The organism is Treponema bryantii (assembly GCF_900111035.1).
Lineage (GTDB): Bacteria > Spirochaetota > Spirochaetia > Treponematales > Treponemataceae > Treponema_D > Treponema_D bryantii_C.
This window is the reverse complement of the sequence record NZ_FOFU01000013.1, coordinates 1-57,671: the sequence shown is the minus strand read 5'-3', so window position 1 is coordinate 57,671 and position 57,671 is coordinate 1. Positions and strand designations below refer to the sequence as shown.

56 protein-coding genes (1 of these 56 running past the window's edge) are annotated in these 57,671 nt (G+C 39.4%); 43 read left to right on the top strand and 13 right to left on the bottom strand.

The features are described from left to right. Both BMY21_RS14820 and BMY21_RS14815 read left to right on the top strand, forming a co-directional pair. On the top strand, positions 1 to 25 hold the 3' portion of the coding sequence (locus BMY21_RS14820) for a carbohydrate ABC transporter permease (RefSeq protein WP_074645536.1). 827 nt of this gene lie to the left of the window's left edge; the window shows 25 of its 852 coding nt (coding positions 828–852); its start codon lies beyond the left edge, outside the window; it ends in the stop codon at positions 23 to 25. 8 nt (positions 26 to 33) lie between these two features. Beyond that, the gene (locus BMY21_RS14815; RefSeq protein WP_074645534.1) at positions 34 to 1,260 is read left to right on the top strand and encodes an ROK family transcriptional regulator; all 1,227 of its coding nucleotides are present in this window, start codon (positions 34 to 36) and stop codon (positions 1,258 to 1,260) included. On the opposite strand, the gene putP is transcribed toward BMY21_RS14815, so the two are convergent. Further along, positions 1,257 to 2,819 (bottom strand): sodium/proline symporter PutP, encoded by a 1,563-nt coding sequence (gene putP, locus BMY21_RS14810; protein WP_074645532.1) that lies wholly within the window; start codon positions 2,817 to 2,819, stop codon positions 1,257 to 1,259. The two genes, BMY21_RS14815 and putP, sit on opposite strands and share 4 nt — an antisense overlap. 138 nt (positions 2,820 to 2,957) lie before the next feature. On the opposite strand from putP, the gene BMY21_RS14805 reads away from it, so the two are divergent. Genes BMY21_RS14805 through BMY21_RS14795 form a run of 3 tightly spaced genes read left to right on the top strand, consistent with a single transcriptional unit; the run spans position 2,958 to position 6,964 of the window. Next, a complete protein-coding gene (locus BMY21_RS14805) occupies positions 2,958 to 3,788 on the top strand; it encodes an Mrp/NBP35 family ATP-binding protein (RefSeq protein ID WP_074645531.1) in 831 nt (276 codons plus the stop codon). 23 nt (positions 3,789 to 3,811) lie between these two features. Continuing rightward, on the top strand, positions 3,812 to 4,129 hold the full coding sequence (locus BMY21_RS14800; protein ID WP_074645529.1) for a Trp family transcriptional regulator: 318 nt from the start codon (positions 3,812 to 3,814) through the stop codon (positions 4,127 to 4,129). A gap of 57 nt (positions 4,130 to 4,186) precedes the next feature. Then, complete coding sequence (locus tag BMY21_RS14795; protein WP_074645527.1) at positions 4,187 to 6,964, top strand: ankyrin repeat domain-containing protein; 2,778 nt, start codon at positions 4,187 to 4,189, stop codon at positions 6,962 to 6,964. A gap of 173 nt (positions 6,965 to 7,137) precedes the next feature. Here BMY21_RS14795 and BMY21_RS14790 read toward each other — a convergent pair whose 3' ends face one another. After that, positions 7,138 to 8,487: a uracil-xanthine permease family protein gene (locus BMY21_RS14790; RefSeq protein ID WP_074645525.1), complete on the bottom strand. Its 1,350-nt coding sequence runs from the start codon at positions 8,485 to 8,487 to the stop codon at positions 7,138 to 7,140. Between the two features lie 98 nt (positions 8,488 to 8,585). Between BMY21_RS14790 and BMY21_RS14785 the strand changes: the two genes are divergently transcribed. The 5 genes from BMY21_RS14785 (at position 8,586) to lon (ending at position 15,366) form a co-directional block, all read left to right on the top strand. After that, positions 8,586 to 9,722: an Mbeg1-like protein gene (locus BMY21_RS14785; protein ID WP_074645524.1), complete on the top strand. Its 1,137-nt coding sequence runs from the start codon at positions 8,586 to 8,588 to the stop codon at positions 9,720 to 9,722. 17 nt (positions 9,723 to 9,739) lie between these two features. Then, the gene (locus BMY21_RS14780; protein ID WP_074645522.1) at positions 9,740 to 10,084 is read left to right on the top strand and encodes an FHA domain-containing protein; all 345 of its coding nucleotides are present in this window, start codon (positions 9,740 to 9,742) and stop codon (positions 10,082 to 10,084) included. A gap of 24 nt (positions 10,085 to 10,108) precedes the next feature. Further along, entirely contained in the window at positions 10,109 to 11,119 is a 1,011-nt protein-coding gene (locus BMY21_RS14775; RefSeq protein WP_083379897.1) for a hypothetical protein, read from the top strand. Beyond that, positions 11,116 to 12,780 (top strand): serine/threonine protein kinase, encoded by a 1,665-nt coding sequence (locus tag BMY21_RS14770; protein ID WP_074645520.1) that lies wholly within the window; start codon positions 11,116 to 11,118, stop codon positions 12,778 to 12,780. Before BMY21_RS14775 ends, BMY21_RS14770 begins: the two co-directional genes overlap by 4 nt. A gap of 198 nt (positions 12,781 to 12,978) precedes the next feature. Next, positions 12,979 to 15,366 carry an endopeptidase La gene (gene lon, locus BMY21_RS14765; protein ID WP_074645519.1) on the top strand — a complete coding sequence of 796 codons (2,388 nt, stop codon included), beginning with the start codon at positions 12,979 to 12,981 and terminating at the stop codon, positions 15,364 to 15,366. Here lon and BMY21_RS14760 read toward each other — a convergent pair whose 3' ends face one another. Next, a complete protein-coding gene (locus tag BMY21_RS14760) occupies positions 15,367 to 16,245 on the bottom strand; it encodes an alpha/beta hydrolase (RefSeq protein ID WP_074645554.1) in 879 nt (292 codons plus the stop codon). Between the two features lie 64 nt (positions 16,246 to 16,309). Between BMY21_RS14760 and BMY21_RS14755 the strand changes: the two genes are divergently transcribed. Continuing rightward, entirely contained in the window at positions 16,310 to 16,945 is a 636-nt protein-coding gene (locus BMY21_RS14755; protein WP_074645517.1) for an HAD family hydrolase, read from the top strand. Positions 16,946 to 16,947: 2 nt separating this feature from the next. On the opposite strand, the gene BMY21_RS14750 is transcribed toward BMY21_RS14755, so the two are convergent. From BMY21_RS14750 to BMY21_RS14740, 3 genes are all read right to left on the bottom strand, one after another. Further along, entirely contained in the window at positions 16,948 to 18,243 is a 1,296-nt protein-coding gene (locus BMY21_RS14750; RefSeq protein ID WP_074645515.1) for an endo-1,4-beta-xylanase, read from the bottom strand. Between the two features lie 5 nt (positions 18,244 to 18,248). Beyond that, the gene (locus BMY21_RS14745) at positions 18,249 to 18,848 is read right to left on the bottom strand and encodes an IMPACT family protein (RefSeq protein ID WP_074645513.1); all 600 of its coding nucleotides are present in this window, start codon (positions 18,846 to 18,848) and stop codon (positions 18,249 to 18,251) included. A 172-nt stretch (positions 18,849 to 19,020) separates the two neighbouring features. Further along, the gene (locus tag BMY21_RS14740) at positions 19,021 to 20,940 is read right to left on the bottom strand and encodes a DNA topoisomerase IV subunit A (protein WP_074645511.1); all 1,920 of its coding nucleotides are present in this window, start codon (positions 20,938 to 20,940) and stop codon (positions 19,021 to 19,023) included. A 146-nt stretch (positions 20,941 to 21,086) separates the two neighbouring features. Between BMY21_RS14740 and BMY21_RS14735 the strand changes: the two genes are divergently transcribed. From BMY21_RS14735 to BMY21_RS14720, 4 genes are read left to right on the top strand one after another with little or no spacing between them, the layout of a single operon-like run. Beyond that, positions 21,087 to 21,455: a GntR family transcriptional regulator gene (locus BMY21_RS14735; protein ID WP_074645510.1), complete on the top strand. Its 369-nt coding sequence runs from the start codon at positions 21,087 to 21,089 to the stop codon at positions 21,453 to 21,455. Between the two features lie 19 nt (positions 21,456 to 21,474). Continuing rightward, positions 21,475 to 22,377: an ATP-binding cassette domain-containing protein gene (locus BMY21_RS14730; RefSeq protein WP_177177771.1), complete on the top strand. Its 903-nt coding sequence runs from the start codon at positions 21,475 to 21,477 to the stop codon at positions 22,375 to 22,377. Positions 22,378 to 22,430: 53 nt separating this feature from the next. Then, positions 22,431 to 23,081 carry a hypothetical protein gene (locus tag BMY21_RS14725; RefSeq protein WP_074645508.1) on the top strand — a complete coding sequence of 217 codons (651 nt, stop codon included), beginning with the start codon at positions 22,431 to 22,433 and terminating at the stop codon, positions 23,079 to 23,081. Next, positions 23,078 to 23,743 (top strand): hypothetical protein, encoded by a 666-nt coding sequence (locus BMY21_RS14720; protein WP_074645507.1) that lies wholly within the window; start codon positions 23,078 to 23,080, stop codon positions 23,741 to 23,743. The genes BMY21_RS14725 and BMY21_RS14720 overlap by 4 nt, the downstream gene beginning before the upstream one ends. A gap of 21 nt (positions 23,744 to 23,764) precedes the next feature. On the opposite strand, the gene BMY21_RS14715 is transcribed toward BMY21_RS14720, so the two are convergent. Continuing rightward, entirely contained in the window at positions 23,765 to 24,802 is a 1,038-nt protein-coding gene (locus tag BMY21_RS14715; RefSeq protein ID WP_074645505.1) for an aldo/keto reductase, read from the bottom strand. A 57-nt stretch (positions 24,803 to 24,859) separates the two neighbouring features. Here BMY21_RS14715 and BMY21_RS14710 point away from each other — a divergent pair, with 57 nt between their 5' ends. Further along, the gene (locus BMY21_RS14710) at positions 24,860 to 25,321 is read left to right on the top strand and encodes a GNAT family N-acetyltransferase (RefSeq protein ID WP_074645503.1); all 462 of its coding nucleotides are present in this window, start codon (positions 24,860 to 24,862) and stop codon (positions 25,319 to 25,321) included. Continuing rightward, entirely contained in the window at positions 25,321 to 26,445 is a 1,125-nt protein-coding gene (locus tag BMY21_RS15995) for an HD domain-containing protein (protein WP_218141066.1), read from the top strand. Before BMY21_RS14710 ends, BMY21_RS15995 begins: the two co-directional genes overlap by 1 nt. On the opposite strand, the gene BMY21_RS14695 is transcribed toward BMY21_RS15995, so the two are convergent. Continuing rightward, entirely contained in the window at positions 26,429 to 27,694 is a 1,266-nt protein-coding gene (locus BMY21_RS14695) for a FliM/FliN family flagellar motor switch protein (protein WP_074645501.1), read from the bottom strand. The two genes, BMY21_RS15995 and BMY21_RS14695, sit on opposite strands and share 17 nt — an antisense overlap. A 251-nt stretch (positions 27,695 to 27,945) precedes the next feature. On the opposite strand from BMY21_RS14695, the gene BMY21_RS14690 reads away from it, so the two are divergent. Genes BMY21_RS14690 through BMY21_RS14670 form a run of 5 tightly spaced genes read left to right on the top strand, consistent with a single transcriptional unit; the run spans position 27,946 to position 30,972 of the window. After that, positions 27,946 to 28,218 carry a DUF2087 domain-containing protein gene (locus tag BMY21_RS14690; RefSeq protein WP_074645500.1) on the top strand — a complete coding sequence of 91 codons (273 nt, stop codon included), beginning with the start codon at positions 27,946 to 27,948 and terminating at the stop codon, positions 28,216 to 28,218. A 13-nt stretch (positions 28,219 to 28,231) separates the two neighbouring features. Beyond that, positions 28,232 to 29,233: a glycerophosphodiester phosphodiesterase family protein gene (locus tag BMY21_RS14685; RefSeq protein ID WP_074645498.1), complete on the top strand. Its 1,002-nt coding sequence runs from the start codon at positions 28,232 to 28,234 to the stop codon at positions 29,231 to 29,233. Between the two features lie 26 nt (positions 29,234 to 29,259). Continuing rightward, positions 29,260 to 29,814 carry a histidine phosphatase family protein gene (locus tag BMY21_RS14680; protein ID WP_074645496.1) on the top strand — a complete coding sequence of 185 codons (555 nt, stop codon included), beginning with the start codon at positions 29,260 to 29,262 and terminating at the stop codon, positions 29,812 to 29,814. Between the two features lies 1 nt (position 29,815). Then, the gene (locus tag BMY21_RS14675) at positions 29,816 to 30,430 is read left to right on the top strand and encodes an HD domain-containing protein (RefSeq protein ID WP_083379893.1); all 615 of its coding nucleotides are present in this window, start codon (positions 29,816 to 29,818) and stop codon (positions 30,428 to 30,430) included. An 11-nt stretch (positions 30,431 to 30,441) separates the two neighbouring features. Next, a complete protein-coding gene (locus BMY21_RS14670) occupies positions 30,442 to 30,972 on the top strand; it encodes an NUDIX hydrolase (RefSeq protein ID WP_074645495.1) in 531 nt (176 codons plus the stop codon). Here the strand turns inward: BMY21_RS14670 and BMY21_RS14665 are convergent, their stop codons facing one another. Next, a complete protein-coding gene (locus tag BMY21_RS14665) occupies positions 30,973 to 32,511 on the bottom strand; it encodes an ATP-dependent nuclease (protein ID WP_074645493.1) in 1,539 nt (512 codons plus the stop codon). It abuts the gene before it with no gap. Positions 32,512 to 32,594: 83 nt separating this feature from the next. Here BMY21_RS14665 and BMY21_RS14660 point away from each other — a divergent pair, with 83 nt between their 5' ends. Continuing rightward, positions 32,595 to 34,949 carry a glycoside hydrolase family 95 protein gene (locus BMY21_RS14660; protein ID WP_074645491.1) on the top strand — a complete coding sequence of 785 codons (2,355 nt, stop codon included), beginning with the start codon at positions 32,595 to 32,597 and terminating at the stop codon, positions 34,947 to 34,949. Between the two features lie 3 nt (positions 34,950 to 34,952). On the opposite strand, the gene BMY21_RS14655 is transcribed toward BMY21_RS14660, so the two are convergent. Next, positions 34,953 to 35,810, bottom strand: a complete 858-nt coding sequence (locus tag BMY21_RS14655; RefSeq protein ID WP_074645489.1) for a hypothetical protein — start codon at positions 35,808 to 35,810, stop codon at positions 34,953 to 34,955. A gap of 290 nt (positions 35,811 to 36,100) precedes the next feature. Between BMY21_RS14655 and rplU the strand changes: the two genes are divergently transcribed. From rplU to rsfS, 7 genes are all read left to right on the top strand, one after another. Continuing rightward, complete coding sequence (rplU, locus tag BMY21_RS14650) at positions 36,101 to 36,415, top strand: 50S ribosomal protein L21 (RefSeq protein WP_022931337.1); 315 nt, start codon at positions 36,101 to 36,103, stop codon at positions 36,413 to 36,415. 18 nt (positions 36,416 to 36,433) lie between these two features. Next, a complete protein-coding gene (locus BMY21_RS14645; RefSeq protein WP_074645488.1) occupies positions 36,434 to 36,688 on the top strand; it encodes a 50S ribosomal protein L27 in 255 nt (84 codons plus the stop codon). Positions 36,689 to 36,757: 69 nt separating this feature from the next. Beyond that, positions 36,758 to 37,882, top strand: coding sequence for a GTPase ObgE (gene obgE / locus BMY21_RS14640; protein WP_074645486.1), 1,125 nt, complete (start codon positions 36,758 to 36,760; stop codon positions 37,880 to 37,882). A gap of 17 nt (positions 37,883 to 37,899) precedes the next feature. After that, positions 37,900 to 38,556 carry a nicotinate (nicotinamide) nucleotide adenylyltransferase gene (gene nadD, locus BMY21_RS14635; protein ID WP_074645484.1) on the top strand — a complete coding sequence of 219 codons (657 nt, stop codon included), beginning with the start codon at positions 37,900 to 37,902 and terminating at the stop codon, positions 38,554 to 38,556. Then, entirely contained in the window at positions 38,549 to 39,157 is a 609-nt protein-coding gene (gene yqeK, locus BMY21_RS14630; protein ID WP_074645482.1) for a bis(5'-nucleosyl)-tetraphosphatase (symmetrical) YqeK, read from the top strand. The genes nadD and yqeK overlap by 8 nt, the downstream gene beginning before the upstream one ends. A 45-nt stretch (positions 39,158 to 39,202) precedes the next feature. Then, positions 39,203 to 40,420, top strand: a complete 1,218-nt coding sequence (locus BMY21_RS14625) for an LCP family protein (RefSeq protein ID WP_074645480.1) — start codon at positions 39,203 to 39,205, stop codon at positions 40,418 to 40,420. A gap of 9 nt (positions 40,421 to 40,429) precedes the next feature. Further along, positions 40,430 to 40,783, top strand: coding sequence for a ribosome silencing factor (gene rsfS / locus BMY21_RS14620; protein WP_074645479.1), 354 nt, complete (start codon positions 40,430 to 40,432; stop codon positions 40,781 to 40,783). Between the two features lie 38 nt (positions 40,784 to 40,821). Here rsfS and BMY21_RS14615 read toward each other — a convergent pair whose 3' ends face one another. Continuing rightward, a complete protein-coding gene (locus tag BMY21_RS14615) occupies positions 40,822 to 42,372 on the bottom strand; it encodes a Na+/H+ antiporter NhaC family protein (RefSeq protein WP_074645477.1) in 1,551 nt (516 codons plus the stop codon). Positions 42,373 to 42,384: 12 nt separating this feature from the next. Further along, positions 42,385 to 42,546, bottom strand: a complete 162-nt coding sequence (locus tag BMY21_RS15895; protein WP_177177770.1) for a hypothetical protein — start codon at positions 42,544 to 42,546, stop codon at positions 42,385 to 42,387. Between the two features lie 133 nt (positions 42,547 to 42,679). On the opposite strand from BMY21_RS15895, the gene BMY21_RS14610 reads away from it, so the two are divergent. From BMY21_RS14610 to BMY21_RS14560, 11 genes are all read left to right on the top strand, one after another. Further along, positions 42,680 to 43,630 (top strand): ACP S-malonyltransferase, encoded by a 951-nt coding sequence (locus tag BMY21_RS14610; protein ID WP_074645475.1) that lies wholly within the window; start codon positions 42,680 to 42,682, stop codon positions 43,628 to 43,630. A gap of 10 nt (positions 43,631 to 43,640) precedes the next feature. Continuing rightward, complete coding sequence (fabF, locus tag BMY21_RS14605) at positions 43,641 to 44,894, top strand: beta-ketoacyl-ACP synthase II (protein WP_074645474.1); 1,254 nt, start codon at positions 43,641 to 43,643, stop codon at positions 44,892 to 44,894. A gap of 1 nt (position 44,895) precedes the next feature. Next, positions 44,896 to 45,327, top strand: coding sequence for a 3-hydroxyacyl-ACP dehydratase FabZ (gene fabZ, locus BMY21_RS14600; RefSeq protein WP_074645473.1), 432 nt, complete (start codon positions 44,896 to 44,898; stop codon positions 45,325 to 45,327). 138 nt (positions 45,328 to 45,465) lie between these two features. Further along, positions 45,466 to 46,998 (top strand): phytoene desaturase family protein, encoded by a 1,533-nt coding sequence (locus tag BMY21_RS14595; RefSeq protein ID WP_074645471.1) that lies wholly within the window; start codon positions 45,466 to 45,468, stop codon positions 46,996 to 46,998. Next, the gene (locus BMY21_RS14590) at positions 46,995 to 48,191 is read left to right on the top strand and encodes a 2Fe-2S iron-sulfur cluster-binding protein (RefSeq protein WP_074645469.1); all 1,197 of its coding nucleotides are present in this window, start codon (positions 46,995 to 46,997) and stop codon (positions 48,189 to 48,191) included. The genes BMY21_RS14595 and BMY21_RS14590 overlap by 4 nt, the downstream gene beginning before the upstream one ends. A gap of 68 nt (positions 48,192 to 48,259) precedes the next feature. Continuing rightward, positions 48,260 to 48,853, top strand: a complete 594-nt coding sequence (locus tag BMY21_RS14585) for a hypothetical protein (protein WP_074645468.1) — start codon at positions 48,260 to 48,262, stop codon at positions 48,851 to 48,853. Positions 48,854 to 48,977: 124 nt separating this feature from the next. Next, a complete protein-coding gene (locus BMY21_RS14580; protein WP_083379892.1) occupies positions 48,978 to 50,855 on the top strand; it encodes a PASTA domain-containing penicillin-binding protein in 1,878 nt (625 codons plus the stop codon). Continuing rightward, positions 50,836 to 52,440 carry a motility associated factor glycosyltransferase family protein gene (locus BMY21_RS14575; RefSeq protein ID WP_074645466.1) on the top strand — a complete coding sequence of 535 codons (1,605 nt, stop codon included), beginning with the start codon at positions 50,836 to 50,838 and terminating at the stop codon, positions 52,438 to 52,440. Before BMY21_RS14580 ends, BMY21_RS14575 begins: the two co-directional genes overlap by 20 nt. Positions 52,441 to 52,472: 32 nt before the next feature. Continuing rightward, positions 52,473 to 53,705 carry a peptidoglycan DD-metalloendopeptidase family protein gene (locus tag BMY21_RS14570; RefSeq protein ID WP_074645464.1) on the top strand — a complete coding sequence of 411 codons (1,233 nt, stop codon included), beginning with the start codon at positions 52,473 to 52,475 and terminating at the stop codon, positions 53,703 to 53,705. Between the two features lie 11 nt (positions 53,706 to 53,716). Continuing rightward, positions 53,717 to 53,953 (top strand): hypothetical protein, encoded by a 237-nt coding sequence (locus tag BMY21_RS14565; protein WP_074645462.1) that lies wholly within the window; start codon positions 53,717 to 53,719, stop codon positions 53,951 to 53,953. Then, positions 53,950 to 56,133, top strand: a complete 2,184-nt coding sequence (locus tag BMY21_RS14560; RefSeq protein ID WP_074645461.1) for a polysaccharide deacetylase family protein — start codon at positions 53,950 to 53,952, stop codon at positions 56,131 to 56,133. Before BMY21_RS14565 ends, BMY21_RS14560 begins: the two co-directional genes overlap by 4 nt. An 83-nt stretch (positions 56,134 to 56,216) precedes the next feature. Here the strand turns inward: BMY21_RS14560 and BMY21_RS14555 are convergent, their stop codons facing one another. Next, positions 56,217 to 56,486: a hypothetical protein gene (locus BMY21_RS14555; RefSeq protein WP_074645459.1), complete on the bottom strand. Its 270-nt coding sequence runs from the start codon at positions 56,484 to 56,486 to the stop codon at positions 56,217 to 56,219. 419 nt (positions 56,487 to 56,905) lie between these two features. On the opposite strand from BMY21_RS14555, the gene BMY21_RS14550 reads away from it, so the two are divergent. Together BMY21_RS14550 and BMY21_RS15615 are read left to right on the top strand one after the other, a co-directional pair. After that, positions 56,906 to 57,433 carry a helix-turn-helix domain-containing protein gene (locus BMY21_RS14550; protein ID WP_074645457.1) on the top strand — a complete coding sequence of 176 codons (528 nt, stop codon included), beginning with the start codon at positions 56,906 to 56,908 and terminating at the stop codon, positions 57,431 to 57,433. Positions 57,434 to 57,474: 41 nt separating this feature from the next. After that, the coding region (locus tag BMY21_RS15615; protein WP_143064251.1) for an IS3 family transposase at positions 57,475 to 57,671 on the top strand (197 nt) is incomplete at its 3' end.

The window sequence follows — 57,671 nt, the reverse complement described above, 5'->3', positions numbered from 1 at the left end:
TGCGGCTGGTGCTGTTAAAGGTTAAAATAAAGTATGCACGTAAATAATGACTATCAGCGCAATGCGAATCTTTCACGCGTGTTTGAGACCGTGTGGAAGAATCCAAACTTCAGCAGAATTGATATTGCAAGAAAACTTGAACTTTATCGTTCTACAGTTTCAAATATTATTGGAACGCTGGTTGAGTCTAATCTGATTTGCGAAGGAGAGAGGGGAATTCCAACAGAGAAGGGAGGCCGTAAGCCGGTTTTCCTTTCTGTGAATCCTGATTTTGGCTGCGTGATAGGAATTGAGATTCAGCTTGATTGTTATCATGTAGCTGTAGTTTCTTTTGATGGAAGAACTGTTCATGAGGATGACGGAAAAACTCCGGTAAATCCTGATTTATTAGACAAGCCTGAAGAACTTTTTGTTTATATGGTTGATACAATAATCAAAAGTATTCAGGAAGATGTTAATATAAATCCCCTTCGGCCGCTTGCAATCAGCATTGGTCTTCCTGGAATTATTGATATTGATAATGGCGTTATAAAGTATTCTGCACCATTCCGTCTTAAAGAATTTGATTATGCGACTGTACTTGGAAAGCGCTATGGTATTCCTCTCTTTATGGAAAACGATGCCCGCTGCTGTTCATGGCTTCAGCTTGCTTTGAATAAATCTTCTGATAAAAAAGATTTTCTGTGTGTACTTGCAAGAAACTATGCAGGTAACCCTTTGCTGTCTTATCCTGAAAGTTATGGGAAAGGTATCGGTGTAGGTCTTTCGATTACTATGAATGGTCGTGTAATCAATGGAAGAAACTACGGTGTTGGTGAATATATTTCGCGTTCCTGGACAACCTATCAGAAAGGGCAGACCGGACTTCCTGAGGCTGTTCTAAAAACAGTTGATTCAGTAGAAGATTCTTATGCTGAATGGATAAAGGATTTGTTTGGTACCCTTACTATGATGGTGCCACTGCTTGAGCCGGAAACTGTATTTGTTCACGGGCAGCCAAAATTCCGCAGGGATTTCATGCTTGAGGTAATCAAAAAGAATGTACCTCAGTTTACTTCTATAATGGATTATTGTGGTTCTGAACTTGTGATCATGGATGATGATGCCTTTGGGATTTCTAAAGGTGCGGCTCTTATGTGCATTCAAAAATTATATGAAGTCCAGATTCTTGAAGCTAAGCCGTCTTATTCAATTTTGAAATGGGATGAACTTTTTGATCTGCATAAAAGAAGCAGATCAAAAAGTTTATTAGAGTTTTAGTCTTCTAATTTCTTATATTCATCAAAAGTCTTGAGAACATCTTCGTCTGGTTTTGTTGCCAGAGAAACGATGATTGTAACTACAAGACAGATAATGAATGCAGGGAGAATCTCATATACATCAAAGATACCGCCATGGAGATTGTGCCATGCTACTACAGTAGCACCGCCTGCAAGAAGGCCGGCAACTGCTCCTGGCGCTGTTGTCTTTTTCCAGTAAAGAGCGAGTATGATAAGAGGACCAAAAGTTCCGCCGAAACCTGCCCAAGCATAAGAAACGAGTCCGAAGATTGAGCTGTTTGGATTGAGGGCGAGAAGAAGTCCTACAATAGCGATGATGAATACACAGATACGGCTGATAAGAAGAACCTGCTTATCGCTTGCATCCTTTTTGATAAGTCCCTTGAAAATATCCTGTCCGATAGCAGAAGAAGCTGAAAGAAGCTGTGAGTCTGCTGTAGACATAGCTGCGGCAAGAATACCACAGAGGAAGATACCTGCAATGAAAGCTGGGAACATGCGGATCATTGTTTCGCTGAATACTGCTTCCTGAGTTCCTGTTCCGAGAGCCTTAAGACCTGCTGTTGTAACTTCTGCTGGATCTGCACCAAGAATAACACCCTTGTTCAAAAGCCATGCTGTACCGAGAGTTCCGATAAGAACGGCACCGATGTAAGAAATAATCATCCATGTGATACCTACGCGGCGTGCAGTCTTAAGTTCTTTGTTAGAACGGCAACCCATAAAGCGGATGATGATGTGTGGCATTCCAAAGTATCCGAGACACCATGCAAATGCAGAAATTGCAGACATTGGTGTGAAAGTCTTGTTTCCTGTGAAAGCTTTGAGCATTGCAGAACCGAACTCGCCGTTGAGGGCGCGGTTTGTAAAGCTTGAAACATTGTCGATTGCATTACCAAAGCCACCGAGTGTAGCAACGATTACGATTCCAGAAATAATGAAAGCGATGAAAATCAAGCTACCCTGAATGAAGTCTGTTGTACAAACTGCTTTATATCCACCAAGAATTGTATATGAAAGAATGATTACAAATCCAATAAGGAGACCTGCATTCCAGCTGAGTCCGAAAACTGAGCGGAAAAGTTTTGCACAGGCTACAAAGCCAGATGCTGTATAAATAGTAAAGAAAACTACAATAAAGAATACTGATACAATAGAAAGAATATGAGTTTTGTCTTTAAAACGGTTTGTAAGGAATTCCGGGATTGTGATTGAGTCACCAAAAGCTACCGAGCATTTGCGCAATGGTTTTGCAATAAAGAGCCATGCAAGGTAAGTTCCTACGATAAGTCCGAAGGCTGTCCAGAAAGTTTCTTTGAAACCGCCGAGGTAGCAGAGGCCTGGAAGTCCCATTAAAAGCCATGCAGAAGAGTCTGATGCTTCTGCCGAAAGGGCGGTTACCCAAGGTCCGACTTTTCTTCCGCCAAGGAAGAAGTCTGCAGCTGAGTTATTACTCTTTGCATTACGAAGGCCTACAAAAACCATGAGACCAAGGTAAAGAACAAAGGCAATAATCATTGCAATTGTCTGAGATGTCATTTGTTATACCTCTTTTAAATATAATGTAGATATTTAAGTATAATTAAAAATTTTGTTATTCTCAATAGATACAATCCCCGAAGATTTCAGTTGTCTTTTGGGATAATCATTAGTATATTTAAAATATAGGAGTTTTAAATGGCAGAATGTACACATGACTGCGGTTCTTGCAGTCAGGATTGTTCAAAGAGAGATTTGCAGGTAAGTCTGCGAGCTGGTAGCAGTGTAAAAAAAGTTATTGGTATTGTCAGTGGAAAGGGCGGTGTAGGAAAGTCTCTTGTAACAAGTCTTCTTGCAGCCCGTGTAAATAAGGACGGCTTCCGTTCTGCTATTCTTGATGCAGATATTACTGGACCTTCTATTCCAGAAAGTTTTGGTGTAGGCGAAGAGCGTGCTACAGCCCTTGAGGGTGAAGATGCATTGAATCCTGTTGTAACAGATTCTGGAATTCAGCTTATGTCTATGAATTTCCTTCTTCAGAATGAAACAGATCCTGTTATCTGGCGCGGTCCTGTAATTGCAGGTGCTGTAAAACAGTTCTGGACAGATGTTGTATGGAAGGATGTAGATTTTATGTTCGTGGATATGCCACCAGGAACAGGTGATGTACCGCTTACAGTTTTCCAGTCACTTCCAATTGATGGAATTATTGTTGTAAGTTCACCTCAGCAGCTGGTTCGTGTAATCGTAGAAAAGGCTGTAAACATGGCTAATATGATGAACATTCCTATTCTTGGAATCGTTGAAAACATGAGCTATGTAAAGTGTCCTGATTGCGGTAAAGAAATTACAGTATTCGGTAAGAGTAATATTGATCAGATTGCAAAGAGCTTTAATATTCCAGTTCTTGCCCGCATTCCTATGCAGGAAGAAACAAGCCGTGCAGTAGATGCTGGTGATATTGAGAGTCTGGATATTCCTGAACTCAAGGAAGCAGCAGAGACTGTTGAAAAACTGTTGAAAAAATAATTATTTCTGATATACTTGTTTCTATGAATGATAACAAAGAAACAAAGGGTATATCAGAGGAAGAAATTTCCGCTACTATAAAAGAGCTTTGTCACCTTATTTTAAAGTCTGGTGACGAAGCTTTTATTTATGATTTTTTCAACTGCCTTTTTACAAAGCCTGAACTTAAAGATATTGCAAACAGATGGCTACTCGTAAAGGAAATTGATGCTGGTACAACACAACGTGAGATTGCAAATAAGTTTGCAATGTCTCTTTGTAAGATTACCCGCGGTTCACGTGAGCTTAATAAGGAAGACAGCGCCTTTAGAAAAATGCTGGAATTATTAAAAAATCAGTAAATTGAAGTCCATTTTTCCCCGATAAAGACAATAGAAATGTATATTCAGAGGGGAACTATGGATAGAAAAAAATCGCTATTCGAAAATCTTGCTTTTGCCGGATTAACTGGACTTCTTTTATTTTCCGGCTGTGCTTCTAAACCTGTATCTACAAAACAGACACCTCAACAACTCATTATGCAGAACCGCAAGGCAGAGGCAATGCAGGAATTTGTAATGCCTGCAGATATCAATGCCGCTGATGAGAATGGAAATACGGTACTTCATATTGCAGCAATGGTTAATGATGCTGATCTTGTGTCTTTCTTTATCATTAAGGGAGCCGATCCTGAACTTAAGAATTTTGAAGGTGATACACCTCTGCATGTTGCAATTAAAAACTATTCATATGAAGCTGCAAAAACACTGGCTTCAATAAGTAATACACTTTTTTCTCGTGACAGTGAAGGAGTAACTGCTCTTGACCGCGGTCTTATGGAAAGTGAAGATTATTATGACATTTTCATTACTCCAAAAGCAGCTGAGCTTCGTGATGTTGATGGGCAGACAATAGTTCATTATTTTGTCAGAACAAAAAATATTAAAGGTATTCGTAAATGTATTTCAGAAGAAATTCCAATTTCTGTAGTAGATGATAATGGAAAAACTCCTCTTGATGTTGCTTTTGAAAATCTTGATGATGAAGATTCTGTTGAAATTGCTGCCGAACTCATTATGGGCGGTGCAGATGAAGTAGTAACTGAATTTTCATATTTCCAGGATGCAATGCTTGCCCGCAATGTTAATTCACGTTTTGATGATGGTCAGACTCCGCTTCATCTTGCTGCAATTTACGGACACAATGCAATTGCAAAATATCTGCTTGAAAATAATGCTGATACAACCGTTCAGGACAGTTCTGGTGCAACCCCTCTGCATGAAGCTGTTCGTTACGGAAATGTGGAAATCATAAAATCTCTGCTTAATTCCGGTGCAAATGTTAATGCCCGTGATAATCTTGGAAAAACACCAGTAATGCTTATTCTTCCAAAAGATAAAACTGCAGAAATTTATAAGCTTCTTATAACTTATCGTGCAGACCTTTCTCAGAAGGATATGTTTGGTGATACAGTGCTTCATACAGCTTCAATGCTGAATGTTGGTGCTTCTACTTTCTCTGTTCTCATAAATGGAGGAGCAGATGTAAATGCCCGAAATAAGGAAGGTGTAACACCGCTTGCAATTGCTGTTCAGAAAAATGATCTTGAAACAGTAAAACTTCTTACATCTGCCGGCGCAGACATCCACACACAGGATACAAACGGTGATTCTCCGCTTTCAATTGCACTTGCCGGTTCTTCAGAAATGCTTGAAGCAGTTGTAAATGAAGCAAATGCTGGCTTTACAGATTCAAATGGTAATACTCCGCTTCATCTGGCTCTTTTGTGTGATGCTCCATTAGCAAAAATCCAGTACATCATAAGCCTTATGAAAGATGTAAATACGAGAAATAAGGACGGTAACTCAGCCTTATTCCTTGCTATTCTTAAAAACCGACAGAAGGTAGGGGAGCTTCTTCTTGCAAAGAATGCAGACATCTTCTCTACAAACACAAATAATAATTCACCATTGCGTCTTGCTTTGAAATACGGTGGTACAGTTCAGGACTGGCTCATCACTTCTAAAACAATCAAGTCAAAGGATGGAACTGGAAACACAGTTCTTCATTATGCCGCTGAGTGGCAATATAAGGATGCAATCAACAGTCTTGTAATGAAGGGGGCTGATATTGGTGCTAAAAATGCAAATGGAGAAACTGCTCTTTTTAGTGCAGTAAAAACAAATAATCCTAGTGTAATTCAGACAGTTGTAGATTGTGGAGCTGATATTCAGGCCCGCGATAATCTTGGAAGTACAGCAATGCATACCGCTGTTCGCTGGGATGCTCCTGCTTCTATTGATAAACTTCTTTCTCTTGGAATCAACGTAAACGCACAGAATACATCAGGAAAATCACCATTGGCCGAGGCTGTCGTTGCAGGAAAATTTGATATTGCTAAGAAACTTCTTGCATCGGGCGCAGATCCTAATGTTTGTGATTCGAATGGTGTAACAGTTCTGATGGATGCAATTCGTGGCTGCAGCAAAGACAGTGTTCAGCTGCTTTTGAAGTATGGTGCAAATCCAAATGTTCAGGAAGTAAACGGCCGCAATGCTTATCACGAAGCTGCTTATATGGCTGATGTTGATATCATTAAACTCATCAGAAATGCAGGTGGAAATCCTTTGTCGCGCGACAAACAGGGAAATACTCCGTTCTCAATTGTTGTTAAGAAAGATATAAACGTAATCTGTGAAGTACTTGGAAATAATTATACAATTACCGACAGTGATGGAAATACTCCTGTTCATATTGTTGTAAAAGCAAAGGCTTCTGATGAGCTCCTTCAGACATTGATTGATGAAGGTTATCCTGTAGATACAAGAAATGCAGACGGATATACAGCCCTTAATTATGCAATTGAAGCTGATTCGGTAAAGACAGCACTTGTTCTGCTTGAAAACGGAGCAAATCCATTCCAGCAGATTGATAAGAAGGGTAAAAACGGAATCTCAATTGCTCTTGAAAAGGGCAATAAGAAAATGATTTCGAATATTGTAAAATACGCAGGAAAGATGACAGACGTTCAGGGTAATACAATCCTTCACTATGCAGCTAAAACCAGTGATACAGCCATGGTAAAGACTTTGATTTCTTATGGAATTGATAAGAGTGTGAAGAATGTTTCTGGTGATACCGCTTATACAATTGCTGTAAGATGGCGACGTCCGGAAATTGCGGCGTTGTTAAAGTAGGTTTTAGGTTTTAGGTTAGAGGTTCCAGGTATTTTAATCTGGAACCTTTTTTTTATAGCGGGTTTTAGGGCGGCTAGCCCTAGGGGAGGGGGTAGCGTAAGACCGCTTGCGGGCTGAAGCGAGGGGGAGACTTCCCCCATCCCTAGAACCTAGAACCTGACACCTATAACCTTTTAAGCGTCTTCTTTAGACAACATCAAATTAGTTAAAATACCAAGAATCAACGCGCAAGCAACAGTTCTGATTTCAACTGCGCCGAAGCTTACTACCATTCCACCTACACCAGTAATAAAGATTACAGATGCTACGAAGAGGTTCTTGTTCTTGTTGAGGTCTACAGACTGGAACATCTTGAAACCTGAAACGGCAATGAATCCGTAGAGGGCAACACAAACGCCACCCATTACACAGTTAGGAATTGTCTCAAGGAAAGCTACGAGTGGAGAAATCATAGAGAAGATAATACAGATGATTGCACATCCCCAGATAGAGATTGTTGAAGCATTTCGTGTAATAGCAACACATCCAATAGATTCTCCATAAGTTGTGTTTGGACAACCACCGAAAGCTGTACTTACGATTGTACCAACACCATCACCAAGAAGAGTTCTTGTAAGACCAGGTTCTTTAAGAAGATCTTTTCCTACAATTGCAGAAAGGTTTTTGTGGTCAGCAAGGTGTTCTGCAAATACAACAAATGCAACTGGTACATAAGCAGAGAAGAGAGTCAATAGATATTTTCCAGAAACAGCTTTAAGACCTTCAGTTCCACCCAAAAGGAATGTGAAGTTTGGAAGTGAAATATAGCCTGAGAACTTAGAGAAGTCGAGGGCTTTTACAGCACCGTAGTTGATTACGATGAGTGCAGGATTATCAATAAGATTACCAATAATTGCAAAGAGAGTTGCAAGAAGATAACCTGCAAGAATACCGAGAATAAAAGGAATCAGTCTTCCAACTTTTTTACCATAAGTAGAGAAAAGCATTGTGATAGCGAGAGTGAAAAGACCGCAGATAAGAGCTACATATGTGCTTCCGCCTTCAACACTTGATTTCATAAGATCACCAATTGCATTACCAGAAAGACTTAATCCGATAATTGCTACTGTAGGTCCAATGATTACTGGTGGCATAAGTTTATTGATCCATTCTACACCACAGAATTTAACGATTATTGCAATGATTACATAAACAAGTCCTGCCATAAGGGCACCGATAATAAGACCCCAATAGCCAGCCTGCTCAGAAAGGCCGAGAGTTGCAGCTCCAGCAAATGCACTGAACATTGAACCAATGAAAGCAAATGAGCTTCCTAAGAAAACAGGGCTTGAACTCTTTGTGAAGAGAAGGTAAACAATTGTACCTACACCTGCACCGAAAAGAGCAGCAGAAGCTGTCAGTCCGTGTCCAATAATAGCTGGGACAGCAATAGTTGCTGCCATAATTGCGAGAAGCTGCTGCAAAGCAAACAGCACAACCTTACCAAAACGTGGCTTGTCCTTGATTCCGTAAATCAAATCCATTTTGATTGACTCCTTTTTGTATGTATTTTTTTAATTATAATCCGTTGTTATATGGAATTCAATTATCAAATTCTATTATAATTAAAAATGAGGTTTTTATGGCTGATTTTTTTGATTATTTGAATTGGAGAGGTGACTTATCTTTTGAAACAGTCCCTTTTAATAAAATTGATGCTTTAATTCTCGCTCATTTGACCTATTCAATTTTCGACAGAGTAGTGCCAGAGAGTTTTACACAAAAAAAGACCTTTGCTCAGGTTGCAAAAGACTTTTCAAATGCTCCTGATTATGAAGAGCGAATCAATATAGGATTTTTAATTAACAAACGTACTGCTGAACTTATGTTTAAATGTGCAGAATCACCTCGTTTTAAGAATGTTGAATTATGCGGATTTAGAAATCTGTTTAGTGAAGAAAATGTTGAGCAGTTTGCAGCAGTTACTTATTTAATAGATGGAAAGCCTGTAATTGCCTTTAGAGGCACAGACGATACAATAGTTGGCTGGAAAGAAGATTTTAATATTGCCTGGCTTGAGCAAATTCCTGCACAAAAAGATGCTCTGGAATATTTTGATGAAGCAGCCGCAGCTTTTAAGAAGGATTTTGTATTAGTCGGACACTCTAAAGGTGGAAATCTTGTTATAAATACAACTGTAAACTGTGGAAAGAAACTTCAGAATCGGATTGATGAAGTTTATAATTTTGATGGTCCGGGTTTTGGAACTGATTTTTTTGAATCTGAAGAATATAAGGCTGTAGAAAAGAAGATTCATTCGTTTTATCCAGGATTTTCGGTTGTAGGAATGATTTTTCATCATCCAAAGACATTTGAAATAGTAAGAAGCGAAGGCTTTGCCTTCTGGCAGCATGATGCAATGAACTGGCAGGTAATGGGAATTCAGTTTATAAATGAAGCTGAATTTACAGAAGAAAGCCGGATTTTTTATAAAGCTTTTAATGAATGGGTAGATAAACTTAAGCCTGCTCAGAAAAAGACTTTTGTAGAAACAATGTTCTGTATTCTGGAAGCATCTGGGGCAAAAACAAATAGTGATATTGAAAAAGATGCATTGAAAGCTACAGCAAGAATGCTCGCTGCCTATGCCGATCTGGACAGATCCCGTAAAAATGAGATGAAAAAGATCTTAAATATGTTTAAAGATGTAATTACAGATGATATTCCAATCTTTAAACCTTTTGTTCTTCTTAAAAATAATTTGCGAATAATGAGTTGAGGTTCTATAATTTAAGTATGAGTGATACAACAATAGTAACAAATAGTCCTGTAGGACGACATCTTGATTCTCTTGGTGAAGGTAAGCCTGCATCTTACCTTATGTTTAATCATAAAAAGGTTGAACTTGTTGCAAAAATTACAATTGGCCGTGATACAGACAATGATGTAGTTGTTGACAACAAGCTTGCAAGCCGTCATCATGCAATGATCCAGAAGATTAAAGATGCATATTTTATTAAAGATGTTGGAAGTACAAACGGAACTTTTATAAATGATGTTCGTATTCCAAATGAAAAATATGTAAAATTAAATCCTGGTGACAAAATCTCAATCGGTAACATGAATCTTGTGGTTTCATAAAAACACTAAGATACAGGAATAATTTTGGACTCAGTTTATCAGACAATAAAAACTATTCTCACCTCAAATACTCTGCCGACTTATGATGAGTTTTTCGATTTATTAAATCAGGCTTCAGATTGTCTTGAAAAAGAAAAAACACAGTATAGACAAAAGGCATCGGATGACAGTACAGGCGGACTTGTTGATTTTCATGAAGATGAACTTCCTCTGATTGTAATTCCAGATTTACATGCACGTCCATATTTTTTAATGAATATTCTTGATTATCAGCTTTATGAAGATATGACAGTTTTTGAAGCTCTTTCTGCAAGAAGGGTAAGACTTTTAAGTGTCGGCGATATTCTTCATACAGAACGACATACAAGAGAAAGATGGGCAGCTGCTGCAGTTGAATTTGATAATGGAATATTTACAGGTCCTGCGCTTTCAGCAGAAATGCAGGAAGGGCTTTGTCTTCTGGCTGGACTCTTAAAATTGAAAGAAGCTTTTCCAGCTTATGTACATATCCTGAAGGGAAATCATGAAAATATTCTGAATGCTACCGGAGACGGTGATTATGCATTCAGGAAATTTGCAGATGAAGGTGAAATGGGTATGGTCTTTGTACAGGACTTCTATGGAGATGATATTCTTTATCTGATGAATTGCGTAGAAAAGAGTTTACCGCTGGTTTATTTTGGAAAAAAATGTGTGGTATCTCATGCTGAGCCTTTCAGAACTTATACGCGTGAAGAACTTGTTAATGCACGTCTGACAAAAGGGGTTGTGGAAGGCCTGACCTGGACAGATAACGGAACTGCAGCAATTGGAAGTGCTGAAGGGACAATAAAAAATCTTTGTGAGGGATTCGAGCTTTCACAGATAAATGATTATGTATATCTGGGTGGACACCGTCCGGTAACTGGAAATTATAAACTTTTACAGAATGGACGATACATTCAGTTTCATAATCCAGGAAAACAGAATATTGCATTAGTGCAGTCAGATAGAAAATTTAATCCGGAGACGGATATAGTGGAGATTAAAAAATGAGTGACGAATTTCCTCCAATGATAGGAAAGTACAAGATTCTCGGAATTATCGCTAAGGGTGGAATGGGTGTTGTATATAAGGCAATTCATCCGTCTTTGAAGCGTTATGTCGTAATCAAAAAAATGACAGCCAGAGGACATGCAGGAGATGCCGGTCGTTTTAAAAAGGAAGCACAGCTGCTGCTTGATTTACAGAGTCCGTATATTGTTCACTTATTTGATTATTTCACCGAAGGCGGCTACCGTTATATGGTGGAAGAACTTGTTGACGGAACAGCACTGGATGCACTCATAAAGAAACAGACTTCTATTCCATGTCCGGTTTCTATGCTTGTTATGCAGGATGCCTGCTATGCCTTAAAATATGCTCATTCAAAAGGAATTGTACACCGCGATATTAAACCGGGAAATATTCTTTTATCGAAGCGGGGCGAAATAAAGCTCGCAGACTTTGGTATTGCAAGTGATCACGCTGCAGGCGGCGCGGATGAGGGAAGTGATAAAACCCAGACAGGTGTTGCGTTAGGAACGCCGGCATATATGCCTCCGGAGCAGTTCGAAGACAGTGCAAGGGTAGATCACCGTGCAGATATTTATGCGCTGGGCATTATGCTTTATGAAATGGTTACCGGTACTAAGCCTTACCCGGGAACTCTGTCGCTTGAAACTCTTGCGGTGATTAAAAAGGGCCGTTATATAAGTCCACGGAAAATTGACAAAACTGTGCCGAAAGATATCTGCCGCCTGATTCATAAAATGATTCGACCTAAGGCAAAAGCCCGCTACCAGTCTATAGATGCTGTGTTACGTCAGGTAAAAAGATATCTCAGCCATTATGATACACATGAACTCCGTGTTCAGCTGGCAAAATCAGTAGTAACAACAAAGCAGTATACCTTTGCTCCTGAAGCACTGGCAGTAAAGGACCGTGCTCGTCGTATTGTAAGACGTTCTGTGCTGGGAGTTTTTGCTGCTGCTGCTGTTTTTGCAGGTTTATGGTACAGTGGTTTTATTCATGAAACTGTGCTTTCAAAATGGTACAGTCAGGTAAGCATAGAAGTAGAAATGCCGCGAGCTTTGTCCGAAAATCTCGACCTTCCGGCACGAGCATTTTTCTTTGAAAATGATGGAGATAAGATTCCTGAAGTTCAGGGAACCCACAGAACCTTCTATGAACAGGGCTCAGCTTTTTATGAAAAACTGATGTTCAGTTCTGCAAAAAAACGTCTGATAGCTTCCAGACCTGCCGGTCGCAATAAAACTTACAGTATGCGTCCTGTTTTCCTGAAAAATGGAAGTTACCGTGTTAAGGTTGTCGTTGGACCTTATGTATGGTGGAAGAGTTTTTCTGTTGGCGATGATGATGTTGATATTACCTGTGATTTCCTTAAAAATACAAAAAGAAATCTTACTATAAAGACTTTTGCTTCAGATAGTGTAACAGGTGAAGATATCACTGAAGAAACAGAATTCAAAATCTTCTATAAGAATAAGTGGATTCCTTTGGCTGAGATTGAAGAAGAAAATCTGGAATCTGGAACTGTATGGAAAATCAGAACAGAACGCGAAGGATATCAGGGTGAAGAATTCTCTCTTTTAATCGATTGGTATCAGGATGAACTTATTATTTCTTCGGAATTATTACCAGAAATCTCAAACTAAAAAAACGGTGATTGCGGGTCCCAGCGACGGCAAAAAAGGGAATAGGAATCCCCCCAGGTACCCCCGAGACAAAATCTCACTTCGCTCGATTTTATCTCGACCCGGGGCCCCCCTTTCCCTTTTCTTGTCTGCGTCCCACAATCACCGTTTTTTTAGTTTTATTTGACGATTTAATAGAAAAATCAGTATATTAAAAGTATGAACAATAAAGATGATAATTCGTCAGAGAACTCTATAATCCCAACAGATCAGATTCTCCCTAATAAATTAACATTGATTCCGCTTGCCGGACGGCCGATATTTCCAGGCATTTTTACTCCTCTTATGATAACCTCAAATGATGACGTAAAGGTTGTTGAAGAAGCGTATGAAAATGAAGGTTTTATCGGAATCGTAATGCTAAAAAATGATTCGGAAACTCCTTCCATCAGTGACCTGCATAAGGTTGGAACAGCAGCCCGAATCATCAAAAAAGTGAACCTTCCGGATGGCGGTATAAATATTTTTATTTCAACAGTAAAGCGTTTCAAAATCAGAAAGGTTCTGCATAATGCGGCTCCTATGGCTGCAGCAATTGAATATCTTGATGATGAAGAAGCAAATACATTTGAAGTAAAGGCTCTTACCCGCGCACTTATTTCTGAAATGAAAGAGGTTAGTGAAAATAATCCTCTGTTTTCGGAAGAAATGCGTCTCAATATGGTTAATATTGATAATCCTGGTAAGATTGCAGACTTTATTGCATCAATTCTGAATGTTGATAAAAATGAACAGCAGAAGATTCTTGAAACTGTAAATGTCCGTCAGCGAATGGAGCAGGTTCTTGTGTTCATCAAAAAAGAACAGGAACTGCTCAGAGTTCAGAAAAAGATTCAGCATGAACTTAATGACCGGATTGAAAAAAATCAGCGTGAGTATTTCCTTCGTGAGGAAATGCGTTCAATTCAGGAAGAGTTGGGCGAAACTCCAGATGGAAACGAAACCGACTATCAGAAGTTCAAAAAGAAGATTGAAGAACTGGCCTTTGAAGGTGAAATCAAGGAAACTGTTGAGAGTGAGCTTTCAAAACTTTCAATGATGGATCCGAACTCTTCTGAGTGGCTTGTTACACGTAATTATCTTGAACTGATTACCCAGCTTCCATGGAAGGTTCCTGCTGTTGATGATTATGATTTAAACCGCGCAAAGAAAATTCTCGAGGACGACCATTTTGGCCTTGAGGATGTAAAAAAGCGTATTGTTGAATATCTTGCGGTTCGCAAAATGAAGAAGGATGCCAAAGGTTCTATTCTTCTTCTCGTTGGACCTCCGGGAGTTGGTAAGACAAGTATCGGCCGTTCAATTGCAAATGCCATGAATAAACCGTTCTACCGTTTCTCAGTTGGCGGTATGCGTGATGAAGCAGAAATTAAAGGTCACCGCAGAACATACATTGGAGCTATGCCAGGAAAAATTATTCAGGGACTCAAAATCACAAAGAGCAGCACTCCTGTTTTTATGATTGATGAAATTGATAAGATGGGCTCAAGTCATAACGGAGATCCTGCAAGTGCATTGCTTGAAGTTCTTGATCCGGAACAGAATGTTACTTTCCGTGATACATATCTCGACCTGCCTTATGACATTTCGAATGTGTTCTTTATTCTGACTGCAAATACTCTGGATACTGTTCCTGAGCCATTGCTCGACCGTGCCGAAATTATTCACCTGAGCGGATATATTGATCAGGAAAAACTTGAGATTGCGAAGAAGTATCTTGTTCCAAAGAACCTTGCTAAAAACGGACTTGCAAAGAATCAGGTAAAATATACAAAGGCAGCACTGCTTGAGATTGCGGAAGAATATGCCCGCGAAGCTGGTGTCCGCAATTACGAAAAGTGCCTTGATAAGATTCATCGTAAGATTGTTACTGAGATGGTTTTTGAAGCCGAGAAGAAGGGTGGAATAACCGAAACATCCATTACCCTCGACGCTCCAGACCTTTTCAAATATCTTGGAAAACCTGTCTTCGACGAAAGTCAGATAAAAACTGCCAGCGTACCGGGAACTGCAATTGGTCTTGCCTGGACAAGCATGGGTGGCGATACTCTTCTGATTGAATCATCTTCATTTGCCGGAAAGAGTGGGCTTGTACTCACAGGTCAGATGGGTGATGTAATGAAGGAATCAAGCCAGATCGCTTTTGACTGGGCTCGCAAGTTTGTTCTTGAGCGCAATGTAAAAGATGCAAAGTGGTTTGAAGATAATATCGTACATCTTCATATTCCGGAAGGAGCTACTCCAAAGGATGGACCAAGTGCTGGAATCACAATGGCTACAACTTTTGTTTCACTTTTGATGAACAAAAAGATTAAGCCTAATCTTGCAATGACTGGTGAGCTTTCACTTACTGGTCAGGTTCTGCCGATTGGTGGTCTCCGCGAAAAGACTGTTGCAGCAAAACGTAATAAGATTAAGACAATTATTATTCCAAAGGCAAACGAGCGCGACCTCGAAGATATTCCTGTACACGTAAAGCAGGGCATAAAGTTTATGCCTGTAAGTGATGTGCATGAAGTTCTTGAGATTGCGTTGGGAATAAAATAATCAATTCATAACACCGAGTTCCACGAGCCACTCTTTGAGAGCCTGGTTCCAGTGGAACTCTTTCATAAAGGCATTGTCTTTCATTCCAAAACCGTGTCCGCCCCAGTCATAAACTGCAAGGCGGCTCGGTATTTTTTTTGCCTGAAGGGCATCATAAAGACGGAATGAATTCTCATAAATTACAACCGGGTCATCTTTGCAGACAACTACATAAGTTGGCGGCATATTGTCCGGTACATTCATTTCTATCGAGAACTCATCTTTGCGTTCCTGAGTCTGATTTTTTTTGCCAGAACCTAAAAGACTGTTGCGTGACCAGCGGTGTGCAATATCATCCTGCATTGTAACAACTGGATAAACTGGAATTACAAAATCTGGACGCAAACTAACGTTAGTTTGGATTCCAAGTTTTTCAATTTCATTATGAGTTTCAAAAAACTCTCCGGCCATAGTTACAAGATGTCCGCCGGCAGAAAATCCGATTACACCAACTTTGTTAGGATCAATATTCCATTCTGCTGCATTTTCACGGACAAGTTGAATTGCTCTCTGTATATCCTGCAGCATGGCAGGGTGATGGTAAAAACTTTCTGCAGTACGGTATTTTAATACAAATGCTGTAACTCCATTTTTTGCAAACCAGGTGGCAGTTGTGTTTCCTTCGCCCTTAAGCCCAAGATGATGATAACTTCCGCCCGGACATACAATTACTGCTGCATTAGTTTCAGATGAAGTCTTCTCTGCCTTATGCATGAACATAACAGAAGGCTGTTTTTCCATGCCTTTTACATTACGCCAGAGATAAATTGTTGCATCCTGAGAAAAGGCTGTAATTGAAAAAACTAAGATAGTAGCTAGAGTTACAAAAATTCGTTTCATAAAATTATTATAACAAAACAACCTTCTTTCTTCTATTAAAATATTGTGGTAAACTTCCTTCATTATGAAAGGCATTATTTTTGATATGGATGGAGTAATTTTAGACTCCGAAACAATTTCTGACAGAACCTGGATGGAAGCTGCAAAAGAGAAAAATCTTGAAGTTAATATAGAGCTTATAAATGCCTGCCGTGGTTCAAATAAAAATGATACAATTGAAATCTTCAAAAAACATTTTGGAAATAACTTTGATGGAGAAGGCTTTCTTACTCGTACCTCAGAACTCTTTCATCAGATAGAAGAAAATGAAGGAATCCCTTTAATGCATTATGCGAAAGAGATTCTTGAATATCTGAAGCCTCGATATACTCTTGCGCTTGCTTCTTCTACACGTGGGGAAACTGTTGAACGTCAGTTACGTACAGCAGGTGTAATTGATTTTTTTAAAACAAGGACAACAGGAGACATGGTTGTACACAGTAAACCTAATCCGGAAATTTATCTGATGGCTTGTAAATCTGTTGGACTTAAACCGGAAGAATGTTATGCAGTTGAAGACAGTTTGAACGGAATAAAGAGCGCTTATGCAGCCGGCTTAAAAACGATTATGGTTGTAGATAAAATTCAGCCGACCGAGGAAATCAGAAAAATGTGCATTGCAGTTTTTGATTCCCTCGAAGGACTGAAGTCAATTTTATAATTCTATTCCAGAGCTTTAAGAATTCTAAAGAACTCAGGCTTTTTCTTTAAGTTGTAATGGAAGATACCGCAGTAAGGTCCATTCATCTTATAGCTGTAATCTGTTTTTGGGAGAGATGGATTATCTGTGAGTCCCCAGATTGAAACACTTGTAAGATATGTGTTTTCGTTGTTAGCGGCGCCAAGCATCTTAAAGAAGTTCTCATAGAAGTTTTCATGGCGTGCTGCAGTTGCTGGATCTTTTTCGTAATTGCGCAATGCAAGTTCTGTTACATGAACTTCAACACCAAGATTTCCATAGAAGTTGATTGCATTCTTGAAAAGATTAATATCATTTGAATTCATACAGCCTGCCTGCTGTCCATAACCGCCAACATAACCCTGCATGCCAAGACCATCACAAAGTTTTTCTTTTTTATTGATGCTGGTAATGAGTTTTCCGATTGCTTCACGTTTAGGTGAAAGGAATGTATTATAATCATTATAGAAGAGTTTGATATCTGGATTTACTTTGTTAGCAGCTTTTCGTGCATACTTAAATGCGAGCTCAACATAATCTGGTCCTATTACATCATAGAAATAATTTGGAGTTCCACCTCTTAAAGTGCGGACTCTTCGCTCATCATCTGCCTTGCATTCGTTTAAGCCGTCTGCAACTGCTTCATTTACAACATCCCAGCAGTAAACAACACCAGGGAAGTTTATTTCAAAATGCGAAACAACTTCATCGATATAATATTCAAGACGTTTTTTCATTGTGTCTGAATCAACAAAAGCACCATCTTTTGAATAGCCTTCCTTAAAGAACCAGACTGGCATATATGCATCCCATACAAGAACATGTCCGCGGATTCCTATTCCGTTTTCCTGTGCAAACTGGGCAATTTTATCTGCCTGTGAATAGTTCATGACAGGCATTCCGTTTTCTGATTTCATGCTCAGCTGCTGATTCAAAAGTGAATAAGCCTTAAACTCGTTCGAAGCAGTTATACTGTTGAAGTCAGCTTTAATCATATCTGTATATGCAGATTTTTGAACAGTCTGATAAGAAATTACAGCGCCCATCTTAAAGCCGTGTCTGGCAGCTGCTTCGTATAAAGGTTCTTTCTGTTCCGGCATTTCTGCTTCTGCGGCTTTTTCTTCTGCCTGTGATTTTTCAGCAGACTTCATAAATGCAGCAGCCATTCCGGTTGTTTCCTGTTGTGTATTCTGTGCAACAGCCTTTTCAGATTTTCCCTTGCAGGATATGAGTGTAATTGCGACAAAGAATGTCAGTGTTATAAGTGTGATTCTTTTCATGTAAATTATTTTACAATAATCTTTCCGTTGGAAATATCAAGTAATTTACTGATGAAAAGCTCGTGTTCATCCTCGCGGATTTCACCTGTGAGTGTAATTTCGGTTCCAAAGTCTTCTGTGAGATTATAGATATGGAATTGTTCAAGTGTGATTTTTATAAGTTTATAGAGTGCGTAGTCGGTAGAGAAGGTGAAAGCTTTTTTTGCTACGAGTTCTTCAAAAAGGCCGGCTTCATCTGCGGCGGCTAGAACTCCTTTTGCACCGTTGCCGTATGCTTTTACAAGGCCACCAGTTCCAAGTAGTGTGCCGCCAAACCAGCGGGTAATTGTGAGAACTGTGTTTGTGCAATTGCGGCCACGGAGAACATCGAGGGAAGGACGGCCGGCTGTACCGGATGGTTCTCCGTCATCGCTCATTCCCATAACTTCGGCACCAGGGCCGATAACAAAGGCGTGTACTACGTGAGTTGCATCGGCATATTTTGCTTTCTGAGATTTTACGAGTTCGCGGGCTTCTGCCTGTGTGGTACAGGGAAAGAGCTCGGAGAGGAAGCGCGAGCCTTTTATTGTTTCTTCGTAGTTGATGTATTCTTTTAGAACTTCCATATTTTTTTAGGTGCTAGGTTTTAGGTGCTAGTTTTTTTTTTGTGCAGGGTTTTAGGGGCTGCATAAGCCCCTAGGAGAAGGGGTAGCGGAAAACGCCGCAGGCGGTTGGAGCGAGGGGGAGACTTCCCCCTAATCCCCTAGAACCTAAAACCTGACACCTATAACCTTTCTCCTACTCCACAACAATATCCTGAACTTCCTTATTGGCAACGCGGATACCTTTTGCTTTGAGAGACTTTTCCTCAAACTTATCAGCCTTGAACTTTTCGGTGAGCACCTTGAGTCGAGGCTTTTTTACGTAATTGAGCTGGAAGGTAAAGCTCTTGCGGGTATCAACGTGGAGAACTTCGCAGCCTTCAGGAGCAAAGAAGTAGTCGCGGTTCATGATAAAGGCCTGAATCTTACAGCGCTTGATGTGAACGAACTGAGTTGCAGGATCGCGGTAAAGAATTGTAAAGAGAACCTTTGAGAGGCTTTCTTTATCGGCAAATCCACAGTAACGCATTTCCGGTCCGACAAAAAGTTTTTTCGGTGTTTCTGAAACAGAGTAAATTCCGCTCTTTCGAACGTAAAGAATCTTGTCGTATGGAGTAACTTTGAAAAGTTCTGTACCGCCGGAAACTTCTGTTCCGAGATTTCCGTTTTTTTCATCGTATTTGAGGGAAAGATCGCGCTTTGTTACGGCCTTAACGTCTACGGCATTGATGTTTGTAATAGTTGTATGGCGCTTAAGGTTTTCTTCCCCAAGACTTTCAAGCTTCTTTTCGATTCCGTCGAGCCAGCTGATTGCATAGTCTACGAGGTGTTTGAGCAGGCGGTTGATTTCCTTAATGCGTGCATTGATTGCTTCAACTTCGGCCTTGTTCTTGCTCATATCATAAAGCGAGATGCGGCGGATCGGGATTTTCAAAAGGTGGTCAACATCTTCATCTGTTATCGGACGAATCAGCTCTTTTGCAAATGGCTTGAAGCCGTCTTTTACAGCTTTGATTACGCCTTCTTCTGTTTTCTGCTGCTCAATCTTTTTATAGATACGCTCTTCAACAAAGATTCTTTCAAGTGTACGCAGATGGAGTTTTTCCATGAGGTCTTCTTTCTCGAGTTCAAGTTCCCGTTTAAGAATTCCCACAAGCTGTTTTGCGTGATGTTCGATTACCTGAGTACAGGTCATCTGCACAGGCATGTTGTCTTTGATTACGAGGAGGTTACAGTAGATTGTCTGTTCACAGTCTGTGAAAGCATAAAGTGAATCTACGACATCTTTAGTGTAAACTCCGCGCTGAAGACGGATTTCGATATTTACTTTATCTGAAGTATAGTCCTGAATTGATGTAGCTTTGATTTTTCCATTCTTAACAGCTTTTTCAATTGAGTTACAAAGTCGTTCTGTTGTAGAACCATAAGGCAATTCAGTAATTACAATTTTTTTATCATCACTTGTATCCATTTTTGCACGGGTGATGATTTTTCCGAGTCCATCCTGATAGTCACTGACATCAATAAGACCTCCGGTAGGGAAGTCAGGGAAGAGCTGGAATTTTTCTCCGCGAAGGCATTTTCGTTCAGCATCAATTACTTCATGAATATTATGACTCAGAATATTGGTGCTCATACCTACGGCAATACCTTCGGCACCCATAATCAGAACGAGCGGAAGTTTTGCCTGGAACGAGGTCGGTTCAACATCGCGGCTATCGTAGGTTTCAACATATTGTGTAATACGTGGATTTGTATTTAAGATTTCTTTTGTAATTGGACGGAGGCGGCACTCAATGTATCGGGGAGCAGAAGCTCCATCACCGGTGTACATGTTACCAAAGTTTCCCTGCTTGTCGATAAAGATTTCCTTGTTGGCAAGATTAACAAGCGCAGTATAAATAGAAGCGTCTCCGTGCGGGTGATAAGCCATAACCTTACCGCACACGTTCGCAACCTTAGTGAAACGTCCGTCATCAGTTTTTATTAGTGTGTGAATGATTCGTCTTTGAACAGGTTTAAGTCCATCAGTGATTTCTGGAATAGCGCGGTCGCGGATAACGTAACTCGCATACTGAATGAAGTTCTGATCGAACAGATTTTTTACATAAGCCATTAGTTTTCCCCAAGGGACAAAAAGTTATCGAAAAAAAATTGTCCCAACCCACTTAAAATTATAAATGAAAAATTCGTGATTTTCAACTGTTTTTGCTTGACTTAACTGTTATACTGTTATATAAACAGTTATATACAGGAGGTTGTGTGAAGATATTACAGAATTCAAGTGAACCGATTTATAAGCAGATTGCAAATCAATATCGGGATCAGATTCTTTCAGGAAAATTAAAGCCTGAATCATATTTACCTTCAATACGTGAGCTTGCTCAGGATTTGAAAATCAGCGTCATTACAACGATGAAGGCTTATGAGATTCTGGCAGAGGAAGGGCTTGTCACGGCTGTGCAGGGGAAAGGGTATTTTGTGAATCCACAGAATCTGGAACTTGTCCGTGAACAGCATTTAAGATTGATTGAAACTGAATTACAGAACGCAATTAATTCAGCAAAGGTTGCAGGTGTTACCGGTGAAGAACTTAAGCAGATGCTCGAGGCTCTTTTGCAGGCTAATTAAAAAACAGGAGGAGATGGAAATGAAAAGAAACGGAATGACAATACCGGCCGCAATAAAACTCAATGGTTATGAAAAACATTTTGATGGTTTTCATCTTGGTCCATTAGAGTTTGAGATTCCTGTGGGCTTTACAACAGCGCTCATTGGAGAAAACGGCGCCGGTAAAACAACTCTGCTTGATGCTCTAGGTGGAATTACAAGTGGCCGCGGAAAAATCACCTGGCTTGAGAAATATACAGACCTCGACCAGAACGATGGCGAGCCTCGTAATGAAATTGGCTGGTGTGCTGCCAACAGATTTTTTCCTATGACCTGGAGTCTTAAAAATATCAGAAAATCTCTTCCGCTTGCTTTTGACAATTTTGATATGGAGAAGTTTGATTCGCTTTTGCAGGAATTCGGCATTGAAGAAAAGGATTCAAAACATCCGAAAAAAATAAGTGCCTGGTCAGATGGAAATCGCGCGCGTCTTGCCATTGCTTCAATTCTTGCCCGCGATACAAAACTTTTGATTTTAGATGAGCCTGATTCTGCGCTGGATCCTGTAATCCGCGATGTGCTCAATTCAAAATTCCGTCAGTATATAAATCAAGGAAATGGAGAAACAAGCATTATCTTTTCAACTCACAATATTGCCGACATGGAAAGCATTGTTGATTATGTTGTTTTCCTTGCCCGGGGGCGTGTGATTGCAACTGGCTTTGTGGAAGATTTACGAGAACAGTACCGCTATGTGCATGGACCAAAAGATGCTCTGGGGGCATCGAAGGGAACAGAAGCTTTTGATTTTTATTATTTTGATGATAATAAAGTGGAAGGGCTTTGTTCTATAGAAAATGCTGACAAGTTTGATGAAGGCCTTGCAGTTGAAGTTCCAACGTTACAGCAGCTTTCGGTTCTGATTTTGCGAAGCGGGGAATAGCTGGCTGCTGGTCGAGGCCTGGTGTCGGGGTGCATTAAAACAAGGAGACGAAAATGAATATCAAAAATAATCTGAATAATTATTATGTTTATACCGGAAAGAAATTACGCGAAGATATTTTTATTCTTTTGCTTTTAGATTTGTTTTTTATTCTGTTTATCAGATTCGGTGTTGGCGGAATTGGATTTTCGGAAAAACGTAATTCTATTATTTATACAATGCTTGGTGTATCGCAGATTTTGCCGTTCATTCAGCATATAAATGAGTTTTTTAATCTCGGGAAAACAGCGTGCTATCTCAAAACTTTCAGTAAGAGTTTCGAAACTTATAAATCCTGGTATTTAATTAATTTTATAGAAAAAATTATTGAGTACGTGGTAGTCGTTTTGATTGTATATGGTATCGGGCTTCAGATGGGAACTCTTCCTTCAAATGCTTTGTTCCTTTTCCTGGCTGATATTTTTGGAGGACTTGTAGTCTTTGGAATTACTCCGTTTTTCTTCAGAAATAAATCTCAGAAAACCATCTCTTTGAAAATGTGGCTTGGGTTATTGTTTGCGCTGGTTATGATGGTTTTGAATAACCTGTTTTCTCAATATATCTTTCTAATCTGGCTTGTGACTTTTATTCCTTTGATGTTTTTTTCAAACTGTCGCTGGCTTGGAATTATGAAAGTGGCATATTCTGATGGAGGCGAAAAATGAATTATCTTCCAATTAATATTTTCATGGCAACACTTTCTTTACTGTCTGGTTTCCTGTATTCGGTTATTCCGATAAAAAGACTTGCACGAGGTGAACTTGCTTTTCATTATGTAATTCTTTCATGTCTGTGGGCATCTTTATGTTTTATCTTTATTCTCAGATTATTCTTTAATAGAGGTTCAACAAGATTTATAAAGACAACAAAGAGTACAAAAAAGATTTATACAAAATATCTTTCCGCTTTAATTGAAATTATAAATACAACACTTTTTGTTTTTGTACTTGGTCTTGTTTTCTGGAGTTTTAAACGAGGTTTTGATTCTTCGGTTTGTTATGTCATCATAATTGTATATGGCCTTTTTCATCTTCTGGTTTCTGTCATTACTCCAAAAATGATTAGGCCTATAAGTAAAGAAGATCCGTTGTACTTTTCAGTTGCTGCAAGCAGAAGATTTGACGAGACGGGGGTAAAGGTAATATGTTATCTGATTTTGCTTTTGCCGTCTTTTGTTGGAAGTTTTGTTTTCATGTCGTTGACAAATATGCTTCCACATCTTAGTTCTTTGGGACTTATTATTGCCGTTATTGCTGGACTGATTCTTGTTGTGATTTCCTGTGTGTTGAATCGGTTGCTGCTTGAACGGGAGTATAAGAGGCGGTAAGAATGAGTGATGATTTTGAGTTTATACCTTAGTTTTTCCGCTGAGGATATCCTTGTAATCTACAAGGTTCTTTCGCAAAAGAGTCGGAATATTGAGTTCATAAGGACAGCGCTTGAGGCACGCACCGCAGTCAACGCATTTTTCAATCTTCATCATTTCTTCCTGCCAGTGTGGAGTGAGCCATGCTTCTGAAGGGGCACGGCGAATCATCTGACTCATGCGGGCACACTGATTGATTGTGATGCCGACTGAGCATGGCGAGCAGTAGCCGCAGCCACGGCAGAAGTCACCGAGCAGTTCATCGCGGTCTTTTTTGATTAGGGCTTCGAGGTCTGGAGTAAGGGCCGGTGGTTCACGGAAAAAATCCAGCCACTGTTCGAGTTCACTCATTCTCTGGATTCCCCAGATTGGAAGAACATCATATTGAAGCATGAATGCCATGCAGGCTTTTGCGTTAGTGAGGAGTCCACCGGAAAGACCTTTCATGGCAATAAAGCCTATGTTGTTCTTTTTACATTTTTCTACGAGAGCGATGTCTCGATCTGTTGCAAGATAAGAGAATGGGAACTGAAGTGTCTCATAAAGTCCGCTTTCTGCAATTTCTTCGGCAATACCGATTTTGTGGGCTGTAATCCCAATGTGGCGGATTTTGCCCTGAGCCTTTGCTTCCTGAAGAACTTCATAAAGACCTGTTCCGTCGCCTGGGCGGTAACATTGTTTTACGCAATGCAGCTGGTAAATATCAATATAATCTGTTTTTAGGTTATGGAGTGATGTCTCAAGGTCTGCCTTAAGTTTTTCCGGAGTTTCTGCAGCAGACTTTGTTGCGATGAAAATTTTTTCGCGGTCGTACTTTCCGTTGTCACGGCCGAAAGCTTGTCCCATTTTTTCTTCACTGTCAGAATAAGCGCGAGCTGTATCAAAAAAAGTCATGCCACCGTCATAAGCTCTGTGCAAAATCTCAACGGCAGTTTCCATATTAACGCGCTGTACAGGAAGCGCTCCAAATGCATTCTGAGGAGTTGTAATACCTGTTGTTCCAAGAGTGATTGTTTTCATGGGTGGCATTATAGCATAGGCGGGGAAAGTTTTATATATTATATAAAGAGGATTTGAATGATTATTAAACAGCTTAGTGATATCGATGAAAAAAAGAAAATCATAAGATTTGTTCTGGAAGCTTTACCAGACTGGTTTGCAGTAAAAGAATCACGTGAACAATATATAAATGAAAGCCCGGAGAGACCGACCTTTGCGGCTTTCGATGGCGATAAGCCTGCCGGATTTTTGTGTCTGAAAGAAACCGGCAAAGAAAGCGTTGAGCTTGCAGTTATGGGAGTACTCAAGGAATATCACAGAAAAGGAATTGGTCGCAAGCTTTTTGATATGGCAAAGACCTTCGCAGTTGAAAAAGGTTATGAGTTTATGCAGGTAAAAACTGTAAAGATGGGAATGTATGATGATTATGACGCAACAAACCGTTTTTACCAGGCGCTCGGCTTTAAGGAGTTTGAAGTTTTCCCGATGCTTTGGGATGAAGCAAATCCGTGCCAGATTTATGTAATGGGATTAAAATAATGAAGCATCTTTTTACTATTGATTTAAAAAATTATGGTGCAGACTGGAAACGTTCAAGACGTGATTCTGCTCGTGCGATTATTCATGTTGGTGATGATAAACTTGCCATTGTTTATGCAACTAAGCTTGGTTATTACAAATTTCCAGGTGGTGGTATTCATGAAGGAGAAGACAAGATTGCAGCATTGGCTCGTGAAGTACAGGAAGAAGTAGGGCTTGTTCTTGTGCCGGAAAGTGTGCGAGAGTTTGGAGTGGCTTCCCGTTATCAGAAATCCGGGCTGGCTGAAAATACGGTGTTTATTCAAGATAATTTTTATTATGAGTGTGATGTAGAACACGACGAGAACGGAAATCTCAAAATCATCAGCCAGAACCTGGACGCCTACGAAGACGAAGCTGGTTTTGAACTTCGCATAGTCTCTATAAAAGAAGCGGCACTTGCAAACCGCCAGTATCGCGACACAAACGATTTTAATATTGCAATGATTGCACGGGATGCACGGGTACTCGAAATGATGGCAGGTGTGAAGTCGGAGCCTTCACGCTGTATGGCAGAGCTTTTGCTCGAAGAAGGGGTAAAGAAAAATCCTGGTCCGTGGCGCGAACACAGTTATGCGGTTGCTCGGGCGGCGGAAAAAATTGCGCGGGCAGTAAATCAGAATTGCAGTGAAGATAAAATGAATCCAGACCTTGCATATGTTTACGGCCTTCTTCATGATATCGGCCGCCAGGAAGGACACACTTATATCGCCCACGTTTACGATGGTTATCATTTTCTGCTGTCATTCGGTTATGAAAAAGCCGCTCAAATCTGCCTGACTCATTCTTTTAATCTCCAGATTACAGATGATTATATTGGAAAAGTCGATATTTCTGATGTGCAGATGGAAGAAATCAAAAGTCTTCTTGCAGCCGCCGTATACGACGATTATGATCGTCTGATTCAGATTCTGGATGCTACCTGCGGTGCAGACGGCACTCTTAATCTTGAAGACCGCATGAACGACGTAAAAGCGCGGTACGGCTATTATCCTCAGGGTAAGTGGGATAAAAACTTTGAACTTAAAGCCTACTTCGAAAAGCTAGCCGGCCGCGAGTATTACGAAATCATTTCACCTCAATAACCCGTATCGCAAAATTGTCATCGGCAATACAAATTTCCCCGGTGGCAATTACTTTTCCGGCGCGGATAATCAGTGAGGGATCACCGGCACGCTGCTTCAAGGTGATGTATGAGCCCTGGTGCAGTGCTGCGATTTCTTCCTTCTTCAATGACGCGCTTCCGAGCTGAATCGAGATATAATCTTTTTCGGTATATTCGATTTCTGAAAGCTGTGTTGTTTCTGCAATCTCAATTCCAAAGAGTTCATCAATGCTCACGGTCTTACCGGTATGAATTACACGGTTTTCGTACACAACATCAAGGGCTTCTGTTTCTTTTTTTTCGAGAATCAAAATTTTTCCAGGTTCTAGTTCAACGTTCTCAGGATTGAAACGTCCGAGCTCTATAAAAACATTGTCCGGAGAGTCTTTCTTTTTGATGTTTTTGAGATTTTGAAATTTAATTTTGCCCGGAATAAAATTATTAAACCAGCCGTTCTGTAACAGGTCGTCTATAACTGTGTCGCTGAGCTGAATGTTTATCCAGCCCTCTGTACCGTCCACTTTTCCAGTGAGTCCAAGAAGAAGCATCATTCGGTTTTCTTCCTGACGGATCAGATTTGTATTTGCAGAAGCTGTAACCTTGTCTGTTATCAGCCCAGTCTTTTCTTTAAGCACTTTGCAAATCTTACTAAGAAAATAATTCTTAAAAACATCAAGGTCAAAATCTGTAATTACCTCATGCTTTGAAAAATCCTGTTTCATAAGAACTTTTGCTATCTGCGGGTCAACTTCAATTGTAAAGCCTCTGTTCGCGAAATCAAAATCATAGAAAAAGCAGTTCTTTGGAATGGAGCGCAAAAACTCAATGTTCACCATTTGATCTACCATTCCAACGCTGAACTCGCAGCGGCCATTCAAAAGCGCTGTAAATTCCTGATTGATTGCTTTACAGATATCATCTCCAAGGATTGCGAGTGTACGGTGCATTGCTCGTGAATATCTGTCTGGCTGACGGAAGTTGTAAACCTTTATCGTCTTTCCGCTTACATCCTGACTCAATGGAATCTCGCCATTCATAAGGCTTTCTACTTCGAGACCAAAGATTTCAGCAAGTATCGGCAGAACAGTAACATCAGGGCAGCCTTCGCCGCGTTCCCATTTTGAAACTGCTTTATCTGTAACATTGCATTTTTCTGCAAGTTCCTTCTGAGTGAGACCTTTTCTTGTTCTCATCTCATAAATCAATAATCCAGTTTTCTGTGCGTTCATATTTTCTCCTGAGTAAGCCCGCTGGCGGGCGGTGATAAATAGCAAAGCGTTAAAAAAATTGCGCAAGCAATTTTTAGCTTTACCATTTTTTTTGTGTTTCTGCCGGCATCTGACATTGTAATATTAGCACAGTATTTTGGGCTTGTAACCCGACGTGTGGTTTATCTGAGTAGAATTTTGAGTAGAGTTTTGTGAAATAATTTTGAAATAACACTATTCCGTAGAGTTTTTTTTGTGATATAATGACATTTATGGAAAATGTTGAAAATTTAAAAACAATTGTCAATTCTGATGGCATTATAATCCGATGGCCAAAAAAGAAAGAAGAAAAACGGGCAGTTCTTGAATATCTTATTACTAAATTTGAAAAAGGCTGTAAGTATTCTGAACTTGAAGTCAATCTGATTATCAAAAAGTGGCATTCCTTCGGTGATCATTCGCTTTTACGTCGTGAGCTTTATGATGCTTTTTTAATGGATCGTTCTCCAGATTGTTCTGAATACTGGGTGCACGAAACTGAATAACTGGAGGAGAGTTATGAAAAAAATTAAAATTATAGGTTGCTGTCTGTCAGCTGTTTTTGCGTTCTTTGTGATTATCAATATAATTCCTGCAAAGAAATTTAATTCAGAAAATGTTTTTATAAATCATAATCCTGGAAAACCGATGCTTGCAGCTCATCGTGGCGGAGCTATTACGAGACCGGAAAATACATTGATGGCATACCGTAATGCTGTTGCTTCATATGATATTGATATTGTTGAATCTGATATCTGGATTACAAAAGACGGAAAAATAGTTTTTTCTCATGATGGAACAATCGACAGAATGAGTGATATCAGTCTGTTTGATAATACAAAGGATGAGCATGAGATTGGAGATTATACATTAGACGAATTAAAGGAATTCAATTTTGGATATGGATTTAAGGATAAAAAAGGAAATTATCCTTATAGGGAACTAGTTACAGTTGATCAGCCGGATAGAAGAGAAGTATTAAAAGAAAGTGGACTTCAGATTCTTGAAGTAGAATCCTTGTTCAAGGAATTTTATACGGCAAAACCAGATTTGTTGTTTATCGTAGAAATAAAAAATGGTGGTGAACAAGGTTTTAAGGCTGTACAGGCTTTAGATGATTTACTGACGAATAAATATCCAGAATTTAAAAAAAATGTAGTTATTGGTACCTTTCATGATGAAATATCAAAAGATTTGAGAGAAAATCATCCTGATCTCCTTCGGGGGGCTTCAACAGGAGATGCTTGTCGTTTTATTATTTCACATATTTTTGGGGTAAATATTTTTAGTAAAGCTGATTTTGCCTGTCTTCAGATTCCAACTTCTTACAAAGTAAAGGGAGTAAAAATTAGTCTTGATCGAAAAACTTTCATAAAACGTGCACATCGTAGGAATATTGCGGTTCAATACTGGACCATCAATACAGCAGAAGAAATGCGACAGCTTGCAGCTTTAGGTTGTGATTGTATCATGACTGATGATCCCGAATTATTTGTTGAAGTTGCAAAGGAATGGAAATAAAAAAAACTAATTGATATAATCAAAAAATGAAAAGTTACATTTACATCACACGTCACGGTGAATCTGTATGGAACGTTGAAGGAAAAGTTCAGGGAATTACAGATACGCCTCTTACAGAAAAAGGTATTGCTCAGGCTCATGAGCTTGCAAAAAAAATCAAAGAAAGCGGAATAAAGATTGATGAAGTAATTCACTCTCCATTAAGTCGGGCTGCTGATACTGCAAAAATTGTTGCTGAAGAAAACGGACTGCCACTCTCAGTTGAACCACGTCTTATTGAACAGAACTTCGGAGAATATGAAGGACACGAGTGGGAAAAGCATCCGGGAGTTTTTCACGAAGCAAAAAAGCAGTTTGCATGTGATTATAATGGTGGTGAGTCTATGCTCCGCCTTGGTCAGAGAATCTATAACCTTATTGATGAACTTAAAGAGCGCAGTGAAAAAGAAAATAAAACTTTCCTGCTGGTTACTCACGGCGGAATTGCCAGAATGTTTCATTCCTATTTTTTTTCAGAAACAAACGAAGAGTTCAGTTCTACAAATATAGATAACTGTGAAGTTAAGGAGTACGAGTTCTAAAGTGGCTATTGAAAATTTTCTGGAATCTAAAAATATCCGCCTTGACCAGCAGCTGCACTTTACAGCTGAAATCGACAAGATGACTTCGATTTTGCGCCGTACCATGCTGATTGATGGTTCACGCCGCGAAAATGATGCAGAGCATTCCTGGCACATTGCTGTTATGGCTTTGATTTTTGCTGAATATACGGTTGAACCGGTTGATATTGCAAGAGCAGTAAAAATGTGCGTCGTTCACGATCTTATAGAAATCTATGCAGGCGATACCTTTGCTTATGATGTCGCAGGAAATCAGTATAAAGCTGAACGAGAATCTGCTTCTGCAGACAAACTTTTTGCACAGCTTCCGAAAGAGCAGGGAACAGAAATCCGTTTACTTTGGGAAGAGTTTGATGCAATGCAGACACCGGATGCAAAATATGCTGCCTGTATGGACCGCCTTCAACCATTTCTTCATAACACATTAACAGAAGGTCATACCTGGGTTGAAAGTGGAACCTGTCGTTCCTCCGTAGAAAAGCGTATGGCTATCATTAAGGACTTTATGCCTGAAGTTTACAAATGGGTTGAAAAAAATATCGATAACGCAATAGAAAAAGGCTGGCTAAAAGCTTAGTGAGAGGAAAAATGACAGATTTAGAAAAGAAAATTGGTGAAATAAAAGTTGGTTACCCTGACTGCTGCTATCAGGTAGGTAAGAACTGGTTCCGGTACAGAGCTGCTGCAATTATTATTGAAGACGGATGTATGCTTGCGGTAACAAATCCAACATCGCCTCATTATTATTCTGTAGGCGGTGGAGTTAACATGAATGAAAAATCAGAAGACTGTGTTGTCCGCGAAGTTCTTGAAGAAACTGGTGCTGCTTATGAAGTTGACCGCCTTGCTGTAGTCTGTGAAAATCTTTTTCTTGGGAAAGAAGATAGCCTTGATGGGTTTAATTGCCACGTTCTGGAATTCTATTATCTTATGAAAAGCCGTGGTTCAAAAGATGTTCATTCAGAAAGCTATGGCTGGAATAATGCGAAGGAAGAACTTGTCTGGATTCCAATAGAAAAACTTCCTGAAACAAATATCAAACCAGAGTTTCTGAAAACCCGTATTCCTGAAATCTTAAAAAACTGCAGTGTACTTCACATCGTTAATGACGAACGTTAGTTAGTTTTTACTCGCAGCCTTTTCTAAGAGTTCAATCAATTCGCTGTAATTCTTGCGCACTGATTTTCTGTGTGCGTCCTGAATAAACTCCAGTTCATTTCGGAACAATCTGTCTTTTGCAGAAACAGGCATGTATTGAATGCTTGTTCTTGTATAATAGTGTTCGATACAGCCTTTCGGAAGAATGTAGATTCTTGCTGCTTCAGCTGCTGCAAGAATAAAGGCTGCAAGATTCTTTATAAGAGGAATTGTCTCTGCTACCTCTTGCGGTAAGCATTCTGCAATCTCATCTCCAACATTATTGATTCCCTGTAAAAGAACTGTTTTATAGGTATCTACACTTTCTGCATTTTCATGCTTTTCGCGGAGTTGAGCCAATTTTTCCATAAGCGGCTGCATTTTTGCAGGAATCTTATTTACTTCAAAATATTTATGCAGTTCCTGAGAAATCCTGATAAGATATCGTTCCAGTCTGAAAATCAGTTTGCTAAGTGTAATTTCCTGTTCAACTTCTTTTTTTGAAAAGATTGTGTTGTAAAAATCAGCCTGTCTTTCTTTTTGTTTTTCAAGCCAGCCGATAACCCTTTCATCTTCATTAGCAACATCACGAAGCTTGCCGGAAAAAAGAGAATCCAGGTCTGTTATAATACGGCCATTTGTTCCAAGCAGAGAACAGACTTTACAGAAAACTCCAAGCTCATCTTTTCCTCCCACATCAATAATTCCTGTTCCTGCCGCACTATATTCATTTTCAATGAAAGTAAGAAGATATGTGAACATCTGCTGATCTGTATAACCTTCCACGAAAATCTGGTTATCAGAAAAAAAGAACTGTTTGTGGTAAGTATTAAAGCGTGGAAGAAAACGTCGGAACAGGGAATCGTCGTCATCATTTAATTCTTCTATACTTGTGGGCGCTTTATTTACATGACATACAACTACACCTGTGAGTTCTTCAGGAGTTCTTAAATCAATATAAAAAGGGGAGTGAGAAATTAAAAAGAACATGCGGCGTGAACTGTGGGAAACTTCCTTCCTTATTTCATTCATAAAGAAAGTCTGGAACTGAGGGTGAAGGTGCAGTTCTGGTTCATCAATAAAAAGGCAGTCATCCCCGGTAGTATCATAAAGATTTACAAGCAGTGAAATGATTTCCCGAAGTCCGTGACATTCTGCATCTTCGAGCATATATTCAACATTCCAGGCTTTATTTTCTACAATCGGAATTAAAGTTCCATCAATATCTTCTATAAAGGTAATGGATTTTCCAAACATGCTTGAAAGTACTTTTTCAATCTTTGCACGGATTTTTTCGTTGTTCTTGAGAACCACAATCTGTTCGCTGTAATTTCTGTCAGATTTAAGAAATCTTACTGAATAACCAGCCTGCTCAAACTGCTGTGCAATATTCTGTGCAAGAAGTGTCTTTCCGCTCCCGTTTGGTCCGACAATCAGATTTATCTGCGACCAGTTTGTTTTTTTGAAAACGGTCTTTCCCCAGAGAAAAGGAATTTTTACACGTACAGTAACTTCATGCATGAGTTAATTATATCATAGCTTTTATCTGATTAAAAATTATTTCTTTACTGTATTACTGTTTTCCATTAGACTGAAATACAATTATGAATTCAAAACTGTTATTTAATGTACCCCCACAGAAGTGGGAAGAATATCTGCCTCTTGGAAACGGCCGTCTTGGTTGTATGGTAAAAGCGCATCCTTGTAATGAGGTGCTTCAACTGAATGAAGAAGGAATCTGGTCTGGCGGGCCTCAGAATAGATTAAATACCGATACTAAGAAAAATCTGGAAAAGCTTCGTTCTCTTGTGAATGAGGGCCGTGTACTGGAAGCTCAGTCTCTTGGCTTTGAAGCGATGAGTGGTACGAGTTTTAATCAGCGGGCTTATCAGACTGCCGGAGATTTTCATATAGATTTTTTCTCTCAGAAGAATAACGGACTTACCTGTGGCTGGCCGCTTCAGCATAAAGCAGATGAAAAGGTTTATGATAATTATAGAAGTGAACTTTTTCTGGATATGGCGTGCAGCCTTGTAACATATACTGATGATGAAGGTATCATTTTTACACGTCGAACCTGGATTAGTGCTGTTGATGATATGCTTTTTATGCACGTTACAGCCAGTAAACAAGGAAAAATCAATTATTCAGGATATCTGGACCGTGGAATCTGGACTGACCGGATTTACGCTGAGAATAATTGCATGTATATAGAAGATTCTCACGGAATTCCGTTCTGTGGAGGTGTTGGCGCAATTGCACGCGGTGGTGAATATGGAACCCGTGGAGCATGCCTTTATGGCGAAGCTTGTGATGAAGTTCTTTTCTTTATTGATATTCAGAGTCTCCGCTGGAATAAAAAATGGAATGACAAGCCTCTGTCTCCAGAGAAATATAAAAAACTGATTCAAAAAAATGTATGGTCTAAAGAATGCAAAAAGAATCTTGAAGAAATCAAAAATCGTATAAATGAGGTTGGGCTTGAAACTGCCGCAGAAGATTTCTTTGCATGGCATTTAGTTGAATGGAAAAATTACTGGGATCGCTGCGAAGTGGAGATTGGAGAAAGCAATAATGGTGATTTTGATAAGGCAGGAACATGCTCAAGCACACCTGAACTCTTAAAGGCTGCCGCCCCATCTAATACAACCCTCGTAAATCAATATATAAATTTCTCACGTTATCTTATGATCAGCGGGAGCCGTACTCCTGGTGTTCTGCCACTTACTCTTCAGGGACTTTGGAACGGCCAGATTGAACCGCCATGGCAGAGTAAATATACAATCAATATAAATGCTCAGATGAACTACTGGCCGGTAAATATGACAAATCTCAGTGAATGTGAACTGCCATATTTTGATCTTCTTGAGCGCTGTTACGAAAATGGCCGTATAGCTGCACAGAAAATGTATGGCTGCCGTGGTTATGTGCTTCATCATAATACCGATTACTGGGGAGATGCGGCACCACAGGATGCATGGCTTCCAGCTACTTACTGGGTACTCGGTGCTGCCTGGCTTGCTACTCATATAATAGAACATTTTGAATATACACAGGATAAGGCTTTCCTTGCCCGTTATTATTATCTGATGCACGAAGCAGCCCTTTTCTTTGTTGATTACCTTGTTCTGGATGGCGATTATCTGATAATAAATCCTAGTTTGTCGCCTGAGAACTCTTATGTAACAAAAACTGGAGAAACCGGTGCTTTTACGGCTGGCTGCGAAATGGATAATATGATTCTTGAACATCTTTTTAAGGGAATCAAAAAAGCAAGGGATGTGCTTGGTGATAAATGTACGGATAAAAAAGGTCATTCCTATAGTGATGAAGATTTTTCTTCTTTTGATTATGTACTTTTACATCTCAAAAAGCCTTCTCTTAATTCTGATGGCTCCCTTATGGAATGGAACCGAGAGGTTGAAGAGGTTGAACCTGGTCACCGACACATCTCACACCTATACGGCCTGTATCCAGGGCACACAATCACTGTAGAAAAAACTCCAGAGCTTGCAGAAGCCTGTAAGAAGACTCTCAAAAAACGCCTGGAAAACGGTGGCGGCCACACAGGCTGGAGCCAGTCGTGGATCATCAATTTCCGTGCCCAGCTGGAGCAGGGGGATGAAGCGCTTGAAGCACTTACAAAACTGCTTACTCATTCAACGCTTCCAAATCTTTTAGACAATCATCCGCCGTTCCAGATTGACGGAAACTTCAGCTCTCTTGCAGCGGTAATCAGAATGCTTGTGCAGAGTGAGTTTGATGACCATGGCAACGTAATCGTAAAACTCCTTCCGGCACTTCCAGGTGAACCTGCATGGCAGACTGGTCATGTACGAGGAGTCGCAATAAAAGGTGGTTATACTCTTGATTTTGAATGGAAAAATGGAAAGATTGTAAAATCTTATCTTCACAAAGGAAAAAACTCTCTTAATGAAGATAAGATTATAATTGCTTAGAAATTATTCTGAAACTTTTGTATATGTTGATGGGCCTTCAGTTACTAAAGTGTAAGTTTCTGAAGGTGTATCTGTTGTTGTAAGTGTGATAGAAAGAATACCGTCTTTTGGTTCATGCAATGTATATGAAAGTGTAAGAGTGTCATCTGTATTGTCACGTGTTTCAGCTACAATTGTGTTTTCTGTAAGGGTCTTGATTGAATAATTAAATGAACTATTTGATGTGTAAACTTTAATAAATCCATAAACTCCTGGAACATATTTTCTGCTTCCAAGGTGACATTCGTTAATTTTTTCATTCTTATCCAGGTTTCTAAAATATGTACTTCCTGACTTCAATTCTTCAAAAGAAGGTTTTTCTTTGAAGTATTCAGTCTGAAGAATCAGATTGCCTGAGACATCAATTTCTGCTTTCCATATGAGTTTTGTTTCACAGAATTCTTTGTATTTAATAAAATCTTCCTGTGTATCAGGATCAGCAGCAACTATATTGAGATATTCCTGTACAGAATACAAAGTTCCTTTTATATTGATTTTTGAATATCTTAATGACAATTCTTTTGTGTTTGCATCATATGAATATTCATATTCAAAATCAAGTTCATAGTCATTTCCATTTTTATCATATTTTTTAAGTAATCCATCATTAACAAATTCATATTTTGTAGAATTATCAGAGTATGAATTTCCTACAAATGGATTGATTCCAGAACTATCTGGGAGTTCAGGTTTTGTGTAACTAGAATCAGATTCAGAGTTATTACCTGAATTGTTTTTAGGAGCATCAGCTGCCGGATTGCTACAACTGAAAAGAAGTGTTCCTAATAAGGTAACACATAAAAATTTAATTGTTTTTTTCATTTTGTTTTCCTTTATAAATGAATATTTTTTTGATAAGTAATATTACAATATCCTATACAAAAAAAAAGTACCTCGCACCAATTTTTTTTCAAATGTCTTTTCATCTATTGCCAAAGAAAATGATTTCTGATATATTCTTTGATACGTATTTAGACTTTAGGTGTGGTGGCGTCTAATCCCCGTTTTACGTTAGCCGGCCGGTCTTCTTACCAGTCTTTTGCAGTTTGGATTCTGTTTCCTTGTTCCTCTGCATCGGGCGTTATAATGAATATTTTTAATAGAGGTATTATATGTACGCAACTATTGAATTTAAGGGCAAGCAGTACAAGGCAGAAAAAGATGTTGTCCTTACAGTAGATAAGCTTGATGCTGAAAAAGGTTCAAAGATTGACATTGATACTGTTCTTCTCGTAAGCGATGGAGATAAAATCAGTGTAGGTACTCCTTATGTTAAGGGTGCAAAGGTAACTGTAGTTGTTGAAGATTCTTTCCGTGATAAGAAAGTTCTCGTATTCAAGTACAAGTCAAAGAAAGACTATCATCGTCTTATTGGTCACAGACAGCAGTATACAAAGGTACGCGTTGAGTCTATCACTCTCGCATAATTAAATAAGGAGATTACTATGGGAAGAACACGTGGTGGATCTGGTGCTAAAAACGGACGCGATCCGAATCCTAAAAGCTTGGGTGTAAAAAGATATGCTGGTGAATCTGTAACAGCAGGTTCAATCATCGTAAAGCAGCGCGGAACAAAATTCTATCCTGGAGCAAACGTTATGAAAGCTGGTGATGACAGCCTTTTTGCTACAGCTGATGGAAAAGTAGTTTTCGGTGAAAGAAATAACCACAAAGTTGTTTCTGTTGAAGCTGCTAACTAAGTTCAGCACTCGCTGAATATAAATGCCCGGCCTGACTAAACTCTGCCGGGCTTTTTTTTTGAGGTCGATATGATAGGTTTTGCAGATGAGGCGACAATTGAGGTTCGCTCTGGTAACGGTGGAAACGGCTGTGTAGCATTCCGCCGCGAAAAATACATTCCTCACGGTGGTCCTAACGGCGGTGACGGCGGAAAGGGTGGAGACATTATTTTTACTGTTAAACGAAATCTCCGTACTCTTGCAAATATCCGTCACAAGCACTGCTTTAAGGCTCGAAACGGAGGAGACGGTCAGGGCTGGAACCGCTATGGTGCAGACGGCGAGGACTGTGTAATTCCAGTACCACCTGGAACAACAATCCGCGACGCCGAAACAGACGAAATCATTTACGACTTTTCAACTGCAAAAGGTGACGAGCAGTTTACCTTCCTCAAAGGCGGAAACGGCGGCTGGGGTAACGTTCACTTTAAGTCTTCAACAAATCAGGCGCCAAAACAGGCAAATCCTGGTCAGAAGGGTGAAACCCGCTTCTTAAAACTTGAACTTTCAATTATGGCTGATGCCGGACTTGTCGGTTTCCCTAATGCCGGAAAATCAAGTCTTCTTACATATTTTACAAACGCTCGTCCAAAGATTGCACCTTATCCTTTTACAACAATTATTCCGAATCTTGGGGTGCTTCGTGTAGACGACGAAAGCGATATTATTATTGCTGATATTCCAGGAATTATTGAAGGTGCTTCTGAAGGTCTTGGACTTGGAGATACCTTCCTTAAACATATTACACGTACTGCATGTCTTATTTTTATGATTGACTGCAGCGACGAAAATTATCTTACAGCGTATGAGACTTTGTGCAACGAGCTTCGCAATTATTCAGACAGTCTTATGGAAAAGCCTCGTATTGTTTTGTGCAACAAAATTGATGTTGATGGCGCTTACGAACACGCTGTAGAGGTTGCAGAAAAAATCCGTGCTGAAGAACCAGATACTGCCGTAATTCCGGTTTCTGTTATGATGGGCCGCGGTATGAAGGAAGCTCAGAATCAGATTGTTCAGCTGGTAAATCGTCAGGAAAAGCGTATTGAAGCTGAAGAAAAAGGAACTGATGTTTTTGGTGCCGGCTTTATGCAGTCTCGCGCTTATATTGATGATGATGACGACGGAGTTCAGTATCCGGGAAGTGAAGGCTAAGCAGCAGGGAGTTTACGTTGAAAGTTGCAGTATTTGGCGGAACTTTTAATCCTCTTCATGTTGGACATGCCATGCTTGCCGACACGATTGTAAAAGAACTTGGCTATGATAAGGTGCTTTTTGTGCCTACTTTTGTTCCTCCTCATAAGGATGCATCAAAAATTGTAGATGCAAAGCACCGTATGGCAATGATTTCACGCTTTTGCGAAAGTGAAGGTGATGGACATTTTGAACTTGAAAGCTGCGAAGTAGACCGCGGTGGTATATCATATACATCAGACACTCTGGAATTCCTTACCAAAAAATATGAGGGAAAACTCAGCAGTAAACTTGCTTTTGTTATGGGTGATGAAGTTGCAGCAGAGTTTCACAAGTGGCGTAATCCTCAGCGCATTTCTGAACTTGCAGATTTACTGATTGTTCACCGTTATCCTGATGTAAAGGCTATGGAAACTTCACTTTATGATAACAAGCCGACAGGAGATTACAAGGGTGATTTTTCAGTTAAGTTTGATTTGAAAAGCTTTACCTACCCATGTATTTATGTTGAAAACCCAATGTTACCGGTTTCTTCAACTGATATTCGCCGTCGAATCAGCGAAGGCAAAAGTTTCCGCTATCTTGTTCCACCGGCAGTTTTTGATTATATTATAGAAAATAGACTTTATGATTGACTATATAGAAAAGACTGAAGAAATCCGTGCCTTTACACAGGCTCACGTAAAAAAAAGCCGATATGAGCATTCAGTGCGTGTTGCCGAAATGTGCGCCCGAATGTGCCGCCAGTACGGACTTGACTGGCGTAAAGGTTACCTTGCAGGAATCGGCCACGATATGTGCAAGGATTTTTCTAATGAAGAACTATTTGAACTTGCAGGCCGCGATGGAGATGAGATAACTGACTTTGAACGAAAAAAGCCGGCTCTGTTACATGGCCGTGCCGCAGCTGTTTTATTAAAAGAACGATTTAAGGTTTATGATCAGGAGATTCTTGAGGCTGTAGCAAATCATACTTCCGGAATCGTCGGAATGTGCGACCTGACAAAATGTCTTTTTCTTGCAGATAAGATTGAGCCGGGCCGTCCTCAGTCAACAGATGAGTACCGCAATGGACTTTTAGCACTGTCTCTTGATGAAATGCTTTATTCCGTACTTGAAGAAAATTACGAATATCTCATAAATCATAATATTGAGATTGCTCCTGGAACACGGGAAATGATAGAATATTATACAGTAGAAATAAAAATGCCAGGTCACAGTGGGGGGAAGCTGTAAATGGGAAAAATCAAAATGCCAGGTCACAGTGGGGGGAAGCTGTAAATGGGAAAAATCAAAATCCGTGATGAACAGAAAGGTGTAATCTTTATTGCGCTTATTATTCTTACTGCTGTTGCACTTTCGTTTGTTTTTGCATTTTCTCTGAAAACTAATATTGTTGAAGATGCCCTTAAAGAAAAGGGAATTATGCGTACTCTTTTTGTTATTGAAGATGATGATTCGAGTATGCTTTTCTCAAGTGTTTTGATTTATAATCCGACTTCAAAAAAAGGTGCGCTTGTAAATCTTCCTGGACATACTGGTGCAATTTATCAGTCACTTGGCCGTGTTGATAAGCTTGAAAAGGTTTATTCTGAAGCAGGTATAGTTTCATATAGAAATGAAGTTGAAAAACTTTTGGGAATGACAATTCCTTATTATGCGATTGTCACTCTTGAAAATTTCATTAAGGTTTCTGATTATCTTGGAGGAATGAGGGTATTTATTTCTGAGCCTGTAGATTGTGTATCAGAGGAAGGTGAGAGATGGCTTCTTCCTTCTGGTGCTATCAACCTTGATGGTGATAAAATCAATACTTATCTTCATTACCGCCTTGAAGAAGAAACTGAAGCTGATGTTCAGGAACGATATCAGAATGCTATGGCAGCCTTTATTACAGGTCTTCATGATAAGAAATTCTTGATATTCGTAAAGTCAAATAGAAAACGCTATCTTGATTTTATTAAGACAAATCTTAAGCCTGAAGAAGAAACAACTCTTTTCCAAGCTATTGCTGATGTTGACTCTGAATCTATTATTAAACAGACTATTACCGGTTCTCTGCGTCGTGTAGACGGTCAGCAGCTTTTGATGCCGGATAATAACGGAGAGTTTATTAAGGAAGCTGTTAAGCAGACAACAAACCTTCTTGCTTCTACAGAAGGAACTCTTACAAGTCGTGTATATGTGCTTGAAATTCAAAACGGTACTACAACTCAGGGACTTGCCCGTAATACGGCAATTCTTTTCCAGAATGCAAGTTACGATGTATTGAGCCCTGTAAATGCTCCAAGAAACGACTATGAAGAAACTGTAATCATAGATCATATTGGAAATATGGATGTTGCAAAAATTATCGGTGAGTTTATCCGATGTACAAATATCAGGGAAGCGACCCCGGAAGAGGACGCTGAAAGTTCAAGCCTTGATGCGGGCGTTGACTTTACAATCATCCTTGGAAAAGATTTTGATGGACGTTATGTTCAGCCATCTAGAAGATAGAGGTGACTTATGAAAACAATGGAAGAAAAAGCAATTGAAATTGCAAAATTGATGGAAGATGGAAAGGGTAACGATGTTACTCTGCTCGATATTAGTGGACTCAACAGCTGGACAGATTATTTTGTTATTGTAACAGTAACAAGTTCTGCTCACTGGCAGGGTCTTTATAAGCAGATTAAGGAATACATTAAGGACAATGATCTTGAGATTCATGTTACAAACCGCAAGAGTCCTGATGGTGACGACTGGAACCTTATTGATTTAGGTGCAATCGTTGTTCATCTGATGTCTGAAAGCGCAAGAAGCTTCTACGATCTTGAGAAGCTGTGGCACGCTGGAAAGACTATTGATTTCCGCGCATAAAAAATAAGCCGGCTCATACTGAGTCGGCTTTATATTTTTTATTTCTTAGAAGCGCGTTTTCGCATAAATACCAGGAATCCCAATAAAACTACAATTCCGAACATCCATGAAATAACAGCACTTGCTATAAGTCCAATTCCCTGTGTAAGACCAGCAACAACATAAGTCAGGAATGTAACTACTGCTACAGTAATTGCGTAAGGTAACTGTGTTGAAACATGCTTTACGTGTTCACACTGAGCACCCGCACTCGCCATAATCGTTGTATCCGAAATCGGAGAACAGTGATCACCACAAACAGCCCCTGCCATACATGCAGAAATTGAAATAATGCGCAAAGGATTTCCCGGTGCAAAAATTGCAATACAGATAGGAATGAGGATTCCGAATGTTCCCCAGGATGTACCGGTTGCAAATGCAAGGAAGCAGGCAACTACGAAGATGATTGCTGGAAGCATCATCTTAAGACCTGCGGCAGAACCTTCTACAAGACCTGCAACATATTCTTTCGCACCAAGACTGTCTGTCATTGCCTTAAGTGTCCATGCTAAAGTCAAAATCAAAATAGCTGGAACCATTGCCTTAAATCCGTCTGGTACACAAAGCATACTTCCCTTGAAAGAAAGAACCTTGCGGCAAACATAGAAGATAATTGTGATAATCAGTGCAGCGAATGAACCGAGTACAAGACCAACAGATGCATCTGAATCAGAGAATGATGAAATGATGTTCAGGAAGTTTCCGTTTGCTTCAGTTGTTCCGTCTTCAAGAACGTTGAATTTTGTAAAGAAGCCGCCTGTGTAAATCATACCAAGAATACACATTATGATGAGCACGATGATTGGGAAAACAAGATCAATTACTTTTCCTTTTTGATTTGCTTCTTCATCAATGTCATCTGCTGTGTTGTTCATTACTTCAAGAGCTTTTTCATATTTAGACATTTCACCGTATTCAAACTTCATAAATACCAGTGCAAACATCATTATAATAGTAAAGAATGCATAAAAGTTGAAAGGAATAGCCTTGCAGAAAAGTGTAAAGCCATTTTCACCTTCAGAAACAAAGCCGGCAACGGCTGCTGCCCATGAAGAAATAGGGGCAATGATACAAACAGGGGCTGCAGTTGAGTCAATCAGGTAAGCGAGCTTTTCTTTTGAAATACCGTACTTAGAAGTCATAGGTCTCATAACTGAACCTACAGTAAGACAGTTAAAGTAATCATCAATAAAAATGAAGATTCCAAGAACGATAGTAGCAACCTGTGCTCCAACCTTTGTCTTAATGTGTTTTTTTGCCCAGCGTCCGAATGCAGCAGAACCACCTGCTTTGTTCATAAGGGCAACCATAATTCCAAGCACAACGAGGAATACAAGAATACCTACGTTCCAGCTGTCAGAAAGCTGTGCTATCATTCCATCATTAAAAATGTGATTGAAGAAGCCTGGAAAACCTGCAGCGGTTTCAATTGCATAGAAAAGTCCGCCGATTACAATACCAATAAAAAGGGAAGAGTAAACTTCCTTAGTCCAGAGTGCCAGTGCAATGGCCACAATTGCGGGCACTAATGCCCAGAATGTTCCTATCATTTTTTATTCCTTTTATTTCGATAAAGATTTAAAATCTGTTGCGAGAGGTTCCTTAATGCCGTCTTTTTCAAGCTTTTCAAGAACTTCAATTACATAATCAAGTTCTTCAAGCTGTGTGGCTGCGCAGTAAGTTTTAATCTGACGCAATGCTTTTAATGCTTTTTCATTAGTCATTTTTTTAATCCTCCTGATTTAATTGTATCACAACTTAAAATTAAATAGAAATGATTTTTATATTGACAAAATTGATATAAAATGTCATTTTGTATATATGCCTTTTGGCAGAATATTCTTATAGGGGTATATAATGAAAAAATATGCATTTTTATTTCCGGGACAGGGTGCACAAGTTCCGGGTATGATTAAGGATATCTGTGATGCTTATCCTGAAGCACGTGCAGTGGTTGATGAAGTAACAAAAATCACAGGCGTAGATATGCCAAAGCTTCTTTGGGAAAGCGATGCTGCAACTTTGAGCCGCAGCGATAACAGCCAGCTTGCTATTACAACTGCTTCTCTTGCAGTAATGGCTGTTTTGAAGACAAAAGGTATTGAGCCATCTGCAGCTATGGGGTTCTCTCTTGGTGAATTCCCTGCTTTGTATGCTGCTGGTGTTTTGAGCTTTGAAGATGTAATTAAAGTTGTTCGCGAGCGCGGACTTATCATGCAGGCTACATGTGAAAATATTGCTAAGGCAAATGAAGGTCATGCACCTGGTATGACAGCTATTCTTGGACTTCCACCAGAGAAGGTTGAAGAACTTGCAAATGGCATTAAAGATGCTTACGCTGCAAACTTGAACAGTCCTGTTCAGACAGTAGTAAGTGGAACTGCAGATGCTTTGACTCAGATTGAAGCTGTTGCAAAGGAAGCTGGCGCACGCCGTGCTTTGAGACTTGCAGTTGCCGGTCCTTTCCACAGTCCTCTTATGCAGGAAGCTGCTGATAATTTTGAAAAGGCAATAGCTGGTGTAACATTCAATAATCCAGATAAAACACTTTTCAGCAATGTAACAGGAAAGCAGGCAGAGAATGGTGAAGAAATCAAAAAGAATGCCGTTCTCCATCTTACAAACCCTGTTCGCTGGACATCGGAAGAAGCTGTTTTGAATGACCTTATTAAGGCAAGCGGAGACGAATGGGAACTCATTGAACCTGGTGTAGGCGTTGTTCTTACAGGTCTATGGGGTAAATCTGGATATGCAGAAAATGCAGAATGCAAGGCTATAAACTCAGCTGAATCAATAAACACACTTTAAGGAAATTAAAATGGCAAACAGACGCGTTGTAATCACAGGAATGGGAGCTATTACTCCTCTTGGAAATACTGTAGAAGAAACCTGGGCTGGAATTAAGGCTGCTAAAAGCGGAATCGGTCCTATTACTCTTTTTGATGCTTCAGTAAACAAGGTTCACTATGCTGCAGAAGTAAAGAACTTTGATCCTTCTCTTTATATGGATTCAAAGGATGCCCGCAAGATGGCTCGCTTTACTCAGCTTGGTGTAGCTGCTGCTAAAATGGCACTTGATGATTCAGGACTTATGGGAAATGCAGAAGTTCTTGATGAAACTGGAATTATTCTTGGTGTTGGAATTGGTGGTCTTGAAGAGACTGAATCTGATATCCTTAGTATGGCAAAAATGGGTGGTGTAAAAACTAATCCTATGGCTATCCCAAAGCTCATTCCTAATGAAGTTGGTGGAAATATCGCAATCCAGTTTGGAGTTCACGGACCAGTACAGTCTGTTGCTACAGCTTGTTCTTCTGGTACAGATGCTCTTGGTGTTGCATTTGATATGGTTAGAAGCGGTCGTCTTGATACATGTTTGAGTGGTGGTGCAGAATCTACAATCTGTCAGTTCGGTGTTGTAGGTTTCGAAGTTTTGCACGCTCTTTCTACAGGTTTTGATGATGATCCAACAAAGGCAAGCCGTCCGTTCGATAAAGATCGTAACGGATTTATCATGGGTGAAGGTTCTGCAATTCTCGTTCTTGAAGAGTATGAGCACGCTAAAGCACGAGGTGCTAAGATTTATGCAGAAATTGCAGGTTATGGTGCTTCTTGTGATGGATATCACCTTACAGCTCCAAATCCAGACGGAATCTGCGGTTCAAAGTGTATGACACGCGCCCTCAAGGATGCCGGAATGGATCCAAGCGAGATTCAGTACTACAACGCTCACGGTACTTCTACAATGAAGAACGATTCAAGCGAAACAAATATGATTAAGATTGCTTTCGGTGAAGAAAACGCACGCAAACTTAAGATTTCTTCAACAAAGTCTATGCACGGTCACTGTCTTGGTGCTACTGGTGCTGTAGAAGCAATGATTTGTGTAAAAGCAATCAACGACAGCTTTGTTCCTTGTACAAAGAACCTCGATAATCCTGATGTAGAAGGCGGATGTGATCTCGACTATGTTCCAAACAAGGGAATTGAAATGAATATTGATGCTGCTATGTCTGCAACATTCGGATTTGGCGGACACAACGGTGCTATCATTATTAAGAAGGTAAAGTAATATGGCTTTGACAGAAGATATTAAATCACTTTTGCCACACCGTGAGCCTTTCTTATTCGTTGATGCAATTATCAGCGCAGATGAAAAAGGTTGTGTTTGTGAGCATACCTTTACTGAAAATGAATTCTTTTTCAAAGGACACTTTCCTGAGTACCCTGTAGTACCTGGAGTAATCCTTTGCGAAACAATGGCACAGGCTGGTGGAGCAGCTCTCCGCTATCTCAACATCGTTCCTGCAGATGGACTTTTCTTCTTTGCAAGTATGGATAAGGTTAAGTTCCGCAATCAGGTTCGCCCTGGCGATAAGGTTCGCATGGAAATTGAGTTTCTCCGCAACAGTCCAAAGATGATTAAACAGGCCGGTAAAGCCTATGTTGGAGACACTCTTTGTGCTGAAGCTGAATGGATGTGTTTAGTTGGCAGCGCCAACTAAACTAAACAGAATATAAAGCGTTCAAAGCAGTTCGATTAGTCGGACTGCTTTTTTTATGCCTGAAAAGTATTCAAATATTTGCGATATCCAAAAAGTGGGGTTATACTGAATTTATACAAAAAGGAGAAATGCTTTCTTATGGAACCCCTCTATGATGTAATTGTTGTTGGTGCTGGAAACGGAGGTCTTGTAGCCGCCGGAACCACCGCAAAAAATGGATTCAAAACTTTACTTTTAGAAAAACATAATCTTCCGGGTGGATGTGCAACCAGTTTTATCCGTGGAAGATTCGAATTTGAGCCGTCTCTGCATGAACTTAGTGGAGTTGGTGTACCTGGTAACAGAGATTATGTTTACAATATCATTCATGATTTAGGAGCTGAGGTAGACTGGCGGTATGAGAAAAATATGTTCCGTGCAATTGTTACAGGTCCGGATGGATATGATGTAACAGTCCGCAGCGGAATAAAAGGTTTCTGTAAATCAGTTGATGAAGCTGTTCCTGGTTCATATAAAAAAGTAATGTCTTTATTTAAGCTGGCAAAGCATGATGGAAAAGCACTGGATTACATCACAAGAAAAAAAGGAAAACCTAATAAACTTGTAATGGCACTTCGCTACGGTAATTTTATGCGGGCTGCATCTCATACTGTAGAAGAAGTTGAGAAGGCTTTTGGAATTCCAGAAAAAGCACGAAATATCGTAAATACCTACTGGTGCTATCTTGGAGTGCCTACTAGTGAACTGAATTGTATGCATTATCTTAATATGCTCAGAAGTTATGTTGAATTCGGTGCTGCTATGCCTGCTAAACGTTCTCATGAAATCTCAGAATCTCTTATAAAAGCCTTCCGCGATAACGGAGGAGAAGTCTGGTTCAACAGCAAGGTTACAGGTTTTCTGACAGATGATTCTGGAAAGGTTTGTGGCGTAGAAGTAAATGGACAGAAAATCTATGCTAAAGAAGTAATTTCAAACATCATTCCAAATAATGTGTTTAATATGATGGATCAGAAAAAGATTCCGTCAGTAGACCTTAAACTTGCAAACAGCCGTGAATTTGGAGTTTCAGTTTCAACAATTTATCTTGGGCTTGATTGCAGCAGGGAAGAACTTGGAATAGATGATTACACAACTTTTATTATGAATCATCCGGATCCAAAGGTGCAGCATGATACAAACGGACTGTATATCGTGAACTGTTTAAATACTGTTATTCCTGAAAGTTCTCCAAAAGGAACCTGCACACTATTCTTTACAACCTTGTGTTATGGAAAGGATCTTCCAGATCTTAAACCGGAGGAATACAAAAAATACAAAAATGAGCTTGCAGAGAAATATATCGGTGAATACGAAAAACTTACCGGTAAAGATATCCGTTCTCATATTGAAGAAATCTCTGTTGCAACGCCAGTAACCTTTGCCCGCTATCTGGATACACCGGATGGAACTATTTACGGTTACAGACTTTCCGATTGGGATAATCTGATGGCGCGTGTAGCACACGAAGCAAAAGAATACACAATTCCAGGGCTTTCTTTTGTCGGCGGACATCATATTCGTGGAGACGGTTATTGTTCTGCATATTATACAGGTTCCTTTATTGGAAGCAGGGTAGTCAGAAAACTAAGAGCAGCGCAGGAAGCAGAAAAAGAGGAGGCATCTAGATGAGTGGACTTAGAAAACTGAACATGATGGATTTTACAACTCTTATTCCTGTTCGCGAAAAAAAGATAGAGTCATCACCAGAAGAAAAATTACCGGAACTCAATGCATATAAGGCAAATAGACTGGCTGCGGCTCTTCATCCAAAAAGTCAGAAATTGATTGTATCAGATGTACAGATTTTGAATGACAGTGCAAAACTTTTTACTCTTTGTCCTGATAAGGAAGCAGGAATAGAGCAGCTTGCATATTTTTCAGCCGGTCAGTATTTGAGCTTTACACTGAAAATTGGTTCGGCTTATACAACCCGACCTTATACAATCTGTTCTTCTCCGAAAGACGCCCTCAATGGAAAATATCAGATTCTTGTAAAGAAAGTTTCAGATGGTTTTGTTTCAGAATATATTCTGAATAATTGGGAAAAAGGAACAAAAGTTGTGTCTTCCGGACCTCTTGGAAACTTTACTTATGAACCGTTACGTGATGCAAAGAGTGTAATTGGAATTGCTGGTGGAAGCGGTATTTCTGTATTTTATTCACTGGCAAAAGCTGTAAAAGAGGGAACAGAAGATTTTTCTCTTACAGTTTTGTATGGCTCTAAAACTGAAAAAGATATTCTTTTGAAAAATGAGCTTGAGGAATTAGCGTCTGGCTGTGAAAAGATTAAGATTGTTAATGTGCTCAGTGATGAGAAAAAAGATGGATTTGAAAACGGCTTTATTGGTGCTGATCTAATAAAAAAATATGCTGGAACAGATTCTTATTCTGTATTTGTCTGTGGCCCAAAGGCTATGTATGATTTCTTAGAAAAAGAAATCCCTGACTTAAATATCAGAAGAAAATTCGTAAGGTTCGAACTTTCGGGCATAAGTAAACATGCAAAGGATTATAAGGCCTTCCCTTGTGAAAAAGAGGGAACTTATAAGCTTACTGTTATCTGTGCCGGAAAAACAGTTACGGCTGAGTGTGCATCAGAATATACTCTGCTTTCTGCTCTTGAAAGAAACGGAATACCTGCTCCTGCAAGATGTCGAAGTGGTATCTGTGGCTGGTGCCGTTCAAGATTGCTCAGTGGCGAAGTTTTCATTCCGGAAGAAAGTGATGGAAGAAGATTAGCAGATGCTCAGTTTGGATATATTCATCCTTGTGCAACATTTCCTCTTGGAGATATCACATTGGAAATTCCTCCTGTAAATTGATTTTTGACAAAATAAAGATCTTAGGCTTATAATTGAATAACATATATTTTTAACAGGAGTGAATTATTATGAAGAAATATGTGAAGATTTTGACGATAGTAGCTGTGCTTTTGAGTGGAATGCTTGTTACTGGATGTGACGACCTTAAGGAAGAGTTTGAAGGTCCTAAAGATAAGTGGCTTGAAAAAGAAGTTAGTTATTCAAAAACTGATGGTGGAATATCTGCAAATGCAACTGTATATTTGTATTATACAGATAAAAGTGAACCAGAAATTGAAGGTTTAAATAATGATATAACATTACATAAAGGATTGAATATTTTCTTTGTGCCAGAGGAAGTGGAAGCTGGAGAAGCAGCTTCAATTTTGTATTCAACTCTTAAGAATTCTTTGAATAATAATAAAGAACCTTATGCTTATTATTACTTAGCAAAAGATACAAAAACCTCGATTACTGATGATGAGGGGACAAAATCATATACAATGAATGACACTTTATGGACAACTTTCTGTACATTAAATCCTTCAACTAAAGCTACTGCAACAAATTCTATTCCATATCCTTTATGCCATAAGAATTTTGCAGCCGTAGATGTGACAAAAGAGGAAGTAAAATCTTTATTTTCTTGGCGAAAACTGTTAATTATGTTATTAGCAGATTAAAAAATTCTTTTAGTTTATTTACCCGTCATTGCTTCAAATACAATGACGGGTATTTTTTTCAATTATATTATATCTAGAAATTATCTTAATTTAGGTTTACAATAGATATGGGTGGAAATTTATTGTGAATCAGTTCTTCAGACCTAAGCAGACAATTTTCTTTTTCATTTGCTGTGGAATCTGTCTTCTTGTTTTACTGTTTACATATGCGAAACTTTCTCTTCAACCGGTTACACCTGTGGCTCAGAATGTGCCACCTGTTGAGCGTGGTTCAATTGTAGACCGTTCCGGCTTTCCACTTGCAGTTCAGACTAATTTCTATCATGTCGGTGTATCTGTAAAAAATATAAAAGATAGCGAAAAAATCAAAACTCGTTTTGCAAATGATGTAGCTCCACTTCTGGAAATGCTTCCTGAAGAGGTTCTGGAAATAATAAATACAAACCGAAGTTTTGTTTATCTTAAGAAAAAAATAACACAGACAATGTATGAGCCTCTTAAACAGCTTACAGATGAAAAAGGTTATAATTTTGTAAGTTATGAAAAAATTCCTGGCCGTAATTATCCGAATCATGCACTTGCTTCTCAGTTAATCGGTTATATGGGTGATGATGGGCGCGGTCTTGCAGGAATTGAATTCTCTCAGCAGAGTGTGCTTGCTCCTTCTGGAACAGATGAAAACGGTGAACCACTCCAGGGACGAAATGTCTTTTTGAGTATAGATGCAAACCTTCAGTATAAGCTTGAACAGATTGCTCATAAAACAATGAACGAAACTCAGGCAGAAAGCATGATGCTTGTTGCCGCTGATTGTACAACAGGTGAGGTGCTTTCATACATAAGTCTTCCTTCTGCAGATTTGAATGAATATGGTTCTTCTATGATTGAGGCAAAAGTAGACAGACCTGCAATGACAGCCTATGAACCGGGATCTGTATTCAAAATCTTTACAGTTGGAATTGTTTACGACGAACATGGAATCTCTCCTAATGATTCTTTCCTTTGTGACGGAATGTATGAAAAGCGTATTGCCGGTGGTGAAACAATCAGAATTAAGTGTCTGGAGCATCATGGCTGGTGTACACCTAAAGACGGACTCCGTTATTCCTGCAATGATGTACTTGGACAGATAAGTGACAGAATCAGTGAAGATGAATTTATGGCAAGAATCCGAATGCTTGGCTTTGGTAAGAAAACCGGAGTAGAGCTTCCTGGTGAAACCTCGGGTTCTGTAAAAGATACAACAAGCGCACTTTGGTCTGCGCGTTCAAAACCAACAATTGCTATCGGGCAGGAAATCAGTGTGTCTGCACTTCAGATGTTACAGGCTGCTACTTCCATTGGAAACGGCGGTATTCCTGTTCAGCTTTCTTTTATTCATAAGATTACAAATAAAGACGGTACAACTTATTATGAGCATGAACCTCAGTATAAGGACCGTGTTTTCTCAAAGAATACAGCTGATTATATTCTCAGTTGTATGGAAACAACTGCAAAGAGTGGTACAGGTTCCCGTGCAAATCTCCGCGATGTTGATATTGGTGTAAAAACCGGTACAGCTCAGATGGCAGATAAGGTACATGGCGGTTATAGTGATACAGACTTCCTTTCAAGCTGTATTGCAATTTTCCCGGTTGATGAACCTCAGATTGTTCTGTATATCGTAGTTGAAAAGGCTAAGGGTGAAACTTACGGTGGACGTATCGTAGCTCCTGTAATCGGAGAGGCCGCAGATATTATCATTGATCACCTTGGAATGAGCCGTGGCGGCGCCGCATCTCTTGAGCACAGTGGAGTAATAACAATTTCGTCATCTCAGGGAATTCAGGTTGGCTCAGTCGTTCCAGATTTTACCGGAAAATCAAAGCGTGAGCTTCTGCCACTTATGGAACGTACAGACATCCGTCTTAATATAAACGGAAGCGGCTGGGTAACAAGCCAGAGCCCGGAGCCGGGAACCCCAGTTACGGAGAACATGGTAATTGAACTCAATCTGGAATAATAATTTCGAAGCGTTCAAAAAAAGATTCCCGCAGCTGGCACAGATGACTGGCAGTGAACCAGTTCCGCCAGAATCAATATGGAATCTTGAAAAAGCAAAAAATCAAAGTATAACAGCAAGTGAGGGTGGTGTACGACTTCATTCTGCCTATAATCCGGAAAGGGAAGCTTCCGGTGCGGTTGGACGTGATGAAGTTTTTCAGAAATCTGCAGTAGTATTTTATGGCTTTGGACTGGGCTATCATGTCATTGAATTTGCAAAGCTTGCAATGGAGCGTGCTGCTGCTGGAAAAACACTTCCACGTCTTGTTTTAATTGAACCGGATGTAAAACATTTTTTTGCTGCAATGGCTGTTCTGGACTGGACTCCTGTATTTACTCTTGAAAATCTGATAATTGCTGTAGGCTGTCCGTCTGAATCTGTTCTGCCCTTACTTGAAGATGGAACAAAGGTAAATGTAGGAGAGACGGGTGTTTCAGATTCCTGGTTTTTTGATATTCCTTCTTTTACAGCTCATTCAGTTCCTTATTTTAATGAAGTTCGTTCTCTTGTTAAGCGAAATCAAAGAAAAAATGAAATAAATGCTGCAACCCTAAAAAAGTTTGGAAAACTCTGGTGTAGAAACAGTATCAAAAATATGAGCCAGCTTGAAAACTGTGCCGGTATTTCGCAGCTTGCAGATATTGCAGCTTCCTGTCCGTTTTTAATTCTTGGCGCAGGACCTTCTCTAGAAACAATTCTTCCATATATAAAAGAGATTTCAGAACGTACAATAACAGTCTGTGTTGAAACTGCTCTGCATACTCTTCTAAGGGCCGGCCTTCAACCAGATTTCATTCTTCTTACTGACCCTCAGTTCTGGGCATATCGTCATATTGCAGGCTTGGAAGCTCCTGAAAGTATTTTGATTACAGAAGTTTCGGCATATCCGTCTGTGTTCAGATTTAATTGCCGTAAAATACTTTTGTGCGGTTCGCAATTCCCTGTAGGTCAGTATTTTGAACAGAAGCTCGGCCTTGTGCCAGGAGATCTTGGAACAGGCGGTTCAGTTGCTTCCAGTGCCTGGAACTTTGCTCATTTCTGTGGTGCTAAAGAAATCTACACTGCCGGACTAGATTTTGCTTTTCCTAATAAACAGACTCATATAAAAGGAAGTTCTGCAGAACAGACTTATCATACTCTTTCAAGCCGCCTTACAGCGCCAGACCGCTTTACAGCAGCCTCTTTATACAGTGCCAATGCTGCACCTGGAAAAGACTATAACGGTTCAGTTGTACTTACAGACAGCCGCATGAAAATGTTCTCCTGGTGGTTTGAAGCACGTCTTGCCGCCTGCCCGGAAACTAAAACTTATACGCTATGTCCTCAGGGACTTGCAGTTCCGGGAATACAAAAAGCAGAGGTTTCTGAACTTCTGAAGCACCCTGAAATCAAAGCTTTCAAACAAAAATTACTAAATCAGGCAGAAAATCTTCCGGCTCTGGTTTCAAATAATTCTGATAAAGAAAAACTACAGAATATACTTAAAAACTTCCCTCAATCAGATTTTCTTACAGCATATCCCTTTTTGAAAGAATATCTCTAAACCGCTCCTTATTATTTACCGATACTTGAAGCATGGAAATAATAAGTTACGTTCAGGATAATTCCCGAAGCAGAAATTTTAAAAACTTTATAAATTTCAGTCTGCCGGAGTTACAGTTCAGGCATAAAGAGAGAAGCCAGTCAGCTTCAATAACATCAAATATTTTTTCTCCAGAACTTAAAAGCTTTTCTGCACAAAAAGTAAAAAACGATTTTTCTATACGCGTTTTCTTTAAGGTAATTGGAGCTTCAGTTTCAGAGGCTGGTTCTTTCATTAGAGAAAATATCAAAAAGCTTTCAGTGATTCTTGTATCTGTTCTTACAGCCGGAACTTTGTGTTTTTTCACATCAAAGCTTATAAATCATCATATAAATCATACAGGTCCACTTACTCTTCAGGGAGCTGATTCAGGTGATATTGAAAGTTTGAATAAACTGATGGCTAATTTTGCTCTTGAAGGTAAAATTGACTATGATGAAACAGGAAATCTTCTTGATGTTGATGTATCTTCTATAAAATCTAATTTTACGCAGCCTGTAACTTTCCAGACTTACAAGGTTCGTTCGGGTGATACAATCAGTGGAATTGCTAAGAAGTTTAGCCTTACAAATATTTCAACTTTAATTTCTGTAAATGATATCGGAAATGTCCGACAGTTAGCTGCAGGACAAAAACTCCGTATTCCTTCAATTGACGGAATTGTATACACCGTTAAAAAGGGCGATTCACTTAATTCAATTACAGGCAAATATAAAATCAGCCTTGAACAGCTTCTTGATGTAAATGAGCTTACAAGCGAAACTTTAAGTGCCGGCCAGCAGTTATTTTTGCCTGGTGCGGCTATGGATGCTGCTTCTTTAAGAAATGCAATGGGTGAACTCTTTAGAATGCCTATCGCTTCTCAATTCCGCTGGTCTTCTCCATACGGCTATAGAATTGATCCTATTGCTGGTGTTAAATCTTTCCATACAGGAACTGATATGGCTTGTCCTACAGGAACACCGATTCTTGCTGCAATGAGTGGAAAGGTAACTACAACTGGTATCAATCGTGTTTATGGAAATTATGTAATTATTGATCATGGTAACGGATACCAGACTTTATATGCTCATATGTCAAAAATAATTGCAAGTAAAGGGCAGTGGGTTAGCCAGGGAACCAGAATTGGTCTGGTAGGTTCAACCGGCTATTCAACAGGTCCTCATCTTCATTTTACAGTATATAAAAAAGGAAAATTAGTAGATCCGATGACGGTTCTAAAATAGGGGGATTTTTTATGTGTATCTGCGGTGGCTGTGGAAAGTTGATCGACAAGAAGTTTTATTATTGCCCTTGGTGTGGTAAATCCCGTGTAGTTCAGGAAAAAGATGATAGTGCTGAATTACGTTATGCGAAATTTAAGGAAAAACAATTCCAAAAGCGTTATAATCAATTAGAAAAGATGGAAGAACAGCTTGATTCTCTGGAAAAAGAGCTTTCCATTCTTGTTTTAAGTGCGGAGATGCATAAATGAAAAAAACAGGTATACTGTGTCTGGTTGTAAGCCTATTCTCTTTCTCTTTATTTGCCGGTACTTCCTTCGGGAATCCGGATTTAAATCTTAACGACGAAATTCTTTTTACCGTACGTCACAATATGGTTGGAACGAGCCCATATAAATCACTTTTCTATGCGGCTTTGAAAGATGGCAAACCTGATGGTATGCCTGAGGTTATAACCTGCTATCCGGAACAGATGGAACTTCTTTCTGGAGGAGATGTTCTTCAGATCAGAAACAGATATGGAATTGCCCGTTACTCACAAAAGAATGGATCAGTTAACTGGATAGAAAAAAGTTCCATAATGCCGGAAAATATAGTACCAGTTGTTCCATATGCAGTAAGTCCTGATGGAAAATATTTTTGCCGTATAGAGCGTACTTCAATTTTTTCAGGAAATTTAATGCTCGTAAGTACTCAGACAGGAAAAAGCAGTGTTCTTTGCGAAGGTGTTCTCAATTCGTATGAAGATCTTCCTATAAAATGGGCGCCAGACAGTTCTGTTCTTGTATATGAAAAGAACAATGGAGTTTACTTTTGTAATCCGGATGCAGTACTCCGCGGTGTAGAAATTGATGAGCGATATAGAAAAATCGGTCGTGGCTCAATCAATTCTGTTTACTGGGCTTCATCAAAATTCCTTGCTTATGTAGATGATTATCTTTTATATAAAATCAATACAAAAGAACTTTATACACTCGGCCTTTATTCCGGAATAATAGGGCAGGGAAAGCCAATGGGACGCCTTCCGTTCCAGTTTAATCCACTTACAGACAAATTCTCCTGCAATAGTGAAGTAACCTCTGCTGTTGTAACTCAGAACGGAAGACTCTTTACATATCTTATAGTGCGCAGTGCTTCCTGTGATTATATGGATGTAATTTATTCCCGCCCATATACAGAATCAAATGCATCACTTGTAGCTTCTTATATTTTCTGGGATGCAGCAGGTAAACCTGTTCTCTGGCAGGAAAAACTTCCGTTCGACGGCATTAAGGAACGTGGTTCTGTTTATAAACTGGATACCCTCGCTCAGCATGTTTTAGAGATTGAAGATTCTGGAAAACCTTTTGTCTCTCCAAACGGCACTAAGGCTGCTTTCTTTGCCGGTTCAACAGTTTATGTTTATGATATAAATACCTGGAAACGACTTGCAGTTCTTTCCGGAGAAAAAGTTGTTTCTGCAATCTGGACAGATGATTCAAACCTTTATGTCGGTGGAGAAAAGAGTATCCGAAAATGGAATATTCATACAAATAAGGCCGATACAATTACTCTGTCTTCTGTAAATGCCGGTTATTGGAATACTACTGACTATTCAATTATTGCAGATGCAGGTAATTCAAATTATTACAAATATAATTCAGATAAAAGAACATGGTCAAAAATTGATTTTTCAGAGAACCCTGTTCCTGTTAAACAGAATGGACGTTACAGAGTGTTTATAGGAAGTACTCCAAATAAAAATTATGATAATGCTCTTTATGTACGTTCTTTAAGTAAACGAGCTGTTACAATTCCTCTATATAAAGAAAGTACCAGAAAGATGCCGGAAAAGAAAAAGGCAGCCCTTGTATTTGAACTTTATGATAATGCAGATGGACTTCCTTTGATTCTTTCTGAATTAAAGAAGTTTAATGTTAAGGGAAGTTTCTTTATAAATGGTGAGTTTATTCGACGTTACCCGGCAGAAACAAAACAGATTGTAAATAATAATCATCTGTGTGCATCAATGTTCTTTACAACTGCAGATCTTACAGAAAACAGTTTTGTAATCAACGAAGATTTTGTACGCCGTGGTTTGGCCCGTAATGAAGATGAGTTTTATGCCTGCACTGGAACAGAGCTTACATTATTCTGGCATGCACCATATTATTCAATTTCTCCTGAACTGATTTCTTATGGAGAAAACGCTGGTTACACATATGTAAATACTGTAACAGATGTTTCCGAGTTTAAGAATCCAGATATGGATCCTGAAAAACTGATTAAGAAATATTGTGTCGGATTGGAAAAATCAGGTGGTGGAGTAGTATCAGTTGTAGGTGGATTCTCACAGAGTAATCATTCACGACCGCTTTATAAATATGTTGCACTGTTGATTAGTGCATTACTGGATAGCGGTTATGAACTGGTGGATTTAAACAGCTTGTAGACCTTTTGTGTTGTAAAGCTAAAATAAAAAACAGTCCAATTGGACTGTTTTTTTTATGCTATTTTATATTGCCTGTCAAAGGCTTATACTTCATCTTCATCCTGGAAGCGGCTGCGATATGAACCGTATCCGTCTTCTTCTTCAACGTCATCGTAAGGTTCGTCTACGTCCTCTTCCTCTTTGAAAACATCGTCGTAGTACAAGTCTGCATCATCATCGAAATCATCAAGAGCTTCGTCATCTTCTTCGTAGTCATCGAAGTCATCATCGAAATCATCATCATATTCATCGTCGAAATCATCGCCGTATGAAAAAGACATTGTTAATTCTTCAAAATCTGAATCAGCAGACATAAAAACCCCGCATTGTTTTTGTGGAAAGCACTGATTATAAACTTTATAAACTCACCGCCAAATAATATAATTCAAAGTGCCTAAAAAGTAAATAAGTTTTAGTGATATTCAGCGGAAAATTCTTCGGTTGTTTTGAAAAGATTGGAATTTAGTGCAATAGGAGGGGAAAGTCTTCCCCTCGCTTCAAACGCCTGCGGTGTTTTCCGCTACCCCTTCTGCGGGGAGGGCCCCGCAACGCCTCCCGGTTGGCTCATAAGATGAAGTTCACCGGCTCATAAATTGAACTCTGAGTGTTTTTCAATATGCAGTATTGTTTAGTAATCTCAGAGTTCTGACCCAGAAAATAAAAAAGCGAGCTATTTGAAGTGCACCCCTAAAGTTGGACAAATAAAGTTCAAGTTTAGGAGGTGCATTTTTTTATGTCTAAATACTCAAAAGAGTTAAAATTAAAGATTGTCTTAGACTATATTGAAAAACATATAAGTCCAGAACAACAGGAAAAAGCATATGGAGTAAGTTCAAGTCAAATTAGACAGTGGATTGCCCAGTACAAATTAAACGGAAAATTTACAGAACCAACGCGAAATTTTAGCGGAGAATTTAAACTAAAAGTGCTAAACTATCAGCAAGAGCATCGTCTTTCTGATTCACAGACTTCATTGATTTTTGGTATTACAAATATTGGAACTATCTGTGCATGGCGAAAGAAATATATTACCGGTGGTACAGAAGCTCTGTTCCAGAAACAAGGCAGGCGATCAAAAATGCCAAAGAAAAGTTTAATACCAAACAAACCAAGAGAAGAATGGACAAAAGACGAAGAACTGGCTTATCTTCGTATGGAGAATGAATTCCTAAAAAAATATCTGGCCTTAGTTCAGAGAGACGACAAAAAGAAACAGCAGCAGAGAAAAGACAGAGAACAGTCGAAGCTGTCAGAGAACTAAGGTCACAATTCAATGTTTCAGATTTAATTAAACTTACAGGTTTGCCAAGAAGCTCATTTTATTACTCAGAAACGCATCCTAAACGGGATAAACACAGGGAAGAACGTGAACTTGTCCAGCAGATTTATCATGAAAATAAAGGACGCTATGGCTACAGAAGGATTACTTTAGAGTTCAGAAACAGAGGACGTACAACTAACCACAAATTAATTCAAAAACTTATGCATGAAGAACACAT

Bases quoted from the DNA above. Each gene is read 5' to 3' on its own strand.
- BMY21_RS14815 (WP_074645534.1), top strand. From the start codon at position 34: ATGCACGTAAATAATGACTATCAGCGCAATGCGAATCTTTCACGCGTG.
- putP (WP_074645532.1), bottom strand. From the start codon at position 2,819: ATGACATCTCAGACAATTGCAATGATTATTGCCTTTGTTCTTTACCTT.
- BMY21_RS14805 (WP_074645531.1), top strand. From the start codon at position 2,958: ATGGCAGAATGTACACATGACTGCGGTTCTTGCAGTCAGGATTGTTCA.
- BMY21_RS14800 (WP_074645529.1), top strand. From the start codon at position 3,812: ATGAATGATAACAAAGAAACAAAGGGTATATCAGAGGAAGAAATTTCC.
- BMY21_RS14795 (WP_074645527.1), top strand. From the start codon at position 4,187: ATGGATAGAAAAAAATCGCTATTCGAAAATCTTGCTTTTGCCGGATTA.
- BMY21_RS14790 (WP_074645525.1), bottom strand. From the start codon at position 8,487: ATGGATTTGATTTACGGAATCAAGGACAAGCCACGTTTTGGTAAGGTT.
- BMY21_RS14785 (WP_074645524.1), top strand. From the start codon at position 8,586: ATGGCTGATTTTTTTGATTATTTGAATTGGAGAGGTGACTTATCTTTT.
- BMY21_RS14780 (WP_074645522.1), top strand. From the start codon at position 9,740: ATGAGTGATACAACAATAGTAACAAATAGTCCTGTAGGACGACATCTT.
- BMY21_RS14770 (WP_074645520.1), top strand. From the start codon at position 11,116: ATGAGTGACGAATTTCCTCCAATGATAGGAAAGTACAAGATTCTCGGA.
- lon (WP_074645519.1), top strand. From the start codon at position 12,979: ATGAACAATAAAGATGATAATTCGTCAGAGAACTCTATAATCCCAACA.
- BMY21_RS14760 (WP_074645554.1), bottom strand. From the start codon at position 16,245: ATGAAACGAATTTTTGTAACTCTAGCTACTATCTTAGTTTTTTCAATT.
- BMY21_RS14755 (WP_074645517.1), top strand. From the start codon at position 16,310: ATGAAAGGCATTATTTTTGATATGGATGGAGTAATTTTAGACTCCGAA.
- BMY21_RS14750 (WP_074645515.1), bottom strand. From the start codon at position 18,243: ATGAAAAGAATCACACTTATAACACTGACATTCTTTGTCGCAATTACA.
- BMY21_RS14745 (WP_074645513.1), bottom strand. From the start codon at position 18,848: ATGGAAGTTCTAAAAGAATACATCAACTACGAAGAAACAATAAAAGGC.
- BMY21_RS14740 (WP_074645511.1), bottom strand. From the start codon at position 20,940: ATGGCTTATGTAAAAAATCTGTTCGATCAGAACTTCATTCAGTATGCG.
- BMY21_RS14730 (WP_177177771.1), top strand. From the start codon at position 21,475: ATGAAAAGAAACGGAATGACAATACCGGCCGCAATAAAACTCAATGGT.
- BMY21_RS14725 (WP_074645508.1), top strand. From the start codon at position 22,431: ATGAATATCAAAAATAATCTGAATAATTATTATGTTTATACCGGAAAG.
- BMY21_RS14720 (WP_074645507.1), top strand. From the start codon at position 23,078: ATGAATTATCTTCCAATTAATATTTTCATGGCAACACTTTCTTTACTG.
- BMY21_RS14715 (WP_074645505.1), bottom strand. From the start codon at position 24,802: ATGAAAACAATCACTCTTGGAACAACAGGTATTACAACTCCTCAGAAT.
- BMY21_RS14710 (WP_074645503.1), top strand. From the start codon at position 24,860: ATGATTATTAAACAGCTTAGTGATATCGATGAAAAAAAGAAAATCATA.
- BMY21_RS15995 (WP_218141066.1), top strand. From the start codon at position 25,321: ATGAAGCATCTTTTTACTATTGATTTAAAAAATTATGGTGCAGACTGG.
- BMY21_RS14695 (WP_074645501.1), bottom strand. From the start codon at position 27,694: ATGAACGCACAGAAAACTGGATTATTGATTTATGAGATGAGAACAAGA.
- BMY21_RS14690 (WP_074645500.1), top strand. From the start codon at position 27,946: ATGGAAAATGTTGAAAATTTAAAAACAATTGTCAATTCTGATGGCATT.
- BMY21_RS14685 (WP_074645498.1), top strand. From the start codon at position 28,232: ATGAAAAAAATTAAAATTATAGGTTGCTGTCTGTCAGCTGTTTTTGCG.
- BMY21_RS14680 (WP_074645496.1), top strand. From the start codon at position 29,260: ATGAAAAGTTACATTTACATCACACGTCACGGTGAATCTGTATGGAAC.
- BMY21_RS14670 (WP_074645495.1), top strand. From the start codon at position 30,442: ATGACAGATTTAGAAAAGAAAATTGGTGAAATAAAAGTTGGTTACCCT.
- BMY21_RS14665 (WP_074645493.1), bottom strand. From the start codon at position 32,511: ATGCATGAAGTTACTGTACGTGTAAAAATTCCTTTTCTCTGGGGAAAG.
- BMY21_RS14660 (WP_074645491.1), top strand. From the start codon at position 32,595: ATGAATTCAAAACTGTTATTTAATGTACCCCCACAGAAGTGGGAAGAA.
- BMY21_RS14655 (WP_074645489.1), bottom strand. From the start codon at position 35,810: ATGAAAAAAACAATTAAATTTTTATGTGTTACCTTATTAGGAACACTT.
- rplU (WP_022931337.1), top strand. From the start codon at position 36,101: ATGTACGCAACTATTGAATTTAAGGGCAAGCAGTACAAGGCAGAAAAA.
- BMY21_RS14645 (WP_074645488.1), top strand. From the start codon at position 36,434: ATGGGAAGAACACGTGGTGGATCTGGTGCTAAAAACGGACGCGATCCG.
- obgE (WP_074645486.1), top strand. From the start codon at position 36,758: ATGATAGGTTTTGCAGATGAGGCGACAATTGAGGTTCGCTCTGGTAAC.
- yqeK (WP_074645482.1), top strand. From the start codon at position 38,549: ATGATTGACTATATAGAAAAGACTGAAGAAATCCGTGCCTTTACACAG.
- BMY21_RS14625 (WP_074645480.1), top strand. From the start codon at position 39,203: ATGGGAAAAATCAAAATCCGTGATGAACAGAAAGGTGTAATCTTTATT.
- rsfS (WP_074645479.1), top strand. From the start codon at position 40,430: ATGAAAACAATGGAAGAAAAAGCAATTGAAATTGCAAAATTGATGGAA.
- BMY21_RS14615 (WP_074645477.1), bottom strand. From the start codon at position 42,372: ATGATAGGAACATTCTGGGCATTAGTGCCCGCAATTGTGGCCATTGCA.
- BMY21_RS15895 (WP_177177770.1), bottom strand. From the start codon at position 42,546: ATGACTAATGAAAAAGCATTAAAAGCATTGCGTCAGATTAAAACTTAC.
- BMY21_RS14610 (WP_074645475.1), top strand. From the start codon at position 42,680: ATGAAAAAATATGCATTTTTATTTCCGGGACAGGGTGCACAAGTTCCG.
- fabF (WP_074645474.1), top strand. From the start codon at position 43,641: ATGGCAAACAGACGCGTTGTAATCACAGGAATGGGAGCTATTACTCCT.
- fabZ (WP_074645473.1), top strand. From the start codon at position 44,896: ATGGCTTTGACAGAAGATATTAAATCACTTTTGCCACACCGTGAGCCT.
- BMY21_RS14595 (WP_074645471.1), top strand. From the start codon at position 45,466: ATGGAACCCCTCTATGATGTAATTGTTGTTGGTGCTGGAAACGGAGGT.
- BMY21_RS14590 (WP_074645469.1), top strand. From the start codon at position 46,995: ATGAGTGGACTTAGAAAACTGAACATGATGGATTTTACAACTCTTATT.
- BMY21_RS14585 (WP_074645468.1), top strand. From the start codon at position 48,260: ATGAAGAAATATGTGAAGATTTTGACGATAGTAGCTGTGCTTTTGAGT.
- BMY21_RS14570 (WP_074645464.1), top strand. From the start codon at position 52,473: ATGGAAATAATAAGTTACGTTCAGGATAATTCCCGAAGCAGAAATTTT.
- BMY21_RS14565 (WP_074645462.1), top strand. From the start codon at position 53,717: ATGTGTATCTGCGGTGGCTGTGGAAAGTTGATCGACAAGAAGTTTTAT.
- BMY21_RS14560 (WP_074645461.1), top strand. From the start codon at position 53,950: ATGAAAAAAACAGGTATACTGTGTCTGGTTGTAAGCCTATTCTCTTTC.
- BMY21_RS14555 (WP_074645459.1), bottom strand. From the start codon at position 56,486: ATGTCTGCTGATTCAGATTTTGAAGAATTAACAATGTCTTTTTCATAC.
- BMY21_RS14550 (WP_074645457.1), top strand. From the start codon at position 56,906: ATGTCTAAATACTCAAAAGAGTTAAAATTAAAGATTGTCTTAGACTAT.